This is a genomic window from Streptomyces sp. NPDC044061 (genome assembly GCF_056434305.1).
On sequence record NZ_JBWKFL010000004.1, the window covers coordinates 112,358 to 167,226 of the forward strand.

53 protein-coding genes, 1 tRNA gene and 2 pseudogenes (2 of these 56 running past the window's edge) are annotated in these 54,869 nt (G+C 71.1%); 24 read left to right on the plus strand and 32 right to left on the minus strand.

Annotated features, from left to right (window positions below; translation table 11 throughout):
- Positions 1–560: the 5' portion of a metal-sulfur cluster assembly factor gene (locus AC07CM_RS07715; RefSeq protein ID WP_478875429.1), read on the minus strand. The gene continues 193 nt to the left of window position 1, outside the view; 560 of the gene's 753 nt are visible here — the first part of the coding sequence; the start codon lies at positions 558–560; its stop codon lies beyond the left edge, outside the window.
- Between the two features lies 1 nt (position 561).
- A complete protein-coding gene (locus AC07CM_RS07720; protein WP_478875430.1) occupies positions 562–1,623 on the minus strand; it encodes an amidohydrolase family protein in 1,062 nt (353 codons plus the stop codon).
- An 83-nt stretch (positions 1,624–1,706) separates the two neighbouring features.
- Here AC07CM_RS07720 and AC07CM_RS07725 point away from each other — a divergent pair, with 83 nt between their 5' ends.
- A complete protein-coding gene (locus tag AC07CM_RS07725; RefSeq protein ID WP_478875431.1) occupies positions 1,707–2,441 on the plus strand; it encodes an AAA-type ATPase lid domain-containing protein in 735 nt (244 codons plus the stop codon).
- Here the strand turns inward: AC07CM_RS07725 and AC07CM_RS07730 are convergent.
- On the minus strand, positions 2,383–2,982 hold the full coding sequence (locus AC07CM_RS07730; protein WP_478875432.1) for a helix-turn-helix domain-containing protein: 600 nt from the start codon (positions 2,980–2,982) through the stop codon (positions 2,383–2,385). The genes AC07CM_RS07725 and AC07CM_RS07730 overlap by 59 nt on opposite strands.
- Positions 2,983–3,097: 115 nt before the next feature.
- Between AC07CM_RS07730 and AC07CM_RS07735 the strand changes: the two genes are divergently transcribed.
- The 3 genes from AC07CM_RS07735 to AC07CM_RS07745 are packed head-to-tail and all read left to right on the plus strand — an operon-like array spanning position 3,098 to position 5,373.
- Positions 3,098–3,934, plus strand: coding sequence for an EamA family transporter (locus AC07CM_RS07735; RefSeq protein WP_478875433.1), 837 nt, complete (start codon positions 3,098–3,100; stop codon positions 3,932–3,934).
- A 42-nt stretch (positions 3,935–3,976) separates the two neighbouring features.
- Positions 3,977–4,624 (plus strand): FMN-binding negative transcriptional regulator, encoded by a 648-nt coding sequence (locus tag AC07CM_RS07740; RefSeq protein WP_478875434.1) that lies wholly within the window; start codon positions 3,977–3,979, stop codon positions 4,622–4,624.
- A 41-nt stretch (positions 4,625–4,665) separates the two neighbouring features.
- Positions 4,666–5,373: a B3/B4 domain-containing protein gene (locus tag AC07CM_RS07745; protein WP_478875435.1), complete on the plus strand. Its 708-nt coding sequence runs from the start codon at positions 4,666–4,668 to the stop codon at positions 5,371–5,373.
- 31 nt (positions 5,374–5,404) lie between these two features.
- Here AC07CM_RS07745 and AC07CM_RS07750 read toward each other — a convergent pair whose 3' ends face one another.
- Complete coding sequence (locus tag AC07CM_RS07750) at positions 5,405–5,824, minus strand: hypothetical protein (RefSeq protein WP_478875436.1); 420 nt, start codon at positions 5,822–5,824, stop codon at positions 5,405–5,407.
- A gap of 174 nt (positions 5,825–5,998) precedes the next feature.
- Between AC07CM_RS07750 and AC07CM_RS07755 the strand changes: the two genes are divergently transcribed.
- Together AC07CM_RS07755 and AC07CM_RS07760 are read left to right on the plus strand one after the other, a co-directional pair.
- A complete protein-coding gene (locus tag AC07CM_RS07755) occupies positions 5,999–6,646 on the plus strand; it encodes an RNA polymerase sigma factor (protein ID WP_478875437.1) in 648 nt (215 codons plus the stop codon).
- Positions 6,639–7,577 carry a CU044_5270 family protein gene (locus AC07CM_RS07760; RefSeq protein WP_478875438.1) on the plus strand — a complete coding sequence of 313 codons (939 nt, stop codon included), beginning with the start codon at positions 6,639–6,641 and terminating at the stop codon, positions 7,575–7,577. The genes AC07CM_RS07755 and AC07CM_RS07760 overlap by 8 nt, the downstream gene beginning before the upstream one ends.
- Positions 7,578–7,607: 30 nt before the next feature.
- Here AC07CM_RS07760 and AC07CM_RS07765 read toward each other — a convergent pair whose 3' ends face one another.
- The 4 genes from AC07CM_RS07765 to AC07CM_RS07780 all read right to left on the minus strand — a co-directional run bounded on the left by AC07CM_RS07765 (position 7,608) and on the right by AC07CM_RS07780 (position 13,971).
- A complete protein-coding gene (locus AC07CM_RS07765; RefSeq protein WP_478875439.1) occupies positions 7,608–9,017 on the minus strand; it encodes a Cys-Gln thioester bond-forming surface protein in 1,410 nt (469 codons plus the stop codon).
- A 291-nt stretch (positions 9,018–9,308) separates the two neighbouring features.
- On the minus strand, positions 9,309–9,779 hold the full coding sequence (locus AC07CM_RS07770) for a single-stranded DNA-binding protein (RefSeq protein WP_478875440.1): 471 nt from the start codon (positions 9,777–9,779) through the stop codon (positions 9,309–9,311).
- Positions 9,780–10,077: 298 nt separating this feature from the next.
- Positions 10,078–12,297, minus strand: a complete 2,220-nt coding sequence (locus AC07CM_RS07775; protein WP_478875743.1) for a YfjP family GTPase — start codon at positions 12,295–12,297, stop codon at positions 10,078–10,080.
- A gap of 66 nt (positions 12,298–12,363) precedes the next feature.
- A complete protein-coding gene (locus AC07CM_RS07780; RefSeq protein ID WP_478875441.1) occupies positions 12,364–13,971 on the minus strand; it encodes a dynamin family protein in 1,608 nt (535 codons plus the stop codon).
- A 271-nt stretch (positions 13,972–14,242) separates the two neighbouring features.
- On the opposite strand from AC07CM_RS07780, the gene AC07CM_RS07785 reads away from it, so the two are divergent.
- Positions 14,243–14,315, plus strand: a tRNA-Arg gene (locus AC07CM_RS07785).
- A gap of 180 nt (positions 14,316–14,495) precedes the next feature.
- Here the strand turns inward: AC07CM_RS07785 and AC07CM_RS07790 are convergent.
- Positions 14,496–14,729, minus strand: a complete 234-nt coding sequence (locus tag AC07CM_RS07790; RefSeq protein ID WP_478875442.1) for a hypothetical protein — start codon at positions 14,727–14,729, stop codon at positions 14,496–14,498.
- A gap of 490 nt (positions 14,730–15,219) precedes the next feature.
- On the minus strand, positions 15,220–15,996 hold the full coding sequence (locus tag AC07CM_RS07795; RefSeq protein WP_478875443.1) for a hypothetical protein: 777 nt from the start codon (positions 15,994–15,996) through the stop codon (positions 15,220–15,222).
- Between the two features lie 250 nt (positions 15,997–16,246).
- Between AC07CM_RS07795 and AC07CM_RS07800 the strand changes: the two genes are divergently transcribed.
- The gene (locus AC07CM_RS07800; protein WP_478875444.1) at positions 16,247–16,660 is read left to right on the plus strand and encodes an Imm10 family immunity protein; all 414 of its coding nucleotides are present in this window, start codon (positions 16,247–16,249) and stop codon (positions 16,658–16,660) included.
- 400 nt (positions 16,661–17,060) lie between these two features.
- Here the strand turns inward: AC07CM_RS07800 and AC07CM_RS07805 are convergent, their stop codons facing one another.
- Positions 17,061–17,426 carry an ATP dependent DNA ligase gene (locus AC07CM_RS07805; RefSeq protein ID WP_478875744.1) on the minus strand — a complete coding sequence of 122 codons (366 nt, stop codon included), beginning with the start codon at positions 17,424–17,426 and terminating at the stop codon, positions 17,061–17,063.
- 96 nt (positions 17,427–17,522) lie between these two features.
- A pseudogene (locus AC07CM_RS07810) lies at positions 17,523–18,008 on the minus strand (ATP-dependent DNA ligase); the annotation flags it as partial.
- A 34-nt stretch (positions 18,009–18,042) separates the two neighbouring features.
- On the opposite strand from AC07CM_RS07810, the gene AC07CM_RS07815 reads away from it, so the two are divergent.
- Positions 18,043–18,234: a hypothetical protein gene (locus AC07CM_RS07815; RefSeq protein WP_478875445.1), complete on the plus strand. Its 192-nt coding sequence runs from the start codon at positions 18,043–18,045 to the stop codon at positions 18,232–18,234.
- 25 nt (positions 18,235–18,259) lie between these two features.
- Here the strand turns inward: AC07CM_RS07815 and AC07CM_RS07820 are convergent, their stop codons facing one another.
- Both AC07CM_RS07820 and AC07CM_RS07825 read right to left on the minus strand, forming a co-directional pair.
- Positions 18,260–18,937, minus strand: coding sequence for a TetR/AcrR family transcriptional regulator (locus AC07CM_RS07820; protein WP_478875446.1), 678 nt, complete (start codon positions 18,935–18,937; stop codon positions 18,260–18,262).
- Positions 18,930–19,334: a PaaI family thioesterase gene (locus tag AC07CM_RS07825; RefSeq protein ID WP_478875447.1), complete on the minus strand. Its 405-nt coding sequence runs from the start codon at positions 19,332–19,334 to the stop codon at positions 18,930–18,932. Before AC07CM_RS07825 ends, AC07CM_RS07820 begins: the two co-directional genes overlap by 8 nt.
- Positions 19,335–20,399: 1,065 nt before the next feature.
- Between AC07CM_RS07825 and AC07CM_RS07830 the strand changes: the two genes are divergently transcribed.
- On the plus strand, positions 20,400–21,764 hold the full coding sequence (locus AC07CM_RS07830) for a hypothetical protein (protein WP_478875448.1): 1,365 nt from the start codon (positions 20,400–20,402) through the stop codon (positions 21,762–21,764).
- A gap of 1,522 nt (positions 21,765–23,286) precedes the next feature.
- Here AC07CM_RS07830 and AC07CM_RS07835 read toward each other — a convergent pair.
- Positions 23,287–24,204, minus strand: a complete 918-nt coding sequence (locus tag AC07CM_RS07835; protein ID WP_478875449.1) for an SDR family oxidoreductase — start codon at positions 24,202–24,204, stop codon at positions 23,287–23,289.
- A gap of 98 nt (positions 24,205–24,302) precedes the next feature.
- Between AC07CM_RS07835 and AC07CM_RS07840 the strand changes: the two genes are divergently transcribed.
- Both AC07CM_RS07840 and AC07CM_RS07845 read left to right on the plus strand, forming a co-directional pair.
- Entirely contained in the window at positions 24,303–25,001 is a 699-nt protein-coding gene (locus tag AC07CM_RS07840) for a TetR/AcrR family transcriptional regulator (protein ID WP_478875450.1), read from the plus strand.
- A 726-nt stretch (positions 25,002–25,727) separates the two neighbouring features.
- Positions 25,728–26,168 carry a VOC family protein gene (locus tag AC07CM_RS07845; protein WP_127357022.1) on the plus strand — a complete coding sequence of 147 codons (441 nt, stop codon included), beginning with the start codon at positions 25,728–25,730 and terminating at the stop codon, positions 26,166–26,168.
- A gap of 270 nt (positions 26,169–26,438) precedes the next feature.
- Here the strand turns inward: AC07CM_RS07845 and AC07CM_RS07850 are convergent, their stop codons facing one another.
- The 3 genes from AC07CM_RS07850 to AC07CM_RS07860 all read right to left on the minus strand — a co-directional run bounded on the left by AC07CM_RS07850 (position 26,439) and on the right by AC07CM_RS07860 (position 30,505).
- Positions 26,439–27,800 carry a serine hydrolase domain-containing protein gene (locus AC07CM_RS07850; protein WP_478875451.1) on the minus strand — a complete coding sequence of 454 codons (1,362 nt, stop codon included), beginning with the start codon at positions 27,798–27,800 and terminating at the stop codon, positions 26,439–26,441.
- Between the two features lie 152 nt (positions 27,801–27,952).
- Entirely contained in the window at positions 27,953–28,357 is a 405-nt protein-coding gene (locus AC07CM_RS07855; protein WP_478875452.1) for a hypothetical protein, read from the minus strand.
- A gap of 138 nt (positions 28,358–28,495) precedes the next feature.
- Positions 28,496–30,505 (minus strand): hypothetical protein, encoded by a 2,010-nt coding sequence (locus tag AC07CM_RS07860; RefSeq protein WP_478875453.1) that lies wholly within the window; start codon positions 30,503–30,505, stop codon positions 28,496–28,498.
- A 195-nt stretch (positions 30,506–30,700) separates the two neighbouring features.
- On the opposite strand from AC07CM_RS07860, the pseudogene AC07CM_RS07865 reads away from it, so the two are divergent.
- Positions 30,701–31,658: pseudogene (locus tag AC07CM_RS07865) on the plus strand (D-2-hydroxyacid dehydrogenase family protein).
- A gap of 446 nt (positions 31,659–32,104) precedes the next feature.
- Here AC07CM_RS07865 and AC07CM_RS07870 read toward each other — a convergent pair.
- Positions 32,105–32,683: a DUF2087 domain-containing protein gene (locus tag AC07CM_RS07870; RefSeq protein WP_478875454.1), complete on the minus strand. Its 579-nt coding sequence runs from the start codon at positions 32,681–32,683 to the stop codon at positions 32,105–32,107.
- Between the two features lie 208 nt (positions 32,684–32,891).
- Between AC07CM_RS07870 and AC07CM_RS07875 the strand changes: the two genes are divergently transcribed.
- Positions 32,892–33,191, plus strand: coding sequence for a chaplin (locus AC07CM_RS07875; RefSeq protein ID WP_478875455.1), 300 nt, complete (start codon positions 32,892–32,894; stop codon positions 33,189–33,191).
- A gap of 73 nt (positions 33,192–33,264) precedes the next feature.
- Here AC07CM_RS07875 and AC07CM_RS07880 read toward each other — a convergent pair whose 3' ends face one another.
- The 8 genes from AC07CM_RS07880 to AC07CM_RS07915 form a co-directional block, all read right to left on the minus strand.
- On the minus strand, positions 33,265–34,131 hold the full coding sequence (locus tag AC07CM_RS07880; RefSeq protein ID WP_478875456.1) for a tyrosinase family protein: 867 nt from the start codon (positions 34,129–34,131) through the stop codon (positions 33,265–33,267).
- The gene (locus tag AC07CM_RS07885; RefSeq protein ID WP_478875457.1) at positions 34,115–34,609 is read right to left on the minus strand and encodes a tyrosinase cofactor; all 495 of its coding nucleotides are present in this window, start codon (positions 34,607–34,609) and stop codon (positions 34,115–34,117) included. Before AC07CM_RS07885 ends, AC07CM_RS07880 begins: the two co-directional genes overlap by 17 nt.
- 121 nt (positions 34,610–34,730) lie before the next feature.
- Positions 34,731–35,243, minus strand: a complete 513-nt coding sequence (locus AC07CM_RS07890) for a hypothetical protein (RefSeq protein ID WP_478875458.1) — start codon at positions 35,241–35,243, stop codon at positions 34,731–34,733.
- A gap of 228 nt (positions 35,244–35,471) precedes the next feature.
- Positions 35,472–36,071, minus strand: coding sequence for a vitamin K epoxide reductase family protein (locus AC07CM_RS07895; protein ID WP_478875459.1), 600 nt, complete (start codon positions 36,069–36,071; stop codon positions 35,472–35,474).
- Positions 36,071–36,571, minus strand: coding sequence for a DUF5949 family protein (locus AC07CM_RS07900; RefSeq protein ID WP_478875460.1), 501 nt, complete (start codon positions 36,569–36,571; stop codon positions 36,071–36,073). The genes AC07CM_RS07895 and AC07CM_RS07900 overlap by 1 nt, the downstream gene beginning before the upstream one ends.
- Before the next feature lie 164 nt (positions 36,572–36,735).
- The gene (locus tag AC07CM_RS07905) at positions 36,736–37,026 is read right to left on the minus strand and encodes a hypothetical protein (RefSeq protein ID WP_478875461.1); all 291 of its coding nucleotides are present in this window, start codon (positions 37,024–37,026) and stop codon (positions 36,736–36,738) included.
- A 196-nt stretch (positions 37,027–37,222) separates the two neighbouring features.
- Positions 37,223–38,149, minus strand: a complete 927-nt coding sequence (locus AC07CM_RS07910) for a hypothetical protein (protein WP_478875462.1) — start codon at positions 38,147–38,149, stop codon at positions 37,223–37,225.
- A 169-nt stretch (positions 38,150–38,318) separates the two neighbouring features.
- On the minus strand, positions 38,319–38,558 hold the full coding sequence (locus AC07CM_RS07915; protein ID WP_478875463.1) for a chaplin: 240 nt from the start codon (positions 38,556–38,558) through the stop codon (positions 38,319–38,321).
- A gap of 351 nt (positions 38,559–38,909) precedes the next feature.
- Here AC07CM_RS07915 and AC07CM_RS07920 point away from each other — a divergent pair, with 351 nt between their 5' ends.
- The 8 genes from AC07CM_RS07920 to AC07CM_RS07955 are packed head-to-tail and all read left to right on the plus strand — an operon-like array spanning position 38,910 to position 48,313.
- Positions 38,910–40,085, plus strand: coding sequence for a glycosyltransferase family 4 protein (locus tag AC07CM_RS07920; protein ID WP_478875464.1), 1,176 nt, complete (start codon positions 38,910–38,912; stop codon positions 40,083–40,085).
- Positions 40,082–41,512, plus strand: a complete 1,431-nt coding sequence (locus AC07CM_RS07925; RefSeq protein WP_478875465.1) for an exopolysaccharide biosynthesis polyprenyl glycosylphosphotransferase — start codon at positions 40,082–40,084, stop codon at positions 41,510–41,512. The genes AC07CM_RS07920 and AC07CM_RS07925 overlap by 4 nt, the downstream gene beginning before the upstream one ends.
- 3 nt (positions 41,513–41,515) lie before the next feature.
- Positions 41,516–42,871: an O-antigen ligase family protein gene (locus tag AC07CM_RS07930; protein WP_478875466.1), complete on the plus strand. Its 1,356-nt coding sequence runs from the start codon at positions 41,516–41,518 to the stop codon at positions 42,869–42,871.
- Entirely contained in the window at positions 42,868–44,619 is a 1,752-nt protein-coding gene (locus tag AC07CM_RS07935) for a lipid II flippase MurJ (RefSeq protein WP_478875467.1), read from the plus strand. The genes AC07CM_RS07930 and AC07CM_RS07935 overlap by 4 nt, the downstream gene beginning before the upstream one ends.
- Positions 44,603–45,364 carry a polysaccharide deacetylase family protein gene (locus tag AC07CM_RS07940; RefSeq protein ID WP_478875468.1) on the plus strand — a complete coding sequence of 254 codons (762 nt, stop codon included), beginning with the start codon at positions 44,603–44,605 and terminating at the stop codon, positions 45,362–45,364. The genes AC07CM_RS07935 and AC07CM_RS07940 overlap by 17 nt, the downstream gene beginning before the upstream one ends.
- Positions 45,361–46,518 (plus strand): glycosyltransferase, encoded by a 1,158-nt coding sequence (locus tag AC07CM_RS07945; protein ID WP_478875469.1) that lies wholly within the window; start codon positions 45,361–45,363, stop codon positions 46,516–46,518. The genes AC07CM_RS07940 and AC07CM_RS07945 overlap by 4 nt, the downstream gene beginning before the upstream one ends.
- Positions 46,515–47,168: a YveK family protein gene (locus tag AC07CM_RS07950; RefSeq protein ID WP_478875470.1), complete on the plus strand. Its 654-nt coding sequence runs from the start codon at positions 46,515–46,517 to the stop codon at positions 47,166–47,168. Before AC07CM_RS07945 ends, AC07CM_RS07950 begins: the two co-directional genes overlap by 4 nt.
- The gene (locus AC07CM_RS07955) at positions 47,165–48,313 is read left to right on the plus strand and encodes a GNAT family N-acetyltransferase (RefSeq protein WP_478875471.1); all 1,149 of its coding nucleotides are present in this window, start codon (positions 47,165–47,167) and stop codon (positions 48,311–48,313) included. The genes AC07CM_RS07950 and AC07CM_RS07955 overlap by 4 nt, the downstream gene beginning before the upstream one ends.
- Here AC07CM_RS07955 and AC07CM_RS07960 read toward each other — a convergent pair.
- The 4 genes from AC07CM_RS07960 to AC07CM_RS07975 all read right to left on the minus strand — a co-directional run bounded on the left by AC07CM_RS07960 (position 48,310) and on the right by AC07CM_RS07975 (position 51,821).
- On the minus strand, positions 48,310–49,383 hold the full coding sequence (locus AC07CM_RS07960; protein WP_478875472.1) for a glycoside hydrolase family 26 protein: 1,074 nt from the start codon (positions 49,381–49,383) through the stop codon (positions 48,310–48,312). The genes AC07CM_RS07955 and AC07CM_RS07960 overlap by 4 nt on opposite strands.
- A 265-nt stretch (positions 49,384–49,648) precedes the next feature.
- Positions 49,649–50,782 carry a chaplin gene (locus AC07CM_RS07965; RefSeq protein WP_478875473.1) on the minus strand — a complete coding sequence of 378 codons (1,134 nt, stop codon included), beginning with the start codon at positions 50,780–50,782 and terminating at the stop codon, positions 49,649–49,651.
- A 119-nt stretch (positions 50,783–50,901) separates the two neighbouring features.
- Positions 50,902–51,129 carry a chaplin gene (locus tag AC07CM_RS07970; protein ID WP_478875474.1) on the minus strand — a complete coding sequence of 76 codons (228 nt, stop codon included), beginning with the start codon at positions 51,127–51,129 and terminating at the stop codon, positions 50,902–50,904.
- A gap of 290 nt (positions 51,130–51,419) precedes the next feature.
- Complete coding sequence (locus tag AC07CM_RS07975; protein WP_478875475.1) at positions 51,420–51,821, minus strand: rodlin; 402 nt, start codon at positions 51,819–51,821, stop codon at positions 51,420–51,422.
- A gap of 260 nt (positions 51,822–52,081) precedes the next feature.
- Between AC07CM_RS07975 and AC07CM_RS07980 the strand changes: the two genes are divergently transcribed.
- Together AC07CM_RS07980 and AC07CM_RS07985 are read left to right on the plus strand one after the other, a co-directional pair.
- Complete coding sequence (locus AC07CM_RS07980; RefSeq protein ID WP_478875476.1) at positions 52,082–52,480, plus strand: rodlin; 399 nt, start codon at positions 52,082–52,084, stop codon at positions 52,478–52,480.
- Between the two features lie 237 nt (positions 52,481–52,717).
- Positions 52,718–53,113, plus strand: coding sequence for a rodlin (locus AC07CM_RS07985; protein WP_478875477.1), 396 nt, complete (start codon positions 52,718–52,720; stop codon positions 53,111–53,113).
- Between the two features lie 58 nt (positions 53,114–53,171).
- Here the strand turns inward: AC07CM_RS07985 and AC07CM_RS07990 are convergent, their stop codons facing one another.
- A protein-coding gene (locus AC07CM_RS07990; RefSeq protein WP_478875478.1) for an AMP-dependent synthetase/ligase crosses the window boundary here: on the minus strand, positions 53,172–54,869 show its 3' portion. The gene runs 222 nt beyond the window's last position; only the last 1,698 of its 1,920 coding nucleotides appear in the window; the start codon falls outside the window, past its right edge; the stop codon is at positions 53,172–53,174.

The window sequence follows — 54,869 nt, forward strand, 5'->3', positions numbered from 1 at the left end:
TCGTCGACGAGGGCCGGGTCGGTCGGTGCCGTGCCGAGGCCGAGGGCCTCGCGCCGGCGCAGCAGCGCGCGCGTCGCGGCAGTGTCGGGCAGATCGCCGAGCACGACGTCGGCCAGCCGTTCCTCGGTCAGCGAGGGGTCCTGCCGCAGCAGCGCGGTCAGGGCCCGTTCCATCGCGGCGGTGTGGGCCTTGCGCCGGAAGGTCAGCCGCAGTTCCTGAAGGTCCTCCTCCGCCTCCGTGCCGAAGGTGCCCCGGTATCCGGCGTCCGCGGCCAGGCCACGGTTGATCAGGGCGGAGTCGTGGTGGTCGTCGAGCAGAACGGTGACTGCCCGGGCGTCGGGCAGGGCGGTCAGGGCGTCCTTGGCGTCGGAGGCCATCAAGTAGGCGAAGTTCGGGGAGCAGAACGATGTCGGGAGCCGCAGGTGCACCGTGAGCCGGTGTCCGGGGCCGGCCTCGACGGAGCGGACGAAACCGAGATCGGTGATGGGTTCGTCCAGCTCGGGATCGAAGACGGCGTCCAGCGCCCGCCTGGCCCGCTGCTCCAGCGCGTCGGCAGGCATCTCACGCCTCGTTGGGCTGCGCGGCGACCGAGGCGGCCCCCGCGGGGCCGGCTGCCGAAGGGGTGCCCGCGGTCGTGGCCGGGGCCTCGGCCGCGGCGGGCACCGGGATGTCGTACAGGGCCGCCGCGTTCAAGCCCAGGATCTTCTTCTTCTGCGCCACGGTGAGTGCCGGGAACTCGTCCTGCATGTCTTCGGGGATCTGGAAGTCGACGAACCGCTCGATCAGCCACCGGGGCGTCCACAGCGCGTAGTCGCTGCCGAACAGAATGCGGTCCTCGTCCAGCCAGTACAGCAGCTCGCCGATGATCTGCGCCCAGTAGCGGGGGCGGGTGTGGATGAACGGAATGGCCACGGCCAGACCGGCGTAGACGTTGGGTTCCTGGGTCGCGATCCAGCAGAAGTCCTCCAGCCGGGGCAGTCCGCAGTGCTCGACGACGAAGTTCAGGCCGGTGAACTCCGTGGCCGCCTTGTCGACGTCGGCCACGTCGAACGCGTCGCGGTCCAGCGGCCGGATCGTCGGGCCCTTGTGGACGTGGATGTTCTTGATGCCCAGTTCCTGGCACACCTCGAAGTAGCGGTAGGTCCACCAGTCGTCCAGCTTGTAACCGCGCGAGTCGCCCTGCCACTCCGCGGTGTACAGCTTCACCCCCTTCAGGCCGAAGCGCTCGGCGTCCCGCCGGAGCTGGTCGAGCCCCGACTGCTCGAAGCGGGGGTCCCAGCAGTGGTTGTAGGTGAGCTTGTCCGGGTGCTGCCGGGTGAGCGCGAACGCCTCCTCCGTCTGTCCGAAGCCGGTGCGGTAGAAGGCGCCGAGGCGGGCCGGCTGGAAGATGGCGTGATCGACGTACCCGTCGGTGAACAGGTCCTTCATCAGGCGCTCGCCGCCGTAGTACAGGTACTCCTCGTACGGCCACACCTCCGACTCCGGGCTGAGGTTGCGGTGGTAGTCGTAGAAGCAGTCGATGAACTGCTTGGCGTGCACGTTGAGCTGGTTCTCGGGGCGGGCGTCCCACAGCGCGATGTGGGCGTCCACGATGAAGTAGCTCTCGCCGTCCTTTCGGTACATGTGCGTCCCTCCATGTCTCGTGGCGGCTCTCGGCTCGTGCAAAGGGACCGTAGGAAGCGCCGGGTGTGTCGGAGAGGTGCTCCATGTCTCACTTTGAGACACCTGCACCGGCGACGCCTCCGCAGGCGCCGAGCAGCGTGCTTGGGGCAGGCGCAAGGACGCATCCCGGAGGTCGGACATGGTCTCCCCGAGCCGCTGCCGGATGTCATCGCCGACGCGCCGGGCCGGGAGGTGACGGCGCCGGCGCCGGCGCCCAGGCTGCGTGCGTCGAGCTGCCCGCCCTGCGCAGCCACCCGCACGACGTCATACCCCTCGCCCGCCACTTCGCGCTTCAGCACCGCGGCCACACGGTCACCTTCACGCCCGCCGCCGAGCGCGCACTCACCGCCTACGACTGGCCCGGGAACGTCAAGCAGCTCCGTCAAGTCGTACGCGACGCGGCATCCCGTACCGAAGTGATCGACACCCGTCAGCTTCCGGCCGAGATCTTCACCGACACGGTCCGGCGCCTGAGCCGCCTCCAGGAACTCGAACGAGACGAGATCGTGCGCTGTCCGACCGCACCGGGCACCACGACGGCCCAGGCCGCGGAGCAGCTCGGCATGAGCCGCGCCAGCATCTACCGCAAGGTGGCGCGCCACGGCATCAAGATGCCCGCCCGCACCCGCCCGAAGCAGCCCTGCCCACGTTGCCGCATCACCGGCGTCGCAGATCAATTGAAGTGGCGCCACGCAGCGGCGGCATCCGGCAGATCGGAAATCAGCGAGACCCGGAGTCGGTCGCGGACGCGGGGCCGGGCGGCAGATGGACCGTCATGATCAGTTGGCAGGTTTCGGTGCCCGACCCGCGGTAGGTGTGAGCCACGTCGCCGTCGAACGTGGCGGTCTGACCGGCCTCGATGGCGTGCTCCGCCCCGTCGACGGTCAAGGTCATGCGACCGGAGGTGACGCTGACGGTCTCGACGACTCCGGCCTGATGAGGGTGGCTGAGGTATTCCTCGCCCGGCTCGAGTCGCCAGCGCCAGACTTCCACCGGCGCCGGACCCGAGGTCGTCAGCATGAGCCGGGCCTCGCTGCCTTTTTCTCCGGTCCACAGGGGTGCGACGCCGTCCGAGGACATGATGCGGACGCGGCCTTCGGAGGACCCCTGCATCAGAGCCGACACTGAAATGCCCAGCGTGTCGGCCAGCCGGACCAGTGTGGCCAGGTTCGGGTTTCCCTGGGCCTTTTCCAGTCCCACCAGGGCGCCCTTGCTGACCTGGGCACGCCGGCTCAGCTCCTCCAGGGACAGGCCCGCGCGCATGCGGGCCGCCCGGACGTTGTTCGCGACCGTCCGCAGGGCTGCGGCCGTCTCGGCCATGTGATCTCCCTCCTCAGCACCGAACACTTCAATGCACCGCGCGGTCGTTTGGTTGACATCGGCCGGTCGTTCCGTTGTACCGTTCAGTCGTTCCAATGATAGTAAGGGATGTCCTGTGATCGCTCTGCTGCTGGCCCTGGGCAGCTCACTCGCCTACGGATGCGCCGACTTCCTCGGCGGTCTGGGCGCCCGGAAGGCTCATGTGCTGCGGACCGTGATGGTCGCGGCGCCGGCCAGTCTCGCCGTCGAGCTGCTGCTGTGGCCGGTGCTCGGCGCTTCGTTCGGCGTTTCGACCCTCGGCTGGGGCGCCCTTTCGGGCATCGCCTCGGCCGCCGCGTTCGCCCTGCTGTACCGCACCCTGGCGATCGGTCCGATGAACGTCCTGTCCCCTGTGACCGCGCTGGTCTCCGCCGCGCTGCCCGTGGGCGTGGGCCTGCTGCAGGGGGAACAGCTGACCGCCGCCGGACTGGTGGGCCTGCCGCTCGCGCTGGTCGCGGTGGTACTGGTCAGCGCGGGACACGGTGCGGGCTCGGCGCGCCCTTCCCGTACGGCGCTGCTGCTGGCCTTCGGAGCCGGCGCCGCCATCGCCCTTCAGCTGGTCTTCCTGCATCAGGCGCCGTCCGACAGCGGTGTGGCTCCTTTGATCGTGGGCCGGGCGGTCTCTTCGGCCGTCACCCTGGCCGCCGCGGGGCTGATGCGCCGGAGACTGGGCTCCGAACGGCCCGCGTACGCGGTGTCGGCGACCGCCGGCGTCCTGGACTCCCTGGCGAACCTGCTGTTCCTGCTCGCCGCCCGCAGTGGGGACCTCACCGTCGTTGCCGTGGTCACCGCCCTCTATCCGGCCGGCACGGTCCTGCTCGCCCGTGGTGTGCTCGCCGAGCGCATCCACCGCGGACAACTCGTCGGCCTGGGCACGGCCGCCGTGGCCGTCAGTCTCCTCGCCCTGACCTGAGCGGTCCTACGTCCCCCGCACCACCGAACCAAGGAGAACGACATGCTGATCCATCCCTGGGACGCCGGCCTGGACGAAGCCGAATGGCAGACCTGGATCGCCGAGGGCCACGACTTCGGACAGCTCAGCGTCAATGGCCTTCCCGGCCACCCGCCCGTGGTCGTACCCACGCACTTCACTTGTGACGGAAGCGATCTCCTGATCCACCTCGCCCGCCCGAACCCGGTCTGGCAGGCGATCGAGCACGACCCGAACGTCGTCTTCACCGTGTTCGGTGACTACGCCTTCATCCCCGGCCCATGGCGTGCCCCGGCCGGCACGCCACCCCGCGACGGCGTGCCCACCAGCTATTACACGGCGGTCCAGTTCACCTGCCGCGCCGGCATCGTCGACGACCCCGGGGCCAAGGCCGAGCTGCTGCGCCGCCAGCTCGCGCACTTCCAACCCGACGGCGACCACGCCCCCGTCGCCGTCGACCAGCCCCCGTACGGACGCATGTTGTCCGGTATCCGCGGCCTGCGCCTGGAAGTCACGGACGTACGAGCCAAGTTCAAGTACGACGACCACAAGCCCCTCGAGCACCGCAGCACGGTCAGCGGTCATCTCACCGAACGCGGTCGAGGCCTCGACGCAGCCACCGCGCGCCAGCAGCGCCGCCGCCTGGACCGCATCGGCCCCTGGAAGCGCTGACTCCTCCCCACCCGCCCAGACGCACGAACGGAACACCGCCCATGCCCGCCTTCCGTATCGCCCCCGCCGTCGCGGACGCCTTTCCCGGCACCCTCATCGCCCTGGTCACCGCCAACGGCCTGCGCGGACACGAGCCCTGGCCCCACACGGCCACCGCCCTGCGGGAACTGGAACAACAACTCGCCGACGGCTCCTGGCACCCGGCCGACGAGACCGACCCCCGCATCGAGACCTGGCACACCGCCTACCGTTCCTTCGGCACCAATCCTCGCCGCATCCGCCCCAGCGTCGACGCACTCGGCCGCCGCCTGGCCAAGAAGGGCACACTGCCGCGCATCAATCCGGCCGTCGACTCCTACAACGCCGTCTCGGTCCGGTACGGCCTGCCCGCCGGCGCCTTCGACCTCGACCACATCACCGGCGACGCCGACATCCGGCACGCGGACGGCACCGAGTCGTTCACCCCGCTCGGCGAGCCCGACACCGTGGAGAACCCCAGGGCCGGCGAGATCATCTACGCCGACACCGCCGGCGTCCTGACCCGCCACTGGAACCACCGCGACGCCCACCGCACCCGCGTCACCCAGGACTCCACGCACGTCGCCTTCGTCCTCGAAACCCTCCACGCCGAGCGCGACGGCGACCTCCTCAAGGTCGCGGCGGACGAACTCCAGGACCTGCTGGCCCCACACGCCGAACAAACCACCGTGCACTACCTGAGCCCCGTACAACCCCAGGCAACCGTCTGACCGCCGGAAGCACGACGAGCCGAGAACCGGGTCAGGACGAGCCGTCGGAGCAGTGGTCGTATGCGGACTTCACCGAGGGGTACGACCTGCCCAGGGCTATCCGGCCACCCGGGGCGTCGTCCTCACAGACGTATCTCCCGGGGCCTGAGGCGGGCTTGATCCGCAGGAGCACTTCGTACGACGAGATCCGCACGCGCCGAGTGCTCTTCGCGGCGACGGCTCCCAACACCTCCTGCTCGGTGCACTCGTTGTCCGCGTCGGCGGCACACCAGAAGACGTGCACGGTGCCGGACGTGTCGTTCGTCAGGGTGATCGGGGCGACGTTCTCGGGGGCGGTCGGATCCGGGGTGCAGCCGGCGAGGCAGAGGGCGGCCGGACTCAGGAGCACCGGGGTCACGCACTGGGCAACACGCTTGATCGGGAAGTTCACGGGCCCCTCGAAGGTCGTCACGCGGAGCCGCACCGTATCGCAACGCCGCTGGTCGAGGGCCTGACTGTCGACCGGCCGCCGAGGTGTGACGCAGGTCACTTGGGCGGCCTGGAACTCGGTGGCCTTCTTCGGCGAACAGCAGGGGTCCACTACACCGGTTTTCAAGGGATACGAAATGAATCGCAGAGGTAAGGCGTGACGCTCCTGCCGGGCACCGGTGCCGCCCGCGTCACGGCAACGGACGCGATCGGCGGCTCCGACGGCTCGGTCATCGAACGCTCCTGGGACATACCCGACGCGTTCGCCGTGATCTTCGACCGCTACGCCGACGACATCCACGGCTACATCGCCCGGCGCCTGGGCTCCGACACCGCCGACGACCTGATGGCGGAGACGTTCGTGATCGCGTTTCAGCGCCGTCGGCGCTACGACCTGTCGTACGCCCACGCCCGGCCCTGGTTGTACGGAATAGCCACCAACCTGATCGGGCGTCACCGCAGGGACGAGGCCCGTAGGCTTCGGGCGCTGTCGCGCATGGCGTCACTGTCTCCGGACCAGGAGCACCGCGGGCGCGAGGACCCCGTCACCGAGAGGCTCGCCGCCGGCGTGTCGCACGGCGCTCTGGCCGACGCCCTCGCCCAACTGCCCGCCCGCTACAGGGACGTGCTGCTGGTGATCGCCTGGGGAGAACTCGACTACGCCGAGGCAGCACAGGCCCTGGGCGTACCCGTCGGCACCGTGCGCTCCCGCCTGCACAGGGCCCGCACCAGGCTGCGGCGGGCCCTGGGCGAACCGGCTCCCACCACCTCGACCGCGCCCGAGAAGGAGACTGATCATGGATGAACCGACGATGGTGCGCGACTGGGAAACCGAGGACCGCGGGCTGTCCGACCAGGCCCGCGCCGCCGCCCGTGCCCGCCTCACGGCCGCCATGGCCAAGGAGTCCCCCGGCGTCGCGCTCCGCGGTCGCACGCTGAGCCGACGGCTGGTGTTCCGCACGGCGTTCGCCGGCCTGACCGCGGCGGCGGTGGGTGCCGCCGTCGTCGTGACACAGGACGCCGAGCCCGACCGAACCACTCGCCTGGACGCCGTCAGCGCGACGGAGGTGCTGCGGAAGGCCGCCGAGAGGTCCCGCACCACGGGAAGCGATCTGCCCGTGCCGCGCAACGACCAGTACTTCTACACCAAGACCTACATCACGCAGACGCCGGTCAAGGGCGGGCGGACCAAGACCTGGACCGACGAGAGCTGGATGTCGGTGGACGGTTCCAAGCCGTCCCTGCGCCAGGAGCACGGGAAGATCCACCACGACCCTCCGCTCGGCAAGCACGAGGTGCGGTGGCCTCCCACCGTCTACTCCAAGCTCAAGGAAATGCCCACGGATCCCGACAAGCTCCTGGCCCAGTTCATGGGTAGCAGGAGCGCGCCCAATACCGACGTCATTGCGTTCTTCGACGCGTGCATGCTGCTGATGGGGCCGCGCGTGATGCCCCCCGGCCTGCAGGCCGCCGCCTTCGAGGCGCTGTCGAAGCTTCCCCGGATCCGCCTGGACTACGACGTGCACGTCGCCGGCCGGAATGCCGTCGGAGTCTCCTACCCGCAGGCCGCGTTCACCTTCCTCTTCGACCGCAGGGCCTACGACTACCTGGGCCTGCGGACCAAGGGGAGCGTCCCGAAGAAGGTGCACGGCGAGTGGAAGGCGACCAACTACTACTACGAGACCAGGACACTGCAGGACATCCAGGTGGTCGACCGCATCGGCCGGCGTCGCTGAGACCGTGGGAAGCCGGGGTCGGCCGCCCGTCTACTCGCCCGCCTGCGCTTCCTTCTTGCGCAGCATCACCAGCACCGCGCCTCCGATCACGACCAGTCCGATGGCCACCCCGGCGATCATGGGGGTGATCGCGGAACCGCCCGTGGCCGCGAGGTCGGTGTCGGGCGCGGTGGTGCCGCCGGCGACCGTGGCGGGGCTGGGCTCGCTGAGCGTCTGGGTGCTCTTGGTGGTGATCGTGCCCTGGGTCCTGCAGTCGAGGACCCCGGTGAAACGGTGACTGAAGCCGTTCGGACCGGTGATCGTGAAGTCGTAGGACTGGTCCTCCTGGAGCGGGACCGTCACCGTGCGGGAGGTACCGGCGGGGATGGTGTGCTCGGCTCCCATCAGCTCGAAGGTGAAGGGCCGGTCGCCCTTGTCGGCCGCGGTGACGTCCACGCCGCCCTTGGCGCAGTTCTTCCGGGCCGACACCGCCGGTATGGCGCCCTTGGCCGCCCAGGTGGCGCCCGTGGTCGCGGAGACCGTGGACTCGCTGGAGCCGGCCAGGATCTGGGTCTGGCTGCGGCTGTCGGAGGCGAAGGCGCGGCCCACCGGCACGGTGGTGGAGGCCTGGACCGTCAGTTGCGCCGAGCCGTCCGCAGCGTCCTCGGGGACATCGAAGAACAACTGGCTGCCGTCCTTCGCCGACGTGATCACCTTGCCGGTCTTGTCGATGATCCGCACCCCGCCGGCGGCCGCGTCCGCCGGCGGGCTCACCGTCACGCTGCCCGCGTTGGTGTGCACGGTCACCGGCCCGAGGAGTTCACCGGGGCGTCCGGAGACCGCGGGCGGGTCCAGGGTCAGCGACGCCTGCGGCTCGGCGCCGCCGCCGGCGTTCTTCTCCAGGTAGTCGGCGAGCTTCTCGGCGCGCGGATCGACCGCGTCGACCTTCGCCCCGTCCGAGTAGCGCCAGATGGCGACCTGGGTGCCGGCCGCCGCGTCCTGCTCGGTCAATCCGCTCACGCCCGCCTTTCTGGCGAGCGCGGCGAGGTCGTTGACCTGCGGGTAGGAGTTCTGCAGGATCCAGCGGATCCGGCCGGCGTCCTTGTTGGTGCCCAGCGAGGTGCCGCTCCAGGGTGTCTCCTGGTAGCGGGCGTCGCGCTGGGTGGGGTTGTGTATGTCGACGCAGTACGTCTGCAGGGTGCCGCCGCCGTCCACGGACATCTCGAACAGGCCCGCGGCCACCCGCTGGTCGCCGCCGTCCTCGTGGATCACGGCCTCGCCGTAGGTCTTCAGACCGTTGATCGTGGCCGTCGCGCCGCCCTGGGTCTGTGGTGTCACGTCGGCCAGGGCCGTACCGGCGCCCGACAGCGCACCCGCCACCGCCAGGCCGGACACCAGCGTCGCGGCGCCGAGGCGGGCCGCTTGGGCGGACCGAGGAAACCCAGAGAACGCAGCAAGCACAGAATTCCCCTTCGAGCAGGACCCGTTGGACGTGGGGGACGGTCCCACCAGCAGAATCGGCAGCCCCTAGGGGCACGCCCGGCATCCTATGGATCACACGGGCCCCGATCGGCCGGTCAGATCGTCCGATGGGCTATCCGATCCGTAATCGTTATCGCCCTGACGGAATGTGAGCTGGGCTTATCGACAAATCCACCGATTCGGCGGGGTGTTCGCGGGACATGCGCCGACAAGCCGCAGCTCGGTCAGGACGTCGGCCCGGAGCCGGAGCGGCCGGCGCCCCGGCTTACGTCATGTCACGGCCGCTGGTTCGGGCATCTGTTGGGCCGGGAGGCCGTCAGGTGTGTCGGCGGCCGGTGTCTCCCAGTTCGGCTCCGGGCGCACCGCCGCAGGTGCCTCGGGCCTGGCCGCGCGGCGGAAGACCGCGGTGCCCCGCGCCAGGTCGTGGCCGACGGCCACGGCGTCGATGTCGGCCGACGCCCAGCCCTGCTGTCCGTCGCGCTGTTCCGAGCGCACCTTCAGCCGGCCCTGGACGACGACGGGCTGCCCCACCTCCACCGACGCCGCCACATTGACGGCGAGCTGGCGGTTGGCCCACACCGTGAAGAAGTTGGTGTGCCCGTCCGTCCAGGCGCTCTTCTCCCGGTCCCAGTAGCGCGCGGTCACCGCCAGCCGGAACCGCGCCGACGGGCCCGTCGGCAACTCCCGGTACACCGGCGGTGTCGCCACGTTGCCCACCACGCACACCACGGTCTCGTTCATCGCGAACCCCTCCCTCACCCGGCACCTGCGGCCGGGCGGACACGCGTACGGGCCCGTCCCGTACGGCGGCGTCTGCCATGCGGCGAGATCGCCGTGGCATCAGACTGCCTCCGCCGGGCCGGGCCCGCTGAGCGCTGTGGACCGGTCCCCACCTGTGGAAAACTCCGTCACCCCCGCAGGTGAGCCGCGTACCCGAAGCGCCTCACCCACCCCGCCCCACCCGCCACTTCCGCTTCAGCGGTCCCAGCACGGCCGGCCCCCGACCATGACCAGGCCACCCGAGCGGCTCGGGGCCGCCTCAGCCCACCCCCGCCCCGGTACTGACCACCCGCCCGTACTGCTCGCGCACCTCCTGGTACCGCAGCAGCTCCGCCGCCAGCGGATCGAGCACCCTGGCCCGGCCGCAGCTCGCGGCCGCCTCCCGCAGCCGCCGTTCCGCCTCCTGGCCGTACCGGCGCGCCGGCCCTCGGGCCGCCATCCGGCAGCCCCACTCCACGAACGGCCCGCCGACGATCCCGCACACCATCAGCAGCACCGGCACTCCCAGGTTGGGCGCCATGACTCCGGCGATCTGGCCCGCAAGCCAGGCGCCGCCCACGATCTGCAGCAGGGTCATGGCCGCCTGCACCAGCACGGCCACCGGCCACCACCCCGGGCGGGGCGGTCGTCCCGGCGGCAGTCCGGCCCGCGCCGCCAGTTCGTCCAGCGCCTCGGAGAGCCCCTGGGAGCCGCGTACGGCCGCCTCGCGCACCGCCTGCGCCCACGGCGTCGGCAGACCCGCAGAGGCCCGGTCGGACACCGTGCGGACCGCCTGTTCGACGCGCTGGCGGGCCGTGGTCTCCTCGTCGGCCTGGGTGCGTACCGGGATCCGGCCCGTCGCGGAATCGCCGCGGCCCTGGTACCAGCGCCACAGCCGCAGCCAGGGGGTCCCGCAGGCGCGGTTGGCGTTGCGCAGCCAGGCGCGTTCGGCTGCCTCACCGGCGGCGGTGGCACCCACCGCGTCCGCGAGCCGGGCGGCGAACTCCTCCCGTGCCTCCTCGCTGAGGCCGACGCGCCGGCCGGTGGCGTAGACGGGCCGCAGCTGGTCCGCGGCGGCGTCCACGTCGGCCGCGACCCGGCGGGCCGCCGCACCGCGCTCCGTCACGAACTCGCCGAGCGCCTCACGCAGGTCGCCGACGCCGTCGCCGGTGAGCGCGGACAGGGCGAGCACGGTCGCACCCGGTTCGCCGTACTCGCCGAGCGCGACACCGTCCTCGTCGAGCAGCCGGCGCAGATCGTCCAGCACCTGGTCGGCGGCGTCCCCGGGCAGCCGGTCGATCTGGTTGAGGACGACGAACATGATCTCCGCGTGGCCGGCCATGGGCCGCAGATAGCGCTCGTGGAGCATGGCGTCGGCGTACTTCTCCGGGTCGACCACCCAGATGACCGCGTCGACCAGCTTCAGGATCCGGTCGACCTGCGCCCGGTGCTCCACGGCCGCGGAGTCGTGGTCGGGCAGGTCGACCAGGACCAGCCCGCTCAGCTGCCCCTCGCCCTCCGCGCTCTGCAGGGGGCGCCGGCGCAGCCGGCCCGGGATGCCGAGCCGGTCGATGAGGCCCGCCGCGCCGTCGCTCCAGCTGCACGCGATGGGGGCCGCCGTGGTCGGTCGCCGTACGCCGGTCTCCGAAATGGCCACTCCGGCCAGCGCGTTGAACAGCTGCGACTTTCCGCTGCCGGTGGCGCCCGCGATGGCGACGACGGTGTGTCGGCCGGAGAGCTTGCGGCGGGCGGCCGCCTCGTCCAGCACCCGGCCCGCCTCGGCGAGGGTGCGGCTGTCCAGGCGGGTGCGGGAGAGACCGACGAGTTCGCGCAGGGCGTCGAGGCGGGAGCGCAGGGGGCCTTCGTACGCCAGGGGCACGGTGTGGCTGCCCGGGCCGCGGCTGGGGGCGTCCAGCATGGAGGCACGCTCGGCGGCGAGGGCGGCGGCGTTGCTCTCCGTCACGCGCCGGGCGATGAGACCGTCGTCCCAGGCTTCGGAGTCGGGGTCGGGGTCGAGGTCGAGGTGGGCGTCGGTGCTTGAGCCGGCAGGGGCCGGGCGGGAGCTGGAACCGGCGCGGGCGGCAGTGGCAGAGGCGGGGGCGGGATCATCGCCGTCCTTGGGGCGGGTGAGCGACACGTCGCCGTCGCCGTCGCCGGCGTCCGGGGTCTTCACCCGAGCCTGCCGGTCCTTGTCTCCGTGGTTCGCCTCGGGAACGCGGGCGGGCCGCTCACTCTCCCGGCGGTCCTCCGGTACGCGCGCGTGACGGCCTTCGTCCGGCTGCGCGTCCCGCTCGCCGCCGTCGTCGGCCCCCGCCCCGGCAGCGGCGTCGGTACCGGCCCCGGAAGCGCGATCCTGCGACGGTGCCCTCACCGCGGGGACGCCTCCGGAGCCACCGTCGTCACCCCGCGCGTGGCTGCCGCCGGGCTGCGCATCGCCTCCGGATCCGGGCTCCGCTCCCCCGGAACCGTCTGCCTGCTCCATGTGCTCCATGTGATCCATGTGATCGAAGTGATCCAGCTGATCCGTGTGGTCCGTGTGGTCGTGGTCAGTGACGGCGGTCACCGGTCACCTCTCCTTCTGCAGTACGGACAGCGCGGCGATGAGTTCGGCTTGGGGATCGGCAGCGACACCCAGGGCGTCGAGGGGGGCCAGGCGCCGTTCGCGTTCGGTGTGCATGACGCGGTCGACGCAGTCGGTCAGCAGGCGTCCGGCGCGGTCGCGCAGCCGCAGAGCACCGTGGGCGCCGAGCCGGTCGGCGAGCCCCTCTCCGGCGTTGCGGGTCCGGCGCCCGCCCAGGAGCGCGGTGGCGACCAGGGCGGCGATGGCCTCGGGGTCGGGCGCGGTGCTGCGCTCGAGATGCCGCACCTCGTCCTCGGCGTACTCCTCCAGCTCGCGCCGCCAGCGCCGTACCGCGAGCCCGATGCGGTGCTCGGCGCTCTCCGAGGAAGGGGGCCGGTGGGCAAGCCCGGGGGCTTCCCCGGCGGGCTCGCGCCGCCAGGCCTCGCCGACGCGCTCGTCGGCGGCGGTGACGGAGCACAGCAGCAGCGCGGCCAGGCTCTCCACGAGGGCGTCGAGCAGTTCGCCGGCGGTGCAGTCCAGGGGGAAGGCGCGCCAGCGTTTGAGCGCGTCCCCGGCGAGTACGGCCCCGGACTGCAGCCGTCCGCGTACGCGCGCCTGCTCGCTGTCGTAGGCGCCGTCCACGGCTGCGGTGAGGCGGAGGGCAGCCGCGTACTGTGCGGCCGCGGCAGCGGCCAGCTCGGGAATGCGCGACTTCAGCGAGTCGAGGAGGCCGTACGCCGTGCGGGCCATGACGGTCCGGCGGGCCCCGGCGTCCTGGGCATGGTGCACGAGCCAGGTCCGCAGCGCTGCCACGGCACTGGCCGGCAGCAGTCCGGCGCCCCAGGCCGACTCGGGCAGCTCGGGCACGGTGAAGCGGGGTACGTCGCCGAGTCCGGCCTTGGTGAGCAGCGCGCCGTACTGGCGGGAGACCTCCGACACGATCTGGTGGGGCACACGGTCCAGGACGGTCACCAGGGCGGCGTCGTACTCCTTGGCGGTGCGCAAAAGGTGCCAGGGGACGGCGTCGGCGTAACGGGCGGCCGTGGTGACCATGACCCAGATGTCTGCGGCACAGATCAGTTCGGCGGCCAGAACACGGTTGTCGGCGAGCAGGGAGTCGATGTCGGGGGCATCCAGCAGGGCGAGCCCGCGCGGGAGGGTCTCGACGGTCTCGACGCGCAGCACGCGCGGTGGGTCCCCGCCGGAGAGCAGGAGACCGTCCCTCGCGTCCCGGTCGGGCACCCACACGCGGGTGAGGCCGGGGATCACGCGCGGGCCACTGAACCAGTGATGGTCCTCCGGATGGCAGACGAGGACCGGTGTGCGCGTCGTCGGCCGCAGCACGCCCGCCTCGCTGACCCGGCGCCCCACGAGGGAGTTCACGAGGGTCGACTTGCCGGCCCCGGTGGACCCGCCGACCACGGCCAGCAGGGGAGAGTCGGGCTCCCGTAGCCGGGGGAGCAGGTAGTCGTCGAGCTGCGCCAGGAGTTCGTCGCGGTTGGCACGCGCGCGTGGGGCCCCGGCCAGGGGTAGCGGAAAGCGTGCGGCGGCGACACGGTCGCGCAGCGCGGAGAGTGTGTCGAGCAGCTGAGGCCGTACGTCCAAGGTCACCACATGCGAAGAATGCCCAATTTTAGGGGAATTCTGAAGCATATGGACATCTCAGCGCGCCGATGGGACACAACGGATGTAAGGGATGACCGGGACACGGGCACAGTCCAGGCATAACGAGTGCACAACACCCTGTGCGCCGAGAGCCAAAAGCGGTGCACGATTCGTACCTGCCTGCGATTATCAGGACCGCTTCACCGAACCTCCACATCGAGCCACGGAGGGGAAGCAACCGGGTCAAGGAACGGGGAGCTTTATCCTTGTCCCGCACCAGGCCCCCGTAGCTCAGTGGATAGAGCAGGCGCCTTCTAAGCGCTTGGCCGCAGGTTCGAGTCCTGCCGGGGGCGCCCACGCCCAGCCCTCCCATCGGGAGGGCTTTTTGCTGGTCAGGATGGGTTCCGGTGGGCACGACGAAGCCCTGGACGCCCTCTTGATGATCAGGGGCAGACTCCGGGGCCGTCCGGCTGTCACCGGGTTTTCGCGGGTGGCCGTGTCGAATACGTGTCGAAGTTCTCGACCGGGGGAGATCAGCCAGCGCCCGGTACCTCCTCCGGGAGATCGCCCGCGGCTTCCAGCCGCCGCTTCAGGTCCGGCAGCTGCCCGTGGACGCAGCGGGCGTAGGTGGCCAGGAGCACGGCGACGCTGTTTCCGGCCCACTCGGCCACCTGGGCGGGCGGGACGCCGTCGTTGAGCCACTTCGTCAGGCGTGTGTTCCGGTTGTCGTACACGCGCCGCCCGGTGGGCGACTCGAAGACGTGCACGGCCAGGGGCCATGATCACTCGCGCCAAAGCAGCTCCCGGCCAAAGTCGCTACACCGACCTTCGCACGAAGGCTGCAGGTGCATCCGACTTACCCAAAATCGGCGTAACCCCATGTAAACAACGTAAGGGGCGCGTTGTCGCCCTATGGATCACTGAGAAGAGCTCGATCATGGCCCGTAGAGCCGACAGTGCTTACCAACCCGCGCCTCGCGCCAACCCAATGCTTGCCCGGGGCTGTGAGGCGTGCCGCGGCTGGGGAACGGTGGTCACCATCGAGGGCCGACACAAACTGTGCGTCGCGTGCCAGGCCAGCGTGCCGCAAGCTCAGCCAGCCGCAGGTACGCGGTCCGAGCTCGGGCAGTGACCCGTGCGGCCTTCGTTCCCCATCGTTTTGGACCTGTTCGCATCGAGGGGCACACCGCGACACCCCACTCGGGCCGCCCCTGGGCCGCGCGAGGGTGCTCGATCAGCATGATGGGCCGTGGTGGGTCAGGCGCGCCAGGCCCCCAGGCCCGCATCCGTGAAGCAACAGGTGACGCCCGCGCCCCAGTCCTCGTCTTCGTGCCAGACGGCGGGGTCGGCCAGGGTCGCGAGGAGCTCACCAGCAGGTATGACCATGTAGCCCTTCTTCGGATCAGGGAAGTAGCACACCTCGATCCAGCCCTTGTCGACCCATTGGACCAACGGCGCGACCTGCGGTTCGACCCAGGCGAGGCGTTCTTCAAGGCTCCACTCCGCTTCCGGGCTCCGTAGGACGCCATAGGGGCCGGTCAGCCAGCCGCTCACCTCGTAAGTGCAGACCAGCAGCTCCTCCTCGACCGCAGTCCGCTCCTCCGCGGGCGGGAACCCGCCCGACTGTGGCGCCGGGAAGGCCTCGGCCCTGAAACGCGCGTCGACGGCCTCTGGCACCGACAGCCAGATACGGTCCGGGGATGACTTAGTCGGGATCCACTGGTCCGGGTCGGTCAGCACCCCGTGCAGCTCCCGGCGGCTCAAGACCGGGTCGGAGGGAGCGGACCACGGGCCGGACGCCTGGCGGACATCCAGCAGCCCCCGCTCGACCAGGCCCAAGGCCGCCTCGGCCAGCCGGGGCACCAGCTCCCGCGCTTCCCCTTGGGTATAGCTACGCGGGGGCGGGGCCTCAGAATCACCGGCCCAGCGCAGCGCCGCTCCGTAGTACTGCACCATGCCGGCCAACTGGTGCTTCTGCATGGCTCGGCGCAGCAACGCCTGCTCCGCCACGACCATGGACATCCACGTGCTCATGACCGGCATGGTTCCAGACACCGCGGAGCCCTAGCGTCGAGGGCCCTGCCCCGGCACCCTGGGGGCCGTCTTTGGGCCGTCCGAGGGGGCCAACGACGACAGACGATGAATGTTGTCGACGGCTCTGCCCCAGGTCAGAGGTGGCTGAACTGGCTCCCGGCAGCCGGATGGACGGAGTGCCAACACGACCATTCACCGACCTCTTCCGGGCACGGTCCGGGTCATTGGCCGATAGTGCTAGAACACCCGCATGACGTACAGGTTTACAGCCCAGGTCGCCTGCGGACTCGATGATCCGGACGAAGACGACTGTGTGATGGCGGGGCTAGCCGAGTCGGACGACGAGGAAGCGTTCTCCCTGTTGTTCATGTGCGACTTCGACGAGCCCGATGCTCAGGAAGTGCGTCTCGGCATGGACACGCACTGCCTAGTCACACCCGACCAAGGCACTGCCTACGGCTGTGTACGCGAAGTGGAACTGGACGGTGACGTGCTGCGGGTGACATTGGACCCCTCGTCGCTGGAAGCCCTCGGTTTGTCCGATCCAGTTGTCGAGGCCTTGCTACAGACGCCAGCGGCGGACGTGGCACGAATGCGCGAGGTACTGTCACGCATCCTGGCGTACGGACGCCCAGATGCCCGCCCAGGGCTGACCAACCTTTAGTGTCGAATGTGTGTCGAAGACGCCGAGATTTCACCCTCGACGTCTGGGGAACTCCAGGTCAGAGAGGCTACGCCAGTGATCCCACCCAGCGCCTTCTAAGCGCTTGGCCGCAGGTTCGAGTCCTGCCGGGGGCGCCCACGCCCAGCCCTCCTATCGGGAGGGCTTTTTGCTGGTCAGGGTAGGTCCAGCCACACACAGAAGAGCGCCGAACCGCCCCCGCTGATCGCGGGGAGGGTCCGGCACTGTCCGGCCGGCACCGGGTTTCTGCGGGTGGCTGCGGTGAATAGGCGGAGAAGTTCTCCGGGCACCGTCAGGCTGGGCGGGGAGGGAACATCGAGCCAGGATCGCTGCTCGACGTCCCTGAGCCGCCTCGAGAAGCACAGAGCAGATGGACGTCCGGTCACCCGGTCGTCGGCACGGCGCCCTCGCCGAAGGCAGCAATGTCCTGCGGCGTCATGTCCTCACGGAGGCGTCTGAACCGCACCGGATGCCGCCAGGCCCCCCGGTCCTGGGCGGTGTCCACGTCGATCTCCGCGACCAGTGCGGGCTCGACGAGGACGACGCCGAGCGGAGTCCAAGACGCCCACGAGGTCGTGAATCGCACGCCTTCCCACGGGTGCCCAGGCCTGGCAGCGGTGAGCCTGCCGGCGAGGCGCCGGGCCGCCTCCGGGGCCAGCTGGGTGCTACGGGCGACCAGCCGCAAGGCTGGGTCCTGGTCGTAGCGGCCCATCAAGAGGCTTTGCGGGCGGGGCAAGGTACCGGTCATCGCCCCGACGATGCCCTCGGTGGTGTTCCTGCAGCGGATTTTGCACCAACGCCGGACGCCCGGGAGGTATTGCTGGTCCCGCCCGCGGATCACCAGCCCCTCAACGCCTGGCACCAGCGTCCACGAGGCATGCCACTCCTGTGCGATTCGGACGTCGCTTGTCTCGGGACACAGCGTCCACGGCGTAATCAGCCCATGCTCGCTGAACAGACCCTCCAGCCTCTCGCGTCGACGTCCGTAGGGCTCACGGAGCAACTCCTGTCCGTCGGCTTGCAGGACATCAAAGGCAATGAAGTGCGCGGGCAGCTCCTCAGCGAGCCGTACGGCTGTCCGGCCACTGGAAGCGGCACGGCGCTGCAGCGCCTCGAAGGACAGCTGCTCGCCAGCCCACACGACCAGTTCACCATCGAGGACAAGGCCATCGGGCAGATGCCCGGCGGCTCGGCCCAGGTCGGGGAAGCGCCCCTGAATGAAGGCGCCCCGACAGGACTGGAGAACCGCTGAGCTGAGAGCGGGGCTCGGGGTGAAGAGCAAGGCGCGGTGGCCGTCCTTCTCCAGACTTTGATGTGTCTCATGAGACATCAGCTCGCTGTCTGGGCCACTTCAACACCGGCGCATGATCGGCAAGCAGCTCAACATCGCCCAGGCCCGCCACCGCCTGGCCCGGCGGATCTTCCTCGCCCAGCGCGGCGAACTGCGCCAGCGCTACCACAAGGGCATGGGGGACCAGCCCTTTTTCCGCCCCACGCAGGCCAGCCGCCGACCGCTGCGCCAACCGTCGGCCGATGAGGACGCCAGCGAGGCGTAGCGGAGCGTTGCCCAGGGCGGACGGTTCAAGTTCCGTAGCGGCCATGGTGCGCGCGTGAGAGGGCGGCGGCGCCCTGGCAGGCGAGGGTGGCGGCATCGTCTGCGTACTGGGGGATGTCGTCGGGCCATTTCGAAGTCGGCTGGAGGATCAGCAGCGAGACGGCACCGTGCAGGCACGCGCAGATGGCCCGGGTCAGCGCCGTCACATCGCCGTGGAGCACGCCGGCGTCGGCGCATCGCTGCACCGTTTCCCGCAGGGCTCGGAAGCAGGCGTCGGCGACCTGTTCAGTGGCGGCTGTCGCGGGTCCGCTCGCGACCAGGCGGTAGCGCAGGGGATGGTCGAGCCCGAACCTGATGTAGGCGACACTGCGCTGGTGGAGTTCGGCAAACGGGTCGGTGGTCTGGGCGCTGATGCTCAGCATCCGTCGGCCGAGCTCGTCCCAGACCCCGAGGCATACGGTGTGCAGCAGTTCCAGTCGGTTGTCGAAGTGCAGATACACCGAGGGGGTGCTGACCCCGACAGCCTGTGCCACCGCGCGGATGGTCACGCCGTCCTCGCCGGCGTCGTCGAGCAGCGTGCCGGCCGCTTCGATGAGCTCGTCCCTCAGTCGGCCGCCGTGGCCTCGCTTGGCGCGACTGCGCCGACGGCCTTCGGTTGTGCCGGCGCGGCCGTCGGCCGTGGTCTGGCCGGGTCCCTTAGTCATGGCGCCTCCGGAGGGCGACGAGTTGAGTGACGCGGGCGCAGAGCCGGTCCTTGTCATCCCTGATGTCGATTTCCACCGCGACCGTTGACTTGCCGACGTGCAGCGGGCGGGAGGTCGCGAAGGCGCCGGTGCCGTGTACAGGGCGCAGGAAGTGGGTGGTGGATTCCATGGTCGCGGGGACGATGTCGGCGGTCCCGTTCAGCGTGGCGCACACAGCGCCGGCTACATCGGCCAGCCCCATCAGTGCCCCACCGTGCATCGCGGCGCCGACGGTGGACTGCTCGGGCGTGTAGGCGAGTTGTGCGGTGACAGCGTCGGCCTTGAAGGCTCCGAAGCGTATTCCGAGCGTCCTGGCGAACGGCGCCAAGGTGTAGACGTCTTGCTCGGTGATGGTCATCGCGGCCCCTCAGGTTGTCGCCGTCAAGTTAACGGTGACATGTTATGTGGACCTCACGGTTCGTGTCCACGCCTGTGGCGCGAGGCTGCAGGGCTGTGCAGTCTTCCGGTGCCGATCGGAGGCGTGCTGAGAGACGTCGAGCTGTCACTCGGATGAGACAACTTCAAGTGTCTGGAGAACCGTCGAACTTGGGCTGAAAGACCAAGCCGCCGGGCAGCGCTCCACCGGGCGGAGGCGACTGGTCACGGGCCTGCGCCAGCATCGGTTCTACCGGGCGTCGCAGCACCATACTTCCGGTCTACGACTGGGACACCAGCCCCGCGACTTGGACTGAGCGGTTGCCGGTTCCGTTTAGCCGCGCAGGCCGATGAGACCTTCCCTGCCGCATCAAGGGCCGCGCACGGCGCGGGCGCGCCGCCTCTGCAGCGCGCTGGCGACTGCGGGCAAATGTAAGGAGGTTGACGGCAGCGCTCACGGCAACGACGGCGGACAGCAGCGGCACTCGGGACAGCCCGGCCCGGCGATCTCAAGGGAAGATCGGACCGCCCCACCAAGGCATGCCCGCATCGCGCGGTGCAGTTTCGTGGCCCTCCAGCAGGCCCTCAGCATCTGGCTGGGCTACTCCGCCTACTCGCTCCGCCACCAGCGGACACGGCACGTGATCGAGTCCGCATTTGGGCCACGCTCTGCTGCCGGATCCGACAAGATGGGCGGCTATGGGACGAGGGGCGCTTGACCCAGGGCCACAGCGCGTGTGCGTGTTATATCTGCCGCTAATCACCCGTGGGGCAATCGATGCGCTGGCGCTGGCGCAGCGCCTTCATCTACGCACTGACGCAACCGCGGTCAGCCTGCCGCCGGCCTTGCTCGCATGGGCTGCATTTCGGGCCGATCAACCCAAAGCCACGACCGTCGACCTGTGGACCTTCGCCGAGCAGCCGGCCGTTGCAGTCAGAAGTGAGCGGGACGACGAAGCTGCCGTCCGAGGGGGTCAGTTACCCCTACCCTCTGCCGGTCGCCTGGCGAGCCGCCGAAAACAACTTTGCCGAATCCTGGCCCCTCCTGATGGACCTGACCCGCAACTGGCCCGGCGGACCGCCCGGCGACCCTGTCCTCTGGCCTCCCAGCGCCACTGGGTTAGCCGGCCAAGACGCAGAGATCGGGGAAGTGTTCTCGGAACGGGTTCCCACGCGGCGCCTGGTGATCCTGGGCGAGCCCGGCGCAGGCAAGAGCGTGCTCCTAATCCGGCTCCTGCAGGACCTCATCACACATCGCTCGGACGACGCCCCGGTACCCGTCCTGTTCTTCCTGGCCTCGTGGAACGCCAGCCAGCCGCTAATGACGTCCGCCACACCCAGGCCCTGCCTGACCGCGGCGTGCTGCGACAGGTTGGAACGACGCACCAGTTCCGACACATCGACCTTCAACGCCACCTCACTACACGCCTTCGAAGGGAATTTGATGGCCGATCGCGGTGTCATTACCCAAGTGCGCCAGACGGTGCGAATCTACAATCTGCTGGTCATGGTCATCGGAGCCATCGTTCTGGTGGTTTCGATCAATCGCACCCACGACGACATGCTTGCCAAATCCCTCGAAGTTGCAGGCACTGCACTCGTGTCGGCGGCATTGGTGAGCTTCATATTTGGCCAGATCACCATCCGTGATACAACGTTGCAGGTCGATCAAGCAATTGATCAGGCCCTGCGTGAGGTCCTCCAGCCCGTGCGGGAGAACCTCTTTGCTGGGGCGCTGACACACTACAGATGGGATTGCCATCTCGACGCACTAGGACCAGACGGCTACGCAATTCAGGCAATGCGCATCTCGTACCAGGATTCGGAGATACCCCGTGAACTGCGATTCATCTGCCTCTCATCGCCATCCGACGAGCCGTTTGACATCATCTCCCGGGATACCAGGTACGTGTTTCGATGGAGATTGGATGAGGGCGCAGGCCCCATCAACCCAGACTCCTTCCGCGTCCATCAAGTATCCGTGAACGGCCAGCAGTTGCGTCAGGCACCTGCACGCCAGACGTTTTTGCAGGGATTCCCAGCATTAGAATTCAGATTCCCCCTCTCGGCGACCGTACGCCATTACGAAACTCATTCTGTTGAGTTTCGCATCGTCACACGTAAGCGCCTAGGGGAAGATCGAAAAATTCGCGTGCGGGTGCACACGTTCCGTCCCGTCCTCGACGCCGAATATCGCCTGACGGTGGGGGCGACAATCGGGGCTCAGAACCTTAGTACACAGTTGTCGGGGGTGAACCGCCTTGGCGCTGGCGGGCTGACGCAGCATGGCCGCACGCACCCAGCGGCCTTCGACTATGCGGCCGCCTACGCCATCTTTACCACGCCGCTTGGCGTAGGCAGCAGCATCGGATTCACGATCGACCGCGGGATTCATAGTAGCGGGGCCTCTTAGCCTCGCGGTTTCGCGAAGCAGGCTGTCTGAGGCTTGATCAGAAGGGGGGGTGCTCGTTCCGCCGGCATCAGGTTAGCTGTAACACACTGGGGTGACCCTGGGGTGCTACACCCGTCGGCGAAGTCGACCCGATTGGGCATAGGAGCCGGAGGCGAATCCCCTCACGAGGGAGCAGCCGGGAACCCATGGAATCTTCCCTAACTGACCAAAGAGGCCCGCATTGCTCACTGCGTGCAGCCCGGGCCTGCTGTCCTGTCTTCGCCCCCTCCAGCCCGATGGGTCGCTCCCTAGGTGCCTACTTGGGGCGCGGGCCGTATACCGCATAGTTCGGATGGCCGTGAGCCCCATCGTCACATCCAGCCAGCCACGCAGCTGAGTCAACGTCGTCCGGCAGCATCGCGCCGCACTCAGCGTCGGAGTCCTTTGGCCAGGACGCACACGCATTTATGTATCCCGCGACATCTTTCGGATCGATTCCCTTGCCACAGTCCGGGTCCGAGTCCGGGGTTATGCCGATGGTTTCGCCCGCCACGTACCCATCCCAGTACGTGTCTTGCGGCGAAGCGCTGCACCCAACAGCGCCGAGCAGCGCCGCCAACACCCCCGCAGCCAGAAAGCCAGCTCGCCTCATGCGCCCCCAAGGCTTACAGAGAGGGCTGATCCTACCGACGCGGGGAAAGCGATGCCATACACCCCGGCATGGTCGAAATCCTCGCCGAGCGCACCCTCGACCTGTAAGCCGCCGCCGAGCTACGCCTGGCGGGCATCACCGCTCGCCAGGCCGGCCAGCACCTCTTGTATGTAGCCGCGGCGCTTCCGGTAGAACGCGATGCGCTCGCCGATGCTGAGGAGATCTCCCAGGCCACGCTTACGGGGTTGCCTCCCGCTGCTAGTAGGGCGTTCTTGAAGGTACCGATGTGGCGAGGAACGAGCAGGCAGACAGCTGCAACACCCCGGGTGTTACAGCCCGTCGGCGTAGCCGACCTTTCAATGGGTGGAGGAGACGGAGGCGGTGGCGCGCCTTACCGTCCACCAGTCGGACGTCATGACCCCGTGCGCCAACTTGATCACACTGTCGGCGGCCCTCGTTTCCGGATCCGCAGTGAGCGCAGCATCAGCGAGGCAGCCCCACACGGCAGTGTGACCGCCAACTAGGCCCGCCGCGCCACACTCGGCGTTCCCACCCTCTGAAAGGGCGGGAGAAGGCCACACGTGCCCTCTACGTGCCCGATCGAGCAGCAACAGGCGGGGGCCAACGGGGAATGTCGGCTGACGACCCGGCAACGCCGAGGTCAGCCCACATCCGGTTACGCGATCTTCCAAATTAGCGCTCCAGGATCCGAGCGAGGCGGCGCTTGACTGGGTCGCTGAAACTCCCGGGCAAAGTCGCTCTGTCGATCACGTGGGCACGCTGCGCAAACCTACCGGGTTGGGCCTGGCCTAAGGCGCCGATGGCGCGTCCCGGTCTCCGTTCCCGGCTGATGCGACAGTCCGTCCGGGCGGTTGGGTAGCTTCGTCGCTGTCAGACTTGCCGGCTGGGCACGGAGACGCCAGTGAGGCGTTCGGCCTCCGTCCACAGACGTGCCGCAACGGCCTTCTCCTGGGCGCTGCGCGGGAGTCGGGTGGCCTTGGTCGGACCGACCATGGACCAGCGCGGGCCGTAGTAGCCACCGGGTACGGCATCCGGGCTGGTTGCCGCGTACAGCAGGGGTTCTGCGCCCTGTTCGGGCCCCTGGGACGGCACGATCTTGTACAGCAGTGATTCGAGCCGTCCGGGTCGGCCGCCGTTCAGGGTGGGACCGGACGTCATCAGGTTGGTTCGGGTGTAGCCGGGGTGCGCGCCGGCCGACAGCAGGGACCAGCCGTGCTGGGCGGCGAGGTCGGCGAGGTGGATCATCATCAGCATGTCGGCGAGCTTGGACTGGGCATAGGCCCGGGTGGGGCTGTAGCGGCGGGTGGACTGCAGGTCGTCGAAGTCGATGCGCGCCCGGTTGGCGGTGCCGCTGCTCATCGTGGCCACCCGCGGGGCAGGGGCGGCCAGCAGCAGCGGGAGCAGCCGGACGGTGAGGGCGAACGGGCCGAGGAAGTTGCTGCCCAGCTGGAGCTCGAAGCCGTCGGCGGTCTCCGTGCGCTGGGGCACGTTCATGACTCCGGCGTTGTTCAGCAGCAGGTCCAGCGGCCTGCCGTCGGAGACCAGGCCGTCGGTGAAGTCGCGGACCGAGTCCAGTCCGGCGAGGTCCAGCCGGCGGACCTCGACCTCGGCTGCGGGGTGTGCGGCGAGGATCTCGTCCCGGGCTTGTTCGCCCTTGGCCGCCGTGCGTACGGCGAGCACCACGCGGGCTCCGGCTGCGGCCAGTCGCTTGGCGGCCTCCTTGCCGGTGCCGCTGTTCGCGCCGGTCACCACGGCGAGCTTTCCGTGCTGGTCAGGGACCTGGTACATGACGAACCTCATTACGTACTGCCGGTATCTTGTCTTCGCCCCACCTTAACGGACCACCGGTATCCAATCAAAGTACCGGCGGTTTGTAATATGGGGAGGTGACCTTCCAACGTGCCCGCACCGATGAACAACGCAGCCAGCGGCGACGCCAGATCCTGGACACCGCGGCCGCGATGCTGACCGAGATGCCGGTCGCGAAGCTGAGCCTGAACGAACTGAGTCGGCGAGTCGGCCTGGCCAAGGCGAACGTGCTGCGCTACTTCGAGTCACGCGAAGCAGTTCTGTTCGACCTGCTCGACACCGAGATCCAGGACTGGATCGCCGAGCTGGAGAAGCTGCCTCCGGCCGGCGAGGGCACGGCGCGCGAGCGCGGGGACCGGCTGGCCGACGTTCTGGCCACCTCGATGGCGCGGCGGCCGGTGCTGTGCGACCTGCTCAGCGCCCAGGGCGCGGTCCTGGAGCACAACATCTCCACCGAAGTGGGCATCCGGCACAAGCACGCGGCCCGTCAGTCACTTCAGGCCCTGGTCCAGCTCGTGCTGCGTCACCTTCCTGAACTCGGCACCGAGGGCGCTGCCGCTCTGGTGGAGTCGACCTTGCTGATGGCCATGACGGCCTGGCAGTGCAGTCGCCCCTCGGAGGCGATGCTGGCGGTCTACGCTTCCGACCCAGCGCTGGCGGCCATGCGTCTGGACTTCACCGACTTGGTCCGCCGCAACACGGCCGTGACCGCCTCCGGCCTGCTGGTCCGCCAGGGGAATCAGGCCAGCGCCGTCCCAGCCTCCACGGGCGCTTGAGACACCCCTACGCGGGAACGCAGCACGAGACGGGGAGCGTCCCACGACAGCAGCGCCCTCCAGCCGTCCTTCTCCAGACTTCCTGATGTCTCATGAGACATCAGGCGCCGACGCATCGGTCACCCCGCCGCCGCGATGTCGCCAGGGGTTAGGTCATCCCGAATACGCAGATAGTGCACTGGGTGCCGGTTCCGGTGCCGGCCGCGGTCTACCGCTGTGTCAGCGCGTACCTCGGCGACGAGGTTCGGCTGGAGGGTGACGTACCGGAGCTCCCAGAGCCCCATCCAGCGCTGATCTGCATTCCCGTCCAGGGATGCTCGGGCCCGCCGGGGGTCAGCGCGGCCCCCAGCTCCCGCCGGGCGGCGGGGCCTGGACGGGTACGGCGAGGGCGAGCGGCACGGGGAACTCCACCCGCCGAGGGTGACCCGGCACCGTGAATCAATTGGGGAGGCGCAATGCTCAAGCGCGCACGCTGCGAATCGTCGAGGAAGCATTGCAAAGCGGGGACGGCACGCTGCGGCTGAGCGTCTTCATGGGAGCGGCCACCCGCGCCGCACTCACCCTCGGTGGTGGCGCCTGGCTCGCGGGTCTGCTGTAGCGGTGCTGCGGCGCGATCCAGATTTTTCGGAGTTCGGCGGTCTGCGAATGTCGAGAACGTGCCACCGGATCCGTCCCAGGGACATCAGCGGCCACCACCGGCCGCACGAGGAGGAAGGAGAAACCGGCATGGCGATTCAGCGGATGGACAACGTCGGCATCGTCGTCGAGGACATGGATGCCGCCATCGCGTTCTTCGTGGAACTCGGTATGGAGCTGGAGGGCAGGGCGGAGGTCGAGGGCCTCTTCGCCGACCAGTGCACCGGACTCGACGGCGTCCGCTGCGACATCGCGATGGTCCGGACCCCGGACGGTCACAGCCGGCTCGAGCTGGCGAAGTACCGCAGCCCCGCGGTGATCAGCGCCGGGCCGCGCAACCGGCCGCACAACATTCTGGGCACGCACCGCGTCATGTTCGCCGTCGACGACATCGAGGACACCGTTGCCCGCCTGCGCCCTCACGGCGCCGAACTCGTCGGCGAGATCGCCCGGTTCGAGGACAGCTATCTGCTCTGCTACATCCGCGGCCCGGAGGGCATCATCGTCGGACTGGCCGAGCAACTGCGCTGAGAAGGAGGAACCCGGCACCATCTTGAAAGTCGATGACCAGAGCACCGCGCTCACGGACGTCGACCGCAGTGAGTGACTGCCCGAATAGGGCTAGAACAGGGGCGAGGCTCACACCGGTGCCGAATTCGATCAAGGCATCGTCCTGGTCGTAGCAGCCCATCAAGAGGCTTTGCCCTGGCCCGCCTTGTCGCAGCCTCGGTGCGACATCTCGATCGGGCCGTCTCGATCGGGCCGTCTCAGTCATAGCCCTCTCAGTCGGGGCACCGCGCCTCACGGGTCGGTGGGCAGGGAGAGGTCGGTGTACACCTGGTTCAGGATCGTGGGCAGTAGGGCGTTGGCTGTGGTTCGGCCCTCTGGGGTGAGGGTCAGGTTCGTCCAGATCACCAGCGTGACGTCGTTGGTGAGGTCGTGGCCGATGAAGGAGTTGAAGCCCGGGAGTTCACCGCCGTGGTAGTACATCGAGGCGGTCGGGCCGAAGCGCTGGTAGGAGATGCCGTACCCGTACTTCTGCCCCTCGGGCGCGGCCGGGTCCTCGGCCTGCGGGCTCTGGAGCCACTGTCGCTGGGACGCGGGGGCGAGGACCTTGCCCGTCACCAGGGCCCGGATCCAGGTGGCCAGGTCGTCCGCGGTGGAGATGGCGCCTCCGGCGGCGGTGGCGTAGGAGGGGTTCTGGTGGGTGTAGTCCAGTGGTCGGAGCTTTCCGGACCGGGCCGCCGCCTGCATGGCCGCGGGGTAGGGCCGGTCGGTCAGCGCGTAGGCCGTTCCGCCGTACATGTAGCCGTGTGAGTAGGGGGCGGGGAGGGACACGTCGTCGGCGGCGGGCAGGGAGGTTCCCGTCAGGCCGAGCGGGGTGAACAGCCGGTCCCGGAACTGCTGGGCCAGCGGCCGGCCACCCGCCTTCTCGGCGACGAGGCCCAGCAGCACGTAGTTGGTGTTGCTGTACTCGTAGGCCGTGCCCGGCGCGAAGTTCGGCGGGTGCCGGAAGGCTGTGGCCAGCATCTCCTGCGGTGTACGGGCCTTGCCCGGGTCGGCGTCCAGGGCCGCGGACAGTGCGGGCGCCTCGGTGTAGTCGTAGAGGCCGCTGCGCATCTTCAGCAGGTCGGCGATGGTGATGTGCGCGCCACCCGGTACTCCGGGAACGTAGGCCGACACCGGGTCGCTCAGCCGCAGCCTGCTTTCGTGGGCGAGCAGGAGGATCAGCGCCGAGGTCATGGTCTTGGTGTTGGAGGCGATCCGGAAGTGGTCGCCCGACGTGGGCGGTTGTGCCGTGCCCCACTCGGTCGTGCCGACGGTCGCCCGGAAGGTTCCCTGCGGGGTTCTGAGCAGGACCATCGCGCCGGGAATCATGAGCTTCTTCGCCGCCCGCGCCACGGCGGACTGGAGCGCGGCCGGATCGATGGACTTCAGCGCCGACGGGGTGGGGGCGGGCGCGGAGGTGCTCGCCGTCGCCGTGGGACGGGTCCCGGCGAGCGCCGTTGGGCTCGTCGCCGAGGGCACGGTGGCGCCCGCGATCAGCAGCGCCGCGCACAGGGCTGGGAGAGATGCGCGGCGGGCCGCGGGCAGCCTTCCGGGGCCGGTTCCCGTTCCCCGCGCACGGTCGACGGCCCCGTCGTCGGCTCGGGAACTCGTCATGCCGGCGTCACAGCCCTCGTGCTCGGCGGTCCAGCGGCAGCCAGGTCCTACGTCCCCATTCTATTGACTCGCCCGTATGGGCGCACAGGTCCGGAAACAGGCCCTGACCTGTGCGAAGTACCTGTGCGAAGTACGTGGCCGGCAGCATGCCGTCATGCTGTGGTCCGTCGTTCGTGTCCCTGCGCCGAGGTGATCACGGCGGAAACGACTCCGGTCGCGGCGAGGCTCCCCACCATGACCAGGCCCACGCCGATCACGAAGAGGCCACTTGCGTCGTCCGACCAGTCGTAATAGGCGGCGAGGGTCAGGCCGGCCGTGGTGCCGAGCACAGCGCCGGTGACGTGGTGCCGGGAGGCCGCCCAGTACACCGGGATCAGCAGGGTCAGCACCAGCCCGATCACCTGCCACGCCTCGTACGGGCCGGTCGTCGTACCGTCCGGATGCACGTCACGGTGCTGGTCCCAGCCCAGCCAGGCGGCCCACAGCGCCGCTGCCGCGAGCGCCGGCACGAGGATCGACAGCAGCTGGGGCACGGGGTTCTTCAGTCCTTGGCTCATGCCCCCAGCGTTCCGGGCCGCCCCGCCCCGGACCAGAGCGCAGGTACTCAGTACCACCCGAGTACCTGAGCGCCCTGTCCGGTGAGGACGTTCTCCGCGCGGCCGCTCAGGCCGCCGACCGCTCAGGCCGCGAGCCGCTCAAGCCGCCAGTTCCGGCGCCGTCTCCGCGCGCTCCGCCTCGCTCTTCGCGGCCAGGGCGTTGGCCGCCGCGTTGAAGCGCTCCATGGACGTGGGATGGTCCGGGCCCAGGACGTACTCCTTCAGGGTGCGGCGGGCGGCGGCCATCGGGTCCGTGTACGGGGCGCGGACCGAGTCGAGTATGTCCGTCAGGCGGGTGCACTCACGGTCCAGGAGGTAGGCGCCGCCGGCGGTGGTGTAGGCGGCACGGAACTCCTCGTCGGGCAGGTCGTGGGCGTTGGTGAGGACGTACGGCTTGAGGCTCGCCACGAAGTCGGCGACCACCGAGGACACGTCGCTGATCAGGATGTCGGCCTGGTTGAAGCAGTCGTAGAGGGCGGGCAGGCTCTTGAGGATCACGTTGTGGCGGACCGGGCCCCGGGTCTCCCAGAAGATCCGGTGCCACTCGGCGCGCAGCTCCTGCCACTCGGCCGCCGCCGCGCGGTCGGGCACCCGGGCCTCGCGCAGCTGCTCGGCGTCGTCGCCGCCGAGGCGGCCGGCCAGCTCGTCGAGGCGGGCCTGGATCTCCTTCAGCCGGGGCTTCGCCGCGGCGACCGCGGCCTCCGCCTCCGCGGCGCCGCGCTGCTCGTTGTCGGTGCGCAGCAGCTCGCGGATCGCCTTGTCGGCCTCGGCCGCCTCGGCCGAGCGCTTGCCGGTGAGCGGGTGCGGCTTGTAGATGACCCGGACGTTCTCGGCGAGGAGCTTCTCGATCAGGGGCACGCCCATCGGGATCAGCGAGGTGTGACAGTCGTCGTCGCTCCAGCCCTCCCAGGTGGGGGCGTACAGGACGACGGGGAGCGGGCCGGGGGTGTGCTCGGCGTGCAGACCGATCGGGGACAGCTGCGGGCGGCCCACCTCGACGATCGCGCTGTCGCTGATGGCGTGCCGAACGCGCTGGTACCGGTCGCGGCCCGCGCGGCCGGCCACCCAGATCTCGTCGTACACCTTGCTGACCCGGTTGCTGCTGGCGAGCTTGTCGCTGTCGCCGTGGCCGATGAAGACGTGCTTGGCCTCGGCCACGCGCAGCATGTGCACGTTCTTGCCCGCGTTGCCCGGGTAGAGGACGACCCGGACGCCGGGCAGCTCCAGCTCGGCCAGGTCGTCGGCCTTCGGGACGCAGACCACCGGGATCCAGGTGCGGCTGAGGTAACGGAACGAGGCCCGCTCCCGCAGGATGATCACCGGACGCAGGTCGAGCTGCTCCAGCGTCTCGATCCACATGTTCACCTGGTACATGAAGTCACGGGAGACCGCGGCGAAGCTGAAGTAGAGCGCCACCTCGGGGCGGTATCCGGCCAGTTGGCGGTTGACCTCGGCGAACACCTCGTCCCTGGCGGGCATCCGGCGGACCCTGCGGTACTGGCCCAGCAGCGCGAGGACGGCCGCGACGGGCACGCCGACGGTGAGCGCGAAGCCGGCGTAGGCAGGGCCCCAGGTCCCGGCCGCCAGCGCGGCGAGGAGGCCGGCGTGGGCGGGCAGGTCGAGGTGCAGGAGCTTGCGCAGGAAGCGCCGGTAGAGGAAGGCGGGCGGCTGCTTGGGGATGGGCAGCCCGCTCATGTCGAGGTTGCGCACGACCAGCGGCAGCACCCGGCGCCGGCGGACGGCGTGGTGCACCGCCGTGTACAGCATCATCAGCGCGAAGTGGGCGCTGAAGACGGCGAGCGCGGCGACGAGCACCGGCTCCGGCGCGTCCAGGCGGCTGGCCAGCGCGAGCAGCATCACGGTGCGGACCGCGAACCGCAGCGGGCGGGTCAGCTGCAGCGTCGCCAGCCTGCGCACGAAGCCCGGAGCCCTGGAGTGCAGCGCCTCGTCCACGACGTATGTCACCAGCGACGCCGCGGCGAAGCCCCACAGGGAGGGCAGCAGCGCGAAGACGGGCAGCGCGGCGAAACCGGCACCGAGCAGGAGCACGAGGAGCAGCTCGGTCGCCCCGCGCACGCGCAGGACACCACACAACCGACGGATCGTCATGGGCAGGATTCCTCTTCCAGGGATGGCGCGCACGCGGGGGCAAACGCTGCTGTTCACCTGTTCGACGTAGGAAGAGGGTGAAGAGTTGTACACCATTAGGAAAGAAGCGATTCACGTTCCGTTTGACTGATGTACCTTGCCCGATCACGGTCTCCGACCTGCCGGTACAGTCGCCGCGGGGAAGGGAGAGACGACGTGCGACTTCGCTGCGGTGCTGGACGACTTCCAGGGGGTGGCCACCGGGTCGGCCGACTGGTCGGTGCTCGAGGAGCGGGTGGAGGTCGTCGCCCTGCGCGAACACCTCGATGGCGAGGACGCCCTCGCCGCGGCCCTCGCCGACTACGACATCGTCGTCACCCTGCGCGAACGCGTGCCGTTTCCCGGCTCGCTGATCGCACGTCTGCCGCGGCTGAAGCTGCTCGTCGCCTCCGGGATGCGCAACGGCGTCATCGACTACGCGGCGGCCGAGGCGCACGGCGTCACCGTGTGCGGTACGGCGAGTTCTTCGACGCCTCCCGTGGAGCTGACCTGGGCGCTGCTGCTGGGCCTGGCCCGCGGGATCGTCGAGGAGAGCAACGCGCTGCGCTCCGGCGGCCCCTGGCAGTCCACCGTCGGCGCCGACCTGCACGGCCGCCGGCTCGGCCTGCTCGGCCTGGGGAAGATCGGCAGCCGGGTGGCGCAGGTCGGGCTCGCCTTCGGCATGCGGGTCGGCGCGTGGAGCCGGAACCTCACCGAGAAGCGGTGCGAGGAGGTGGGCGTGGACCTGGCCGCCTCCAAGGAGGATCTGCTGGCCGGCAGCGACTTCGTCTCCGTCCACCTGGCCCTGTCGGAGCGCACCCGGGGTCTGGTCGGCGCCGCCGAACTCGCCCTGATGAAGCCGACCGCCTACCTGGTCAACACCTCCCGCGCGGCGATCGTGGACCAGGACGCCCTGCTGGCCGCGCTCGGCGAGCGCCGGATCGCGGGCGCCGGCGTCGACGTCTTCGGCACCGAGCCGCTGCCCGCCGACCACCCGATGCGCACCGCGCCCCGCCTCCTCGCCACGCCCCACCTCGGCTATGTCTCGCGGGCCAACTACGCGACGTACTACGGCCAGGCGGTGGAGAACATCCAGGCCTACCTGGCAGGAACTCCGGTACGACGCCTGCCCTGATCGCCGGTCGCCTCCGAACCACGAGTCCCGGTCGCCTCTGAATCTCGAGCCCCGCTCGGCTCCGAGCCCCCTCGGCCGACGCCAGGACCGCGGCCGAGGTCCAGGCACAACTGCCTGACCGCCGGCCGACGTCCGGCACACCTGCCCTCAGGTCTGCCGACCGGTGCCCATCCCGGACGCACCCGCCCTGCGGCCCGCAAGCCGACCTCCGAGCCCACCCGGCCCACGCCACCATCGGTCCACGGTCGGGCCCACCCGCCCCGCAGCCCGCAGGCCAAGCCCCGAGCCCGCCATCGCGAGCCCCGATCAGCCGCCCGAGCCCACACGCCCCCGCGACACCGCCGACCCAGGCCCACCAGCCCCTCCGCGACACCGTCGGCCCACGCTCGAGCCCACCCGCCCCGCAACCCGATCGGTCGGCGCGCCCGAACGCCCCCCGGGAACCCTCAGCCCGCGTCCGAGCGCCGGTAGATTCCCTCGCTCCGGTGCAGATGGTGGAGTTCCACCAGGTAGCGCCGGAGCGTCACATGGTCGATGTCGTCGGAGTCCTCGCACCAGGCCCGCAGGCGCTCGTTCACGACGCGTTCGGGGTATTCGGCACCGGGCTGGAAGGTCCGCTCGGCGATGTACCGCAGCACCAGCTTCTTGCGGGTCCACTGGGCGGGCAGCCGTAGCAGCCGCCCGTCGCGGACGAAGGTGTCCAGGACGGCGTCCGGTCCGCTCCCGGCCCGCGGCGCCGGCCGTTCCCGCCGGGCCAGGTCGCGGAACAGACTGTAGGAGACGGCGAGTCCGCCCTGCCTGCCGTCCGTTACCACGCCCTGCTCACGCAGCCGCAGCAGCGCCAGGGCCGTGTCCTTGGCCGACAGCCCGGCCGCCTCGGCGACCCGCTCGGCGCTGTCCGCGCCCAGTGCCACGGCGGCCAGGGCGCGCAGCCGGCGTTCCTCGGCGAGCAGCCCGATCAGCTGCCGGGCCCGCTCGGTCGTGTCGCGGTCGGTGTCGGTTGCGGTTTCGCCGTCGGAGGTCATGCCCGGAGGTTAGGGGGACGGCCGTGTCCGACGCCTCCCATTAACACCGGCCTGGCGTCACCCACTGTTCGGAGGGTGACGCCCTGCCTGTTGAAAGGGTGACGCCCTCCTGATCACCGTGACCAGCCCGGCGGCGTGCCGTTGAACGGGAAGTGCGGTGGCTGGTCCTGCCGCCGCGCACTCACCGAGCAACAAGAAGGAGAACGTGATGTCTCGCATCGCGAAGGCAGCCGCCGTCGCTCTCGGCACGGGTGCCGTGGTGATCAGCGGCGCCGGCCTGGCCCTGGCCGACGCGGGCGCCGAGGGTGCGGCCGCCAACTCGGCCGGCGTGCTGTCCGGCAACGTGGCCGAGGTTCCCGTCCACGTGCCCGTGAATGTCTGCGGGGACACGGTTGACGTCATCGGCCTGCTGAACCCGGCCTTCCGCAACGGCTGCGCCAACGGGGGTCACAGCACCACCACCGGCAACCCCGGCCCCGGCGACTACGGCGACAACTACGGCAGCTGATCCGGCCCCACGGACAGGCAGGGCCCCGGCACCTCGAGCGCCGGGGCCTTTCCGTGTCCCGTCCGGACACGGCTCACGCGTACCGGTAGATCCGGCTCATGTCCTCCAGCTGGTCCGGCGTCACGTTCCAGGGCGGCAGTTTCTGGTACCGGGCCAGGACCCGCCCGTGCTGCGTGTCACCGAGGCCGGGCGGGTCGGCGGGCAGATAGCGGTTATTGCGGTGGGTGCGCTGCCACCGGTACCACTGCAGGTCGAGGAAGGCGTGGTGCAGCCAGAACACCGGATCGTTGACGGATGCCGCGCCGAGCATCGCGCCGCCCACCCAGCGGTGCACCCGGTTGTGGTTGCGCAAGGAGGCGCTGCCGCTGCCGGTCCCCCAGCCCTCCAGCTTGTTGCGGAAGCCGCGGGTGACCGTCGAGTTCCAGGGCCATACGTCGTAGGCGGGGTCGTCCAGGGCCCACTTCAGTTCCATCCCGGTGGGCAGCTGGAGGGGGGCGGAGGCGCGGCCGAGGTCCCGGGTGAGGAACCGGCCGTCCGTGATGCCCTCCTTGATCGTCCAGTGGCCCGCCGCGTAGGCGAAGGGACCGGTCGTCACCTGCTGGTCGGATCTCCGCCCGTTGCCGCCGAGCAGATCCTTCGTCCACGGCACGGACGTCGTCGTACGGTCCCGGGTCCAGTCCCAGTACGGCACCGTCACCGAGGAGTCCAGGCGGCGCAGGGCCTGTTCCAGCTCCAGCACGAACCGGCGGTGCCAGGGCAGGAAGGAGGGGGTCATGTGCGCGGTGCGCAGACCGTCCTCGCCGTCGGCGGTGTAGTAGTCGATGTGCAGGCGCACGAACTCGTCGTACTCACCACGCCGTTTGAGCTCCAGCAGGGCGTTGACGAACCGCCTGCGCTCGGTGCCGGTGAGCGCGCTGACGTTCTTACGCACGTACGCCATGCTGATCCCCCATGTCGTGCCCCGTGTCTTCCCCGCCGACCGGGCCGAGTGCCGGGTCTCGCAGCCGCTGGCCGGGGCCCATCTCGTCGACGGCCGCGCGGGTCGCCTCCAGCGGGGTCCGGTACGAGCTGTAGTGGTCGATCATGCTCAGCCAGGAGCCGTCGGCACGGCGCATCAGGTGCAGCGGGCGGCCGTCGATGGTGACCTGCCAGTCGCCGCCGGCCGCGGTGAGCCCGGCGACCGGCACCAGGACGCCCTGGATGCGGCGGCCCCGGTAGGTCTCGTCGAAGGAACTGCCCGCCGGGCCGTTCGACGAGGGCACGGGACGGGAGGCGGCGACGACCGGCGCCAGCGCGAGGGCGGCGGCGCAGGCCAGCAGTCCGCGCGCCGCCCCTCTCCGCGACAGGAGACCCGTGCTCGCTCTGACCTGTTGCTCAGCCCCTACCGCGACGCCACTGGCACCGGCATCCACGACCATCTCGCACTCCTCGTCCGGGATCAGATGTCCATATGGATAACCACGGAGTGCGGAAGGGGTCACCACCACAGGGCCATCCGGTGGGTACGGCGGCCGGGCGCGGTGGCGGGGGTGCGGCTGTCTACAGGCCCGGGCCGAGACCCAGATCGGCGCCGGGGGCCGTCCGCAGGACCGGGGCGAGGACATCGGCCTGGGGGAGCTTGGGCTGCGGGAGGCCGAAGTTGTGCGGGTCGGGGGCGGTCAGGGGGGCGTCCAGGGCCAGGCCCGGGCTGAGGGTGCGCAGGTAGGAGGCGGGGGCGTCGACGCCGACGTGGTCGAAGCCTTCGCCGAGGACGTGCGGCAGGGGCGTCCGGAGGTTTGCGCCGGGCAGGGCACCGGTCAGCGGTACCTGGGGCAGCGTCCGGTCGGGCAGGAGCCGGCCAGTGACGTACCGGGGTCCCTCGGGAGCGCCCGGCTTCAGCAGCGGCACCTGGAGGCCGAACTCGGGCACCTTCGTGCCGAGGGACTTGGAGACGCCGTTCAGCGGCACGGGGACGGGGACCGCGCCGACCGCCGCGGCGGGAGCGGCGGCTCCCGCGACGGCCGCGACGCCCGTGACGAGGGCGGCAAGGGTTCCTCGGGTGGTCGACTTCATGTCAGGTACGGTCCCTTTCAGGATGCGAGGGGTTCGGCGTCCGTACCGCACAACGAGTCGGAAATCGACAGCAGTTCACAATTCGCCCAACTGCCGTAATCGTCAGCTCGTCGTTCCTCAGCCTTGTCAGCTCGTCGTTCGTAAGCTTCGTCAGCTCGTCGTTCGTAAGCTTTGTCGGTTCGTCGTTCCTCAGCTTTGTCGGTTCGTCATTCGTCGGTTCGTCATTTGTCAGCTCGTCCAGAAGTCCCACCAGCGCGTCAGGACGAGCATGCCGACAACGGCGATGTGCGTCAGCGCGAGGGCCCAGGTGAACTCCGCGAAGAAGTTCTTCAGCCATCCGGGCGCGGGCAGGAATCCGTTGCGGACGACGAGCGAGGTGGCGTACCAGAACATCAGGATCGTGGCGACCCACGCCAGGCAGCACCACAGGCACAGCGCGTTGATCCGGTACAGCGACTGGAACTGAAGCCACGTCACGAACCCGACGCCGAACAGGCACCCGGCCTCGAAAAGCAGCCAGTACCAGCCGGGGAACCTGGCGTCGGCCAGCAGGCTGACGCCGACGCAGACGACGATGCCGTAGGCGACCAGGCCGAGCATCGGGTTGGGGAACCCGAAGGCCGAGGCCTGGTCGCTCTTCATCACGCTGCCGCAGGACACCACCGGGTTGAGACTGCACCCGGGCACGAAGTTCGGGTTCTCCAGCAGCTTGAACTTGTCCAGCGTGATGACCCAGGAGGCGAGCAGCCCGGCCGCGCCGGTGATCACCAGCAACAACCCGAACCCCCTGCCGCCGGCCAGGGTTCTGGGGTGCTCGACGGGGTGCATCAGCTGCGCAGGCTGCGGGCCGGCAGGATGACGTGCGCGGCGGCGTTCAGGGTCTCCTCGTCGCCGGCGAAGGCGGCCAGCGCGGCCGGGTCGACGGCCTCGCCCGGACGGCCCTCGGGCCAGGCTCGGGTGGTGAAGACGAGGTAGGCGTGGCCGCGTGCGGCTACGGCGGCGAGCCACTCCGACGGCGCGTAGGCCTGGGCGACCATCTGCGGCATGTTGACGACGGCCTGGCCGGCCTCGACCAGCAGGGTGATGGGCAGACTGGGCCTGGTGGTGCCGTCGACCAGGCGGTCGCCGACCGGCAGACCGTTGCTCACCAGCAGGTGCTCGGCAGCGGCGGCGGTGGCCTCCGGGCCGCCCTCGGTGTCGCCCAGCGAGTAGACCAGCAGGTAGGGCATGTCGGTGCCGTCGGGTGCCTCGCCGCTCCAGGGCAGGACGACGAGCGTGCCGAGGTCGGCGAGGCGGAAGGGCCGGGCGTCGCTTGGGGTTGAGGTCACCGCGCGACCCTATCGACGGGGCGCGGCGCTGCCCGGCGGCTTCTCACCCTTCCGGACCAGTGCCCGGGGTCGCTCCACACGATCGAGGGAAGCGGTCTCGAACAGGCCGCGGGCCGGTTCCGCGGTGTGCGGTACCGGCCCTTCCCGGGGTGGAGCCGGGGGTGTCAACGCTGCAGGGGCATGCCGCCGAGCAGCGGGTTGTGCTGGTTCAGGTGGGCGGTGGTGCCCTTGACCGCGCTGAGGACGGAGTCCTTGTTCTCGGTGTCGAGCGCGTCGGACTGGTGCTGCAGCGGCATGACGTCCTTGACGGTCAACGGGCCCTTGGTGAGTGTGTTCACGGCGCCGTTGAGGCTGGTGGGCGTCAGGTCGGCGGTGGTGTGGGCGAACGCGGGCGTGGCGACGCCGGCGAGAGCCACGGTACCGGCAACGACGGCGGCAGCCTTCAGGGACTTCATCGTGTTCCTTTCTTCGGCGACTCAGGTCACCCCAGGGATGTCTGGCGCCGTGCCTAACGACTTCCCCGAGGGCCGGAAACCCCGGACCGAGAAGACATATGAAATTCCCTGCCCTGAACTCCCCGTCCCGCAGAACGCACTCGGCCGTCGTGCCCGGGCGGCACGACGGCTGAGGAGGGGGAAGAAGTCGCGCGGGTCAGCCGGTGGGCAGTGCGGGGGCGGACGGCAGGGTCGTGCCGGGGGTGGTGGGCAGGATGCCGCCGAGGGCCGAGTTGAGCAGGTCGTCCAGGTCGCCCACGACGCCGTCGGCGGCCGACAGCACCTCGTCGAGGTCGGAGGTGACGGCCTTGAGCAGGTTGTCGATCGCGGTCTGCAGCGCGGTGAGGAGATCGTCGGTGGCGTCGCGCGCCACGGGCACCTGACCGGCGACGTCGCTCGTCTCGAGCGAGGTCAGGGCGGGTACGGAGGCCGAGGCGGACCCGCTCGGGACGGCGGAGGCGCTCGGGACGGCGGGCGCGCTGGGAAGGGCGGACCCGCTCGGGACGGCGGAGGCGCTCGGGACGGCGGAGGCGCTCGGGAGGGCGGGCGCGCTGGGAAGGGCGGACCCGCTCGGGACGGCGGCCGTCGTCGGAGTGGCGGCCGTCGACGGGGTGGCGGCCGTCGACGGGGTGGCGGCCGTCGACGGGGTGGCGGCCGTCGACGGGGTGGCGGCGGTGTTGTGCGTGGCCGTGGCGGTGGGCGTGGCCGCGGTGCTCGGCGTGGCGGCGGTGCTCGGTGTCGCCGAGGTGGTGGGCGCGGCCGCCGTGGCCGGGTTCGCCGCGGCCGCCCGTGCGATGGCCTCCCTGGCCGCGTCGCCGAGCGTCCGGGCCTGGTCGGGCGTCAGCCGGCCTTTCTCGAGGGACTGGTCGAGCAGCTCGACGACGGGGTCGAGGACGGAGCCGGTGTCGCGCAGGGACCTGACCTTGGCGAGCAGCGCGTCCGCGCCGGGGACGGGCGAGTGGGCGCTCGCCCGGGTGCGCTCCCGGGCCGAGTCGGCGGCGACGGCGACGGGGCCGGCGATGCCGATCACGAGGGCGGCGCAGAGGGTGGTGGACGCGAGACGCCGCACGGGCAGCACACGCATGGGGGTTCCTTTCGGTGGGGCAGGGGCCTGAACCCACCGTTGAATCCCCTGTGACGTTCCGCAACCGCTCACGAACCGCACGTGAACCATCCGGGGGACACGCGGAACCGGCCGTCCGCCCGCGGTCGAAGCGTGGGCGGACGGCCGGCCGAAGGGTTGCGCCCCGACGTCAGTCGTTGGCGCTGATGTTGCCGAACGCCGGGTTCAGCAGCCCGATGACGTTGACGGTGTCGCCGCTGACGTTGACCGGCACGTGGACGGGGACCTCGACGACGTTGCCCGACACCACGCCCGGCGAGTTGGCGGCGCCGCCGTAGGCGCCGGAGTCGGCGGCGGCCACACCGGCGGCGCCGGCGACGGCTGCGACGGCGGCGGAGGTCAGGACCAGACCCTTCGCGATACGCGACATGGAGAGGTGCTCCTTGGGATCGACACGAACATGCGGGCGGGATGCCCGGCGTTAGGACAACGCGCGGCGGTCCCCGGAGTTGTGCCGCCAATAGGGTGATGCATATCAACGACATCTTCACTGTATCGACAGATTCGACATAATCATCCGGTTTTTCACGTATTGACGTGTGTGGCCGCCGCGCGCGGACCCCCCGCTCCGCGCGCGGCGGTGACCAGCCGGGCTCCCGGCTCGTTTCCCTCCGGGACGCGTCGTGAACCGGCGCGCTCTTCGTCGCCGTGGACGCGCGGGCGTGACGTGCGTACCCGCTGGCAGCCCTGTGCGCTCCCCCACGAACGAGGTAACCCGCGAATGCACCGATCAGCACCTGACTTCCGGCCCCGGGTCCTGCACCTCGCGCAACCCGTCGACGGCGGTGTCGCCCGGGTCGTACAGGACCTCGCGCGGGCGCAGCTGGCGGCCGGTCTGCGGGTCACGGCCGGCTGCCCGGGCGGTGAACTGGCCGTCGGCCTGCGCGAACTGGGCGCCGACGTGCGCGAATGGCGGGCCGGGCGGTCGCCCGGACCAGGGTTGACCGGAGAGGTACGGCGGCTCGCACGGCTGATCGAGGAGGTACGGCCCGAACTGGTGCACGCACACAGCGCCAAGGCGGGGCTCGCCGCCCGGCTCGCCGTGCGCGGGCGCATCCCGACCGTGTACCAGCCGCACGCATGGTCGTTCGAAGCCGTCGGTGGAAGCACCGCCGCGCTCGCGCTGCGCTGGGAGCGCTGGGGGGCGCGATGGGCCGACCGGGTGGTGTGCGTCAGCGAGGCGGAGCGCACGACGGGGATACACGCCGGGGTGCACGCCTCGTACGCCGTCGTCCCCAACGGCATCGACCTCGACCGCTTCTCCCCCGGACCCGCCCATCCCGCCCGCGCCGCCCTGCTGCCGGACCTCGACCCGGCGGCACCGCTCGTCGTCTGCGTCGGACGGCTGTGCCGGCAGAAGGGCCAGGACGTACTGCTGCGGGCCTGGGAGCAGGTCCTGCGGGCGGTGCCGGAGGCCCGGCTGGTGCTGGTCGGCGACGGCCCGGACCGTGCCGCGCTGCGCCGGCGGGCCCACCCCCGTCTTCCCTCCGTCCGGTTCGCCGGCGCCGTCTCCGACACCGTGCCCTGGTACCGGGCCGCCGACCTGGTGGTGCTGCCCTCGCGCTGGGAGGGCATGGCCCTCGCCCCCCTGGAGGCACTGGCCTGCGGGCGGCCCGTGGTGCTCACCGACGTCGACGGCGCCCGCGAGAGCCTGCCGCCCGCGTTCGCATCCCGCTGCCTGGTCCCGCCGGAGGATCCAGCGGCGCTGGCCGGGGCCGTCGCCGCGTTGCTGCCCGACGCACCGCTGCGCGCGGCGCTCGGCACCCGGGGACGCGGGCACGTCCTGTCCACGCACGACGTGCGGCACACCGCCGAGCGGTTCGCGGACCTGTACCGCGAAGTCATCGGCGCCCGGCCGCCCGTGCCCCTCGAGTGCAGGGAGTCCATCCACTCGTGACCGCGGATAGCACCATCCCCTCCCCCGGCGCCCCCGGCGCCCAGCCACGCAACCGCGGACCTTCACCCCTCGCGGTGCTGCCGGCCCCCGCGCCCGGCGGCTTCCGGTTCCCAGTGCGGCGGCTGCCCGCACGGCCCCCCTCGGCCCTTCCACTGCTCGCCGCCGACCTGTTCGCCGCGCTGGTGGGCGCGGTCGCGCTGGACGAGGCCACCCGACGCCCGCCGCTGGTCGCCTTACTGGTGGGCGCGGCGATACTGCTGCGCTCACGCTCGGCGCGGCCGGTGCCGGGAGTGCTCGACGAACTCCCGGCGCTCTGCGGCCGGATCGCGGTCGCCTGGCTCGCCCTCGGCGCACTGCTCGCCGCCCACGAGCCCGGTCGCGCGCTGTCCGCCCGCGCCCTGCTGCTCGGCTGGGCGTGGCACGCGACGGCGGCCTGTGCGGCGCGCGGGGCCGTGCACTGGCAGCGCCGCGTGGCACTGACGCGCCGCCCGCGCACGGCCCTGATCATCGGCCCCGCCGCGACCGCGCAGCGGGTGGCCGCCGCCCTGCTGCGGCACCCGCACTGCGGGGTGCGGCCGGTGGGTGTCGTCGCCGAACACCCGGACGGCAGGGGCGGGCTGCCGGTGCTGGGCACCGGTGAGGAGGTGCAGCGGGTGCTCGTCCGGTACGGGGTTCGGGTCGTGCTCACCGTCGACCCGGCCGTGCGCGCCGAGCGGGGACCGCTGCTGCGGGCGCTGGTGGAGTCCGGCTGCGCCGTGTGGGAGGTGGACGCGGACTGCCCGGCGTTCGAGATGCGCGACCGGCTCGCCGGGTTCTCCGTCCGGCGTCTGTACCTCGCCTCGCGGCGCCGCGACAGCCTCGGCAAGCGGCTGCTGGACGTGGTGGCGTCCGGGATCCTGCTGGTGCTGGTCAGCCCCGTGCTGCTGGTGTGCGCGGCCGTGCTCCGGCTCACCGGCGGACCCGGAGTGGTGTTCCGGCAGGAGCGCATCGGCGAGGGCGGACGCCCCTTCACGCTGCTGAAGTTCCGCACCCACCGCCCGACGGACGAGCACGAGGCGGCGACCCGGTGGAGCGTGGCGGGCGAACCCGAGATGAGCCGCTTCTGCCGCCTCCTGCGGCAGACCTCGCTGGACGAGCTGCTCCAGCTGTGGAACGTCTTCCGCGGCGACATGAGCCTGGTCGGCCCGCGCCCCGAACGACCCTACTTCGTCATGCAGTTCAGCCAGGCCTACCCCGGCTACGCGGCCCGGCACCGCATGCGGGCCGGCATCACGGGCCTCGCCCAGATCAACGGCCTGCGCGGCGACACCTCCATCGAGGACCGGGCCCGCTTCGACAACGCCTACATCGACAACTGGTCGCTGTGGCAGGACATCTGCATCCTGCTGCGCACCGCGGCCGCGCTCGTGCGTTCCACGGGGAGCTGACCGATGAGCCTCGCCCTGCCGCTCCGCCGCCTGAGGCCGTCCCCGGTGCTGCCCGTGGTGGCCGTGATCGCCCTGCTCGCGCTGCCCGACTCCCCCGGCGGCGAGGGCGGCGCCGGCCCGGCCGACGTGGCGTCCGCGCTGGTTGTCGCGCACTGCGCCGTACGGCTGCTGCGCGAGCGGCGGCGCCCCCTGTCCCGTACCGCCGGCGTGGTCCTCGGTCTGCCGGTGGTCGGCCTCGCGCTCGCCGCGATGGGCGCGGTGTCGCCGGCGGCCGGGATCGCCGGCCTCGGCCGCTATCTGCAGATCTTCGTCCTGGTCCCGGCCGCCGTCCTCCTCCTGATCCGCGACCGGCGCGACGCGCGGCTGCTGGCGTGGTCGCTCGTCGGGCTCGCGCTGTGGCAGGGCGCGCTCGGTGTCCAGCAGTACGTCACCGGGACCGGCGCCTCCTACCAGGGCGAGGAGATCCGCGCGGTCGGCACGTTCGGGGCGTCGGACGTGATGGGCATGGCGACCGTGGTGTCGTTCGGGCTGGTGTGCGCGGTCGGGCTGGCGCTCGGCCGTACCTCGGTGCGCGAGCGGTGGATCGCCGCCGTCTGTGCCCTCGCGCTGGTCCTCCCGCTCGCCCTGTCCTTCAGCCGGGGCGCCTGGATCGCCACCGCCGTGACGCTCACCGTCCAGCTCGCGGCGACCGGCCTGCGCCGGGCGCTGACGGTCGGGGCGGCCGCGGTGGCCGCGGGCGTGGTGCTGGTCTGCGGTCTCGGTGTGGGTTCGGCGATGCTGCAGGAGCGGATCGACAGCATCACGCGGGTCACCGACGCTCCCGACCAGTCGGTCACCGACCGGTACACCATGTGGGCCGCGGCCACCGACATGTGGCAGCAGCATCCGCTGACCGGTGTCGGGCTGAAGGCCTTCCCCGAGTACCGCGACGGGCACTCCTCGCTCGCGCTCTCCTCGGGCAGCGACACGGAGGGCGCGGGCGCCGCCTTCCGCAGGCAGCCCCTGCTGTCCCCGCACAACATGTACCTGCTGGTGCTCGGCGAGCAGGGGCTGGTCGGGCTGCTGTGCCTGGCGGGCGGCTGGTCGGCCCTGCTGGTGTGCGTGCTGCGGGGCATCGGCCGGGCCCGCCGCTCGGGCCGGGGCCAGGAGTGCGCGCTGATCGCGTGCGGGCTGCTGGTGTGGCAACTGGTGGACTTCGCCTACGCCGACATCGGCGGTACCTCGACCGTGCTGACCGCGGTGTGCTTCGGGTTCGTGGCGTGGTGGGCGCTGGTCGGCGCCGAGGCGGCGGCCCCCGACGAGCGCGCCGCGTGCGCCGGCGCGTCGGGCAGGGCCGTCGGGAAGGCCGCTGTCCGATGACGGTGACGCCCTCCCCGGGGCCCGGCCCCCGGGCCGGTGAGGCGGGTACGGCACCCGGGCCGGACGGCGGCGACGGCGCGGCGGTGCCCCGGGCCCGGGCCGTCGCGCGCGGCGCACCGGCCCTGCGGGACGGTCCCGAACACGGGCCGCCCACCCGCCGGTTCCTCGCCAGGGCCACCCTGATCACCGTCTCCCTCTCGGTCGCGGGCGCGCTGCTCGGGCTGGTGCGGGACCAGTCGCTGGCGCGGCTGTTCGGGGCCGGCCGGGACACCGACGCCTTCCTGGTCGCGTGGACCGTGCCGGAGTTCGCGGCCACCCTGCTCATCGAGGACGGGCTGGCGTTCGCGCTGATCCCGGCGTTCAGCACGGCGCTGGCCCGGCGCGCCCAGGGTGCGCCCGGCGATCCCGTCCGGTCCCTGGTGGCCGGCACCCTGCCCCGGCTGGCGCCGGCCTTCGCCGTGGTGGGCGCGCTGCTCGCCGTGGCCGCCCCGCGGTTGGTCGGTGCCCTCGCGCCCGGCCTGCCCGACCCGGCGCTCGCCGTGGACTGCACCCAGCTCACCGCGAGCTGTGTGCTCAGCTTCGGGCTCGCCGGGTACTGCAGCGCGGCCCTGCGGGCCCACCGCAGCTTCCTGGCCCCGGCCGCCATCTACGTCGCCTACAACGTCGGCATCGTCACCACGATGTTCGCCCTCGGCGGCCGCTGGGGGGTGCGCTCGGCCGCGTTCGGGGTCACGGTGGGCGGCTGTCTGATGGTGCTCGTCCAACTTCCGCAGCTGCTGTCGCGGTTGCGGAGCCGTCGTACGGCCGAGGCCGGTGCCGGGGCCGTCACCGAGGCGCAACCGGTGAACGCGGCGCTGATGGCGACCGTGCTGCTGTTCGCGCTGTGCCGGCAGTCGCAGGTCCTCGTCGAGCGGTTCCTCGCCTCGAACCTGCCCGCCGGGGCCATCTCGCACCTCAACTACGCGCAGAAGGTCGCGCAGATCCCGATGGCGCTGTCGACGATGCTGTGCGCGGTCACCTTCCCGGTGGTGGCGCGGGCACTCGCCGACGGCGACACCGAGCGGGCCCGGGACCGGGTGGAGCGCGATCTGGTGGTGGCCTCCTCCCTGGTGCTGCTCGGCACCGCGGCCGTCGTCGCCTGCGCCCCGCAGATCATTCAACTGCTGTTCCAGCGGGGCGCGTTCACCGTCCGGGACACCGCGGCGACCGCGTCCGTGATGCGGGTGTACGCGCTCGGGCTGCTCGCCCAGACGCTGACGGGCGTGCTGGTCCGCTCCTACTTCTCGGCGGGCCGCGCCACCTGGTACCCGGTCGCCGCCATGGCCACCGGCATCGCCGTGACCTGCGGGGTCGGCGCCGGGACGGTCGGCTCCTTGGGGGTCACCGGGATCGCCGCCGCCAACGCCACCGGCATCACCGTCACCGCCGGCCTGCTGCTGGCGGGCACGGCGGGCGGGCCGAGGCGGCGCGCCGCCCGCCGCGGCGGCCCCGGCCGGGTGCCCGTCCGTCCCCGGCGCGTGCTGCGCGAGCTGGGCCGGCCGCTGCGGGCAGCCGTGGTGGCCACGGTGGCGGGGGCGCTGGTCGCGAGCCGGCCCGGCGGCCCGCTCGCCGGTCTGGCCGCCGGTGGCGCCACCGTGACCGTCGTGTTCGTCCTGCTCGACCCGACCCTTGGCGCCCAGCTCCGGGCACCCCGACTCCAGTCCGTCCGCACCCTCGTACGAAGGCTCCCGCATGCCCTCCGCCGTTGAGTCCCCCCTCCGCACCCGTACCGGCAGACCGGGCACCGTCCCGTGGATCGCCATGTACCACTCGGTCGGCGACTGCTCCGACGACCCGTACCGGATCACGGTCACGCCCGACCGGCTGGAGCGGCAGCTGCGCTGGCTGCGCGGCCGGGGCCTGAGGGGTGTGTCGGTGGCCGAACTGCTCGCCGCCCGTGCCCGGGGCGAGGGACGGAACCTGGTGGGGCTCAGCTTCGACGACGGCTACGCCGACTTCCTCACCGGCGCGCTGCCGGTGCTCGCCCGCTGGGAGTGCGCGGCCACCCTGTTCGTGCTGCCCGGCCGGTTCGGCGGCGACAACGCGTGGGACCCGCTGGGCCCGCGCAAGCCGCTGCTCACCGCGGCCGCCGTCCGGCAGGCCGCCCGGGCGGGCGTGGAGATCGGCTCGCACGGTCTCACCCACGTCGACCTCACCCGGGCCGACGACACCACCCTCCGGGCCGAGACCGCCGAGAGCCGCGCCCGGCTCCAGGAGCTGACCGGCGCCCCGGTCACCGGCTTCTGCTATCCGTACGGCACGGTCGACGAACGTGCCGTGGACGCCGTGCGGGAGGCCGGTTACGGCTACGCCTGTGCCATCGACCCCGGCGAGCTGACCGGCCCGCACGCCCTGCCCCGCGTGCACATCGGGCAGAACGACACCGCCGTACGCCTGTTGCTGAAGTACCGGCTGCACCGGCTGCGCCGCCGTCCCGTGGACGGTCCGCGGTGAGGGCGCTGCACGTCATCACCGGGCTCGGGGTCGGCGGCGCCGAGCAGCAACTGCGGCTGCTGCTGCGGCATCTGCCGGTGGAGTGCGACGTGGTGACGATGACCAACCCCGGTCCGGTCGCCGTCGGGCTGGCCGCCGACGGGGTCCGGGTGGTCCACCTCGGCATGAGCGGCAACCGCGACCTGGCCGCGCTGCCCCGGCTGGCCCGGATGATCCGGCGCGGCCGCTACGACCTGGTGCACACCCACCTCTACCGGGCCTGTCTGTACGGCAGGATCGCCGCCCGGCTGGCCGGGGTCCGCGCGGTCGTCGCCACCGAACACTCCCTCGGCGACTCGCAGATGGAGGGCCGCCCGCTCACGGCGGGGGTGCGCGCGCTGTACCTGGCCGGCGAACGGCTGGGCCGGTCCACGGTCGCCGTCTCCCCCACGGTCGCCGAGCGGCTGGCCCGCTGGGGCGTGCCCGAGCCGCGCATCGCGGTCGTGCCCAACGGCATCGACCTGGAGAGGTTCCGCTTCGACCCCGTGCGGCGGCTGCGCACGCGTGCCCGGCTCGGGCTGCCCGCCGACGCGTTCGTCATCGGCGGCATCGGCCGGCTCACCCCCGGCAAACGCTTCGACGTCCTGATCCGGGCCCTCGCCCGGCTCCCGGCCGACTGCAGGCTGCTGCTGGTCGGCGGGGGCGGCGCGGAGAGCGCCCTGCGCCGGGCCGCCGAGGAGGCCGCCGTCGCCGGCCGGGTGGTGTTCGCGGGCGAGCGGCCGTACGACTGCGACGGCGGCCCGGACCCGGACCTGCCCGCGCTGGCCTCCGCGATGGACGTGCTCGCCTCGCCCTCCCCGGAGGAGGCCTTCGGCCTCGCCGTCGTCGAGGCGCTCGCGGCCGGACTGCCGGTGCGCTACTCCTCCTGCCCGGCCGTCGAGGACCTGCCGACCGCGGCCGCCCCGAACGCATTGCGCGTCGAGGGCGGCGCCGACGCCTACGCCCACGCGCTCGCCGGGGTGCGCGCCGCCGGCCCCGGCCCGCGCACCGCCCCGGAGGCCGCCCGTCACTACTGCATCGCCCGCAGCGCCGCCCGGCTCATGGACGTGTACGCGGCGGCGCTCGACCGCACCGTCCCCAAGCCCCGACCCTCCAAGGGAGTCAGCTCGCCATGACCGACCATCCCCTCCGCCACCACCGCCCGGCCCGCTTCCCCCGCGCCCGCGCGCTGCCGCCCTGGTCACTGGTGGCCGCCGGCGTCCTCGCGGGCGGGCTGCTGGGCGGCGCGTACGGCGTGCTGAAGCCGCCGACGTACACGGCCACCAGCTACGTCATCGCCGTACCCACCCAGAGCTCCGACACCGCCTCCGCGCTCGGCTTCGCCCAGGCCTACGGCCGGGTCGCCACCCAGCTCGCGGTGCTCGGCGACGCGCAGGCGCGGGCCGGGGTTCCGGTGGACACCCTGCGCGACAGTGTGCGCACCGCCACCTCGCCGGACGCCCCGATGGTCGCCGTCACCGCCACCTCGCCCCGCCCGGCCCGGGCGGCCGACATGGCCAACGCGGTCGCCGACTCCCTGACCCGGCACGCCAACGCCACGAAGGCCGACACCCACGTGGAACTCCTGAAATTCTCCCGGGCGTTGCGGCCGACCGAACCGTCCTCGGCGTCCACCGGGGTGACCGTCCCGGTGGGGGCGAGCGCGGGCGGGCTGCTCGGCGGGCTGGCACTGCTGGTGCGGCCGAGGCGCCGCCCGCCGGAGCCCCTGCGGGCGGCCTCGGTGCCCGGGCCCGCCGTCGCCGCCGACGCGCACGGACAGCTGTGACGACGACCTGCGCGGCGCACCCGGCGTACACCGCCGACCTCGTCACCGACGAGGAGTCCTTCGCCGAGCTGGCCCCGGCCTGGGGACGGCTGTACGGGCGCTGCGCCGCCGCGACCCCGTTCCAGAGCCACGCCTGGCTGCACTCGTGGTGGCGGTCGTACGGCGGACGCGGGCGGCTCAGACTGCTGCTGGTGCGCTCCGGCGAGACGGGCGGCCAGGGCGGTGAACTGGTCGCCGCCGCGCCGCTGATGCTGGTCCGCCGTCCGCTGCCCGCGCTGGTACCGCTGGGCGGGCCGATCTCCGACTACGGGGACGTGCTGCTGGACGACACCGACGACGGGCGCGCGGCCGACGCCCTCGCCGGGGCCCTGTGGGAGGCGGCACGCACGGCGCTGATCGACTTCCGCGAGGTGCGGCCGGGTGGCGCGGTGGAGCAGGTCTACGACCGATGGCCCGGGCCCCGCCGCGAGGTCCGCGACTCGCTCTGCCTGGAGCTGCCCGCCGTGCCCATGGACGAGCTGGTCGCCCGGCTGCCGTCGAGCAAGGCCCAGCGGGTGCGCGCCAAACTGCGCAAGCTGACCGCGCTGGGCGTGGAGCGGCGGGTGGTCGGACCCGAGGGGGTGGACGCGGCACTGCACCGGCTGCTGGAGCTGCACCGGCTGCAGTGGCGGGGACGGAAGGTGACGACCGAGCACCTGCGGCCGCGGTTCGTGGAGCATCTGGTCCGCTCGGTGGCGCCGATGGTCCGCTCCGGGGACGCCGTCGTGACCGAGTTCCGGCTCGATGACGACGTGGTCGCCGTCGACCTGACGCTGCTGTCCCGGAGCCTGGCGGGCGGGTACCTGTACGGCGCCGATCCGCGGCTGCGGGAACGGCGGGCGGACGTGGCCGTGATGCTGCTGGACGCGTGCAGTGAGCACGCGGCGAACGCCGTGCGCGGCGGCGCGGGCGGGCAGGGCGCCCTGAGCCTGCTGCGCGGCGACGAGCCGTACAAGCACCACTGGCGCCCCGAGCCGGTCGTGAACCGGCGGCTGCTGCTGGCCAGGCGGCGCACCGTCCCGCTGCTGTCGGCCGCGCTGTGCGGGGTCACCGCCCGGGAGCGGGGCAAAGTGATCCTGCACCGGTGGAGGCCACCCCAGGGCTAGCCTGCACGCGGCCACCAGTCGAAGGGGAACCCCGGCGCCGGTTGCGGTGCCGGGGACCGCTCGTCGGTGCGGCCGTACAGGGCGGACCGGTAGACCTGGGACGCCTTGGGGTTGTGCGAGCACTGCCACACGCCGTGCGGGCAGTAGTCGGTCAGCGTGTTGTACAGCGGTCGGTGCTCGTCGATCCAGGCGAGCATGCGCCGCATGTACTCGACGTCGTCTCCGTTGCTGAAGAGCCCCCATTCCGGGTAGGAGAGCGGTTTGCCGTGGGCCTTCGCGAAGTCCACCTGCTGCTGCAGGCCGTAGGGCTCCGTCACCTGTTCGTCGAAGGAGCTTCCGGCCGGCTGGTCGTAGGAGTCCATGCCGACGATGTCGACCGTGTCGTCCCCCGGATAGCACTCGGTCCACGGAACGGCGTCCCGGCCGCGGCTGGGTGTGAAGTCGAACCGGAATCCCTGGCCGGGCACCGCCCGCATCGCCTTGACGACCTTGTTCCAGTACGTCTTCCAGGCCTTCGGATCCGGTCCGCAGCGATGGGTGTAGGTGTCGCCGTTCATCTCCCAGCCGAGCACGATGACCGTGTCCGGCACCCGCAGCGCCACCAGCCGCTCGGCCAGGGTGCGGAAGTGCCCGTCGAACTTCCCGGCCGCGCCCTGCCGCAGCAGCGAGCGCACCTGGGCGTCGGTCCGGTCCTCCTCGTCGTGTTCCTGCATGGGCACGTTGAGGACCAGCGTCCGGTCCGTCTTCTGACGCCGCCACTCGGCCCACGCGTCCAGGAAGCCGGGCGCTCCCTCGATGTCGCTCCAGCGGTCGCCGGGCAGATAGGTGTGCGCGACCTTGAGTTCGGTGCCGCCGAGCCATTTGCTCATTTCGGCCATGCTGGCCACCGCGCCCGGCTCGGAGCCGAGGAACGCGCCGAACGGCGGCGGGGGCGACGCGGCGGAGCTGTCGTCGTCCCGGCCCACGTCCGCCGCGGACCCGACACCGGCCGCCAGGGCGACCAGCGCGGCGATCGACGCCGCGGCCACGGCATGCCGCCGAAGCCGAGTCCTGTGCCGTTGTGGAGCCATACCTGCTCCTCCGTTCCCGATACTGACACCCAGTCACGTGGAGACGAGCACCGCCATCACGGCTACGGCTTTCAGGTGGTCCCGACCCCCGCACGGGCGAAGGAAATCCAAGGGCGCGCTGGACTGTGGGCCGGCGCATCGCGGCCGGACGGCGTGGCGAGATGCCACAGGCGGTACGGCGCCGAAGGACGCGGTACGGCGCCACCGCGGACGGCGCCCCTACGGGACGCGGGGTGCCGGGCACTGGGGCCCGGCACCCGGCGCGTCACCGGCCCGAGGCGGTCCGGCCTCGTCGGTACAGAATCGTTCCTGCCGCGATCAGCAGGGCGCTGACGGCCGAGGCCGCGAGCATGGCCCGGGCCTCACCACCGGTGTGCGGAAGGCTGGGCCTTCCCGAGTGGTGGTGGCCACCGTGGTGATGCGGGGGCGTGTAGTCCTCGCCGCCGTACGGAGGCGGAGCCGGACGGTGGTGACCGCCGTACGGAGGGTGTGTCGGGCGGTCGTGACCGCCGTACGGAGGGTGTGTCGGGCGGTCGTGACCGCCGTACGGGGGCGGAGTCGAGTGGTCGTGACCACCGTAGGTAGGCGGAGTCGAGTGGTCGTCACCACCGTAGGTAGGCGGAGTCGAGTGGTCGTGACCACCGTAGGTAGGCGGAGTCGAGTGGTCGTCACCACCGTAGGTAGGCGGAGTCGAGTGGTCGTCACCACCGTAGGTAGGCGGAGTCGAGTGGTCCTCACCACCGTAGGTAGGCGGAGTCGAGTGGTCCTCACCACCGTAGGTAGGCGGGGACGTCTCGTCCTCGCCGCCGTACGGAGGTGGAGGCGAGTGGTCGTCGTCGCCGTACGGGGGCGGAGTCGTGTGATCGTCACCGCCGTACGAGGGCGGAGTCGAGTGGTCGTCACCGCCGTACGGAGGCTCGGACGTGGGGCCACCGTACGGAGGGGCCGTGGCTTGGTCGTCGTCGTGCGAGGGCGGCGCGGTGGGCTCGTCGTCCTGTGAAGGCGGCGCGGTGGGCTCGTCCTCGTACGAAGGCGGCGAAGTGTGATCGTCGCTCTGGCCCTCGGGACCGTAGTGGTCCGAGGAGTCCGAGGAGTCCGAGGAGTCCGAGGAGTCCGAGGAGTCGGAGTCGTCGTCGCCCCCGTCACTCTTCGAAGCGGAGCCGTTGGCACAGGAGTTGCCGAACGCGGGGTTCGGCGCGGAGGCCGCGTCCACGGAGTCGCCGCAGACGTTGGCCGAGATGTTCACCGGGGCCTGGGCCGTGTTGCCGGACACCACGCCGGGCGAACGCTGCGAAGCGCCGAACGCGCCCGAGTCGGCCAGGGCCTGACTGCCGTACAAGGACAGGATGCCCGTCGCGGCGGCGGCCACGACCATGCCCTTGCTGAGGGTCTGTCGCAATCTCTTGTCTTCCTGCTCGAAGAAGTGGAAAAGCCGGCCTCGGGACGAAGAATCCGGGGATCAACGGTCCGAGGCCGGCCAGGACACAGCCGATGGGCTGGTGCGGTGTGTTACGTCTTTCAGCGGTTGGCGCAGGCGTTGCCGAAGGTGGGGTTCAGCGCCCCGATGACGTCCACGGTGTCGCCGCAGGCGCTGACCGGGACGTGGAGCGGGACCTCGACCACGTTGCCGGAGATGACGCCGGGCGAGTTGGCCGCCCCACCGGTGGCACCGGAGTCGGCGAAGGCCGTGGCGGCTCCGCCCAGCGCCAGGATCGCGCCGGCGACGACAGCAGCGCTCTTCTTCATGAAGTTTCCCTTCTCTGCGGTCATGCCCTGTGACGGCCGAAACCGAGCGAGCTCAACTTGAATGGCTCGCACCATGACCGGCAGGTTGTAAAACGAGGGATAGACAGCCGAAGAAACTACGGAACGCGCGCCGTCCCTGAATTCACTCGAACGCCCTCAGAGATTTGACATGTTGGCGGATAGGCGGAGAAACGCTTCTTCGGTGAAAGACAAGAAAGACCGCCCGGGCGGCGGTGGATGTACCGGCACGCCACCCGGGCGGTGTTCCGTCGGCAGGACCAGCGGCTGCCTCAGCCGTTTCCGGCCAGGACGGAGATGTCGTCCAGGACGTGCGACAGCGGCTCGTCGTCCTTGGCCTGCGTGGAGTTCTCCGTGCACTGCTGGGTCTGCGGGGAGGACAGGACCGGGATGTCCTGCGCACCGACATTGGCGATGAGGGCACCCGCGGACTCGGCGTCCGCCTTCACCGGCAGGCCCACGCAGAGCTTGTTGACCGAGCTCTGGACCAGGGAGGCCTGCGGGCTCATCTTGCCCCCGGTCACCTGGTTGCCGAAGGCCTCCTTCGCACCCTGGCCGCTCGACGAGGTGGTGCCGGTGTCGTCGCCGATGGCAAGCGCCTGGGGAGCTGCCGCCGCCGACACGCCTACGCAGGACACGGCGACCGCCACCGCGGCCATTGCCTTCTTCAGCATTTCGCTTCCCTTTCCCTGGCTCCTCGCCGAGACACACGCTCCTGCCCCGCATCAACCGGACCCGCACGGATTGGTTGCGGGGTGTCACCCGATCGGATCGTTCCGAGCGGCGGAATTCCGGGAATTCCAGTACCGCCTCCCCGAAACCCCTCGCCGACGCCATGTGGGCCATCGGAGTGAACGACAGCAACCCTCGGGCGCGGTGGCCAGTTGATCCAGGCGCTCCGGTGGACGGGGTTTCTCCAGAAGGGACTCAGCAAGTGATCAAGAAGGTTCTGGCCTCCGCCGCGGTCGCCGCTTCCGTCGTCGGATTCTCCGCCACCGCTGCGTCGCCGGCCCTGGCCATCGGTGACGACACGGGTACCACCTCGCTGAGCGGCAACGACGCCGTGCAGTCGTTCGGCAACTCGGCCACGTACGGCAACATGAGCCCCCAGCTCGCGCTCATCCAGGGCTCGTTCAACAAGCCCTGCATCGGCCTGCCCGCGAAGCTGGACGCCCAGTCGATCCTGGGCGCGGGCAACATCGGCGTCCAGGACATCCCGGTCCTGTCCTCCCCGCAGACCCAGCAGTGCACGGAGAACTCCACGCAGGCCAAGGGCGACGAGCCGCTCTCGCACATCCTGGACGACATCTCCGCGCTGTCCGGCAACGGCTGAGCCGGAGAACCCCGGGCCTCCTGACGGGCCCGAGCCGACGGGCCGCCGCGTTGTCGCGGCGGCCCGTCGGCGTGTTCCGAACCGCCTCATAACACCTCATCTGATGTCATACGAGACGTTAGTGCATTGATCGGACTTTACTGCTCCGAACGGGGCAAGGGCCGCAACCGCAGTCAGACACCTGCCGTTGATGATCACGCAACTCCCCCCGGAGTCCGCCTCTCGAAGGGAACCAACATGAAGAAGCTGTGGGCAACCGCGGCTGTAGCCGCCTCCGTCGCCGGTCTGGCGGGTTTCGCCGCCCCCCAGGCTCTCGCCCTCGGTGACGACCACGGCACCACCTCGCTGAGTGGCAACGAAGCCCAGCAGTCCTTCGGCAACTCCGTCACGGCCGGCGACCAGAGCCCCCAGCTCTCGCTGGTGCAGGGCTCCCTGAACAAGCCGTGTGTCGGTCTTCCGGCGAAGGTCGACGCCCAGTCGATCCTGGCCCTGGTCAACGTCGGCGTCCAGGACATCCCGGTCCTGTCCTCCCCGCAGACCCAGCAGTGCACGGAGAACTCGACCCAGGCCAAGGGCGACGAGCCGCTCTCGCACGTCCTGGACGACATCTCCGCGCTGTCCGGCAACGGCTGAGCGAGCGCCCCGCGTACGGCGGGTCACCGGTCCCTCCGGTGACCCGCCGTTCCGCTTGCTACCGCCGGTACAGCTCCTCGATCCGTTCGGCGTAGGCAGCGGTCACCGCGTGCCGCTTCACCTTCAGCGACGGGGTCAGCAGCCCGTTCTCCTCGGTGAACTCCCCCTCGACGAGCGCGAAGGCGCGGATCGACTCGGCGCGCGAGACGGCCGCGTTGGCGTGGTCGACCGCCCTCTGCACCTCGGCCCGCAGCCGTTCGTCGCGCACCAGTTCCGAGAGGGGTGTGTCCGGGGGCAGTCCGCGCACCGCCAGCCAGTGGGCGACCACCTCGGGGTCGAGGGTGATCAGGGCGGCGACGAAGGGCCGGTTGTCCCCGACGACCACGCACTGGCCGACCGGCGAGCGGCTGCGCAGCCGGTCCTCCAGGACGGCCGGGGAGACGTTCTTGCCGCCGGAGGTGACGAGGATGTCCTTCTTGCGGCCGGTGATGGTGAGATAGCCGTCCTGGTCCAGGGAGCCGAGGTCGCCGGTGGCGAACCAGTCGTCGGCGAGCACGGCGTCGGTGGCCGCCGGGTTGTTCCAGTACGAGCCGAAGACCACGTCGCCCTTGATCAGCACCTCGCCGTCGTCGGCGATGCGTACGGCCACGCCGGGGATCGGCAGGCCGACCGTGCCCGGGCGGGGACCGAGCGGGGGCACGATGGTGGCCGCCGCGCTGGTCTCGGTCAGGCCGTACCCCTCGTAGACGACGATCCCGGCCGCGTGGAAGAACAGGTTGAGATCGCGGTCCAGCGGGGACCCGCCGCTGATGGCGTAGCGCATGCGGCCGCCCAGCTCCTTGCGGATGCGCCGGTAGACGAGCAGGTCGTACAGGGCCCAGGCGGCGTACAGGCCCGGGCCGGGCCCCTTGCCGGTGCCGAGGAACTTCCGCAGGTGGGCCTCGCCGAAGCGCACGGCGATGCGCTCGGCGCGGTCGAAGGAGGCACCGCGGCCGATCTTCTCGGCGGTGGCCCGCCCGGTGTCGTGGATCTTCTCGAAGAGATACGGCACCCCGACCAGGAAGGTGGGCCTGAACTCCTTGAGCGCGGGCCTGAGTTCGTCGGGTTTGACGCTCGGGAAGTGGCCGGTCTCGATCCGGGCCAGCAGACAGGCGAGTTGCAGGGTGCGGCCGAGGATGTGGGCGAGCGGCAGGAAGAGGAGCGTGGAGGCAGCTTGGCCGGTGACGGCCTGGAAGACCGGGTGCAGCAGCTCGACGGTGTTGGCGGCCTCCGTGTGCAGGTTGGCGTGGGTGAGGACGCAGCCCTTGGGCCTGCCGGTGGTGCCGGAGGTGTAGCAGAGGGTGGCGATGGTGTCGGGGGTCAGGGCGGCGCGCCGCTTGGCCACCTCGTCGTCGGGCAGGTCCCGGCCGAGGGCGGTGAGGTCGGCGAGGGCGTCCGCGTCCAGCTGCCACAGGCGCGGCGGCCGGGGATGGCCCGCGGTGCCGGTGGTGACGGTGGCGGCGTTCGCGGCGGTCTCGGTGACGACGTACCGGGCGCCGGAGTCGCGGACGATCCACTCCACCTGCTCGGCGGAGGAGGTCGGGTAGACGGGCACGGGCTGGCCGCCGGCCGCCCAGATCGCGAAGTCCAGGACGGTCCACTCGTATCGGGTGCGGGACATCACGGCGACCCGGCCGCCCGGTTCGAGGCCGGCGGCGATCAGCCCCTTGGCGACGGCGTTGACCTCGGCGGCGAAGGCGGCTGCCGTGACCGGGTG

What these genes read in the sequence shown, in the direction of transcription:
- AC07CM_RS07720 (WP_478875430.1), bottom strand. Translation starts at nt 1,623, where the DNA reads ATGTACCGAAAGGACGGCGAGAGCTACTTCATCGTGGACGCCCACATC.
- AC07CM_RS07725 (WP_478875431.1), top strand. Translation starts at nt 1,707, where the DNA reads ATGTCTCACTTTGAGACACCTGCACCGGCGACGCCTCCGCAGGCGCCG.
- AC07CM_RS07730 (WP_478875432.1), bottom strand. Translation starts at nt 2,982, where the DNA reads ATGGCCGAGACGGCCGCAGCCCTGCGGACGGTCGCGAACAACGTCCGG.
- AC07CM_RS07740 (WP_478875434.1), top strand. Translation starts at nt 3,977, where the DNA reads ATGCTGATCCATCCCTGGGACGCCGGCCTGGACGAAGCCGAATGGCAG.
- AC07CM_RS07745 (WP_478875435.1), top strand. Translation starts at nt 4,666, where the DNA reads ATGCCCGCCTTCCGTATCGCCCCCGCCGTCGCGGACGCCTTTCCCGGC.
- AC07CM_RS07760 (WP_478875438.1), top strand. Translation starts at nt 6,639, where the DNA reads ATGGATGAACCGACGATGGTGCGCGACTGGGAAACCGAGGACCGCGGG.
- AC07CM_RS07770 (WP_478875440.1), bottom strand. Translation starts at nt 9,779, where the DNA reads ATGAACGAGACCGTGGTGTGCGTGGTGGGCAACGTGGCGACACCGCCG.
- AC07CM_RS07775 (WP_478875743.1), bottom strand. Translation starts at nt 12,297, where the DNA reads ATGGATCACATGGAGCACATGGAGCAGGCAGACGGTTCCGGGGGAGCG.
- AC07CM_RS07795 (WP_478875443.1), bottom strand. Translation starts at nt 15,996, where the DNA reads ATGAGCACGTGGATGTCCATGGTCGTGGCGGAGCAGGCGTTGCTGCGC.
- AC07CM_RS07800 (WP_478875444.1), top strand. Translation starts at nt 16,247, where the DNA reads ATGACGTACAGGTTTACAGCCCAGGTCGCCTGCGGACTCGATGATCCG.
- AC07CM_RS07805 (WP_478875744.1), bottom strand. Translation starts at nt 17,426, where the DNA reads ATGACCGGTACCTTGCCCCGCCCGCAAAGCCTCTTGATGGGCCGCTAC.
- AC07CM_RS07815 (WP_478875445.1), top strand. Translation starts at nt 18,043, where the DNA reads ATGATCGGCAAGCAGCTCAACATCGCCCAGGCCCGCCACCGCCTGGCC.
- AC07CM_RS07820 (WP_478875446.1), bottom strand. Translation starts at nt 18,937, where the DNA reads ATGACTAAGGGACCCGGCCAGACCACGGCCGACGGCCGCGCCGGCACA.
- AC07CM_RS07825 (WP_478875447.1), bottom strand. Translation starts at nt 19,334, where the DNA reads ATGACCATCACCGAGCAAGACGTCTACACCTTGGCGCCGTTCGCCAGG.
- AC07CM_RS07830 (WP_478875448.1), top strand. Translation starts at nt 20,400, where the DNA reads ATGGACCTGACCCGCAACTGGCCCGGCGGACCGCCCGGCGACCCTGTC.
- AC07CM_RS07835 (WP_478875449.1), bottom strand. Translation starts at nt 24,204, where the DNA reads ATGTACCAGGTCCCTGACCAGCACGGAAAGCTCGCCGTGGTGACCGGC.
- AC07CM_RS07845 (WP_127357022.1), top strand. Translation starts at nt 25,728, where the DNA reads ATGGCGATTCAGCGGATGGACAACGTCGGCATCGTCGTCGAGGACATG.
- AC07CM_RS07850 (WP_478875451.1), bottom strand. Translation starts at nt 27,800, where the DNA reads ATGACGAGTTCCCGAGCCGACGACGGGGCCGTCGACCGTGCGCGGGGA.
- AC07CM_RS07855 (WP_478875452.1), bottom strand. Translation starts at nt 28,357, where the DNA reads ATGAGCCAAGGACTGAAGAACCCCGTGCCCCAGCTGCTGTCGATCCTC.
- AC07CM_RS07860 (WP_478875453.1), bottom strand. Translation starts at nt 30,505, where the DNA reads ATGACGATCCGTCGGTTGTGTGGTGTCCTGCGCGTGCGCGGGGCGACC.
- AC07CM_RS07870 (WP_478875454.1), bottom strand. Translation starts at nt 32,683, where the DNA reads ATGACCTCCGACGGCGAAACCGCAACCGACACCGACCGCGACACGACC.
- AC07CM_RS07875 (WP_478875455.1), top strand. Translation starts at nt 32,892, where the DNA reads ATGTCTCGCATCGCGAAGGCAGCCGCCGTCGCTCTCGGCACGGGTGCC.
- AC07CM_RS07880 (WP_478875456.1), bottom strand. Translation starts at nt 34,131, where the DNA reads ATGGCGTACGTGCGTAAGAACGTCAGCGCGCTCACCGGCACCGAGCGC.
- AC07CM_RS07885 (WP_478875457.1), bottom strand. Translation starts at nt 34,609, where the DNA reads ATGGTCGTGGATGCCGGTGCCAGTGGCGTCGCGGTAGGGGCTGAGCAA.
- AC07CM_RS07890 (WP_478875458.1), bottom strand. Translation starts at nt 35,243, where the DNA reads ATGAAGTCGACCACCCGAGGAACCCTTGCCGCCCTCGTCACGGGCGTC.
- AC07CM_RS07895 (WP_478875459.1), bottom strand. Translation starts at nt 36,071, where the DNA reads ATGCACCCCGTCGAGCACCCCAGAACCCTGGCCGGCGGCAGGGGGTTC.
- AC07CM_RS07905 (WP_478875461.1), bottom strand. Translation starts at nt 37,026, where the DNA reads ATGAAGTCCCTGAAGGCTGCCGCCGTCGTTGCCGGTACCGTGGCTCTC.
- AC07CM_RS07910 (WP_478875462.1), bottom strand. Translation starts at nt 38,149, where the DNA reads ATGCGTGTGCTGCCCGTGCGGCGTCTCGCGTCCACCACCCTCTGCGCC.
- AC07CM_RS07915 (WP_478875463.1), bottom strand. Translation starts at nt 38,558, where the DNA reads ATGTCGCGTATCGCGAAGGGTCTGGTCCTGACCTCCGCCGCCGTCGCA.
- AC07CM_RS07920 (WP_478875464.1), top strand. Translation starts at nt 38,910, where the DNA reads ATGCACCGATCAGCACCTGACTTCCGGCCCCGGGTCCTGCACCTCGCG.
- AC07CM_RS07930 (WP_478875466.1), top strand. Translation starts at nt 41,516, where the DNA reads ATGAGCCTCGCCCTGCCGCTCCGCCGCCTGAGGCCGTCCCCGGTGCTG.
- AC07CM_RS07935 (WP_478875467.1), top strand. Translation starts at nt 42,868, where the DNA reads ATGACGGTGACGCCCTCCCCGGGGCCCGGCCCCCGGGCCGGTGAGGCG.
- AC07CM_RS07940 (WP_478875468.1), top strand. Translation starts at nt 44,603, where the DNA reads ATGCCCTCCGCCGTTGAGTCCCCCCTCCGCACCCGTACCGGCAGACCG.
- AC07CM_RS07950 (WP_478875470.1), top strand. Translation starts at nt 46,515, where the DNA reads ATGACCGACCATCCCCTCCGCCACCACCGCCCGGCCCGCTTCCCCCGC.
- AC07CM_RS07960 (WP_478875472.1), bottom strand. Translation starts at nt 49,383, where the DNA reads ATGGCTCCACAACGGCACAGGACTCGGCTTCGGCGGCATGCCGTGGCC.
- AC07CM_RS07970 (WP_478875474.1), bottom strand. Translation starts at nt 51,129, where the DNA reads ATGAAGAAGAGCGCTGCTGTCGTCGCCGGCGCGATCCTGGCGCTGGGC.
- AC07CM_RS07975 (WP_478875475.1), bottom strand. Translation starts at nt 51,821, where the DNA reads ATGCTGAAGAAGGCAATGGCCGCGGTGGCGGTCGCCGTGTCCTGCGTA.
- AC07CM_RS07985 (WP_478875477.1), top strand. Translation starts at nt 52,718, where the DNA reads ATGAAGAAGCTGTGGGCAACCGCGGCTGTAGCCGCCTCCGTCGCCGGT.